Here is a 55,794-nt window from a genome sequence, read left to right as displayed (position 1 = left end):
GCATCAGTATGTGCTGGCTCGCAGGCTGAGCCGGGCGCGGGAGTTGTTGCGTTCGACATCGCAGCCGTTGGGGGAGATTGCGCTGGCGTGTGGGTTTGCCAGTGCCAGTCATTTCACTAATCGGTTCAGGCAGGCTTTAGGTGGAACGCCTGGAGAGTATCGGCAGGCGTTTTTGCGGTAGGCCCGAAGATTATCGGTGCCTGGGATACCGCCATCGTCGGATCGCCGCCCGGACCAAGCTCGGCTCCCACAAGGGATCGGAGTCGAACCCAATTTTCGTGAACGACACCTGTCCCTGTGGGAGCCGAGCTTGCTCGCGATGAACGATGACGCGGTCTGTCGTTAGAACTCCAACGTGCTGGACAAGGAGATCTGCCGCGAATCCCCCATCGACACAAAGAACCGGCTCGCCGCCGAGGTGTAGACGGTGCGATCAAACAGGTTCTTCACGTTGAGCTGGAACTTGACCTTCTGCCCTTCGACTTTGGTGTCATACGTGGCGAATGCATCAGCCACGGTGTAGCTCGGCAGGTCGAAATCGTTCACAGCGTTACCCGCTCGCTCACCGACATACCGCGCCCCTGCGCCGACCCGCAGCTGATCGCCACCAACAATGGTGCCAAAGTCATAAACCGCCGACAGCGAGCCGCTGTTCTTCGCTACGTTTTGCAGTTTTTTGCCTTTGTAGGTCGGGTCTTCAGTGACTTCGGCGTCGGTGTAGGCATAGCTGCCGATCATGCTCCAGCGATCACTCAGCTGACCGGTCAAGTCCACTTCCAGCCCACGGGAACGCACTTCGCCGGCGGCGCTGTAAATCGTCACCGGGCCTTCGGAGTTGGCCACCAGCACATTGCGTTTTTTGATGTCGAACAGCGCGACGTTACCGGTGACGCGGCCCGGCATGTCGAGCTTGGCGCCGATTTCCCAGGACTTGGCTTCTTCCGGCGCGATGCTGCCGTCAAGCACGGTGCTGCTGCCGCTCAACGGCGCGATGGTCGAGTTGGGTTTGAACGACTCGGTGTAACTGCCGTAGAACGACAGTTCATCGGTGTAGCGATACACCAGACCGGCGCGAGGCACCCATTTCTGGCCGTTGCTGTCGGTGTTGGCCTGGAACGGCACGCCTTTGCCGGCGTACTGGTCGTATTCCTGGAAGCGCGCGCCAGCGACGAAAATCCATTGATCGGTCAGGTGGATCGAGTCCTGGAGGAATACCGAATCGCTGCGCAGTTTATCGGTCTGCGCACTGTCCGCCGGGCTGACCGTGGTGCCAGCGACTTCACGGCCGTACACCGGGTTGATGTAACTGAAGGTGCTCAGGCTTTTTTGGCGGATCAAGTCTTCGCGGTAGATCTTGCGGTATTCGTCATCAACGCCGAACACCAGGTCGTGCTTCATCCCCGCGAGCTGGACATTGCCTTCAAGGCTGGCGGTGGTGAAGCGGTCGGTGCTGATAGCGTTTTGAGTGCCGTCCATGCTGCGGGTCAACGTGCCCTTGTTGGTGTCGATGGCGGTGATGCGCACTTGGCTGGCATCGTAGGTTTCGCGGTTCCAGCTGTAGCCGAAGTGGGCGTTCCAGTTGTCGTTGAGTTCGTGATCGGCCTCGAAGTGATACAGATCCGAGCGCCCTTCCATGTTATTGAAGGGTTCGTCGAGACGGCGCTCACGGGAGATGTCCAGCGGGTGATTGTCACGCGGGTCGATCACCGTGCCACGGTCGAACGGGGTCAGAAACTCGCGGTGTTCATAGGCGAACAGCAGCTTGGTGCTTTCACCGAACCAGGCCAGTGACGGCGCCACCAATGTCTCGCGGTGAGTGCCGAAGTTGCGCCAGTAATCTTCGTCTTCGTGGTCCAGGACCATGCGATAGGCCAACCCGGAATCACCCAACGCGCCGGTGCTGTCGAGACCGCCACCGCTGCCGTTTTTACCGTCGCCATAGGTCGAGCCACGCAGGGTCAACGCGTTGTACTGCTCAAGCTCAGGCTTCTTGCTGACCATGTTCACCACGCCACCCGGGTCTTGAATGCCGTAAAGAAGCGAGGCCGGGCCCTTGAGGACTTCGACCCGGTCCACGGTCGCATTCATGCCACGGCCCTGCACGATCGGCATGCCGTCGCGCATGATCGAGCCGTTGCGGTTGTCGCCGAAACCACGCGTCATCACCGAATCCTGGGTGCTCGCCAGCGTGTTGCCCTGGGTGATGCCGCTGACGTTGGCCAGTGCATCGTCCAGATTGCGCGGCGCCTGATCGCGAATGACCTGGGCCGGGATGACGTTGACGGTCTGGGGGATTTCCTGGAGCAAGGCCGAGGAGCGCAGCACCGAACTGGTGGGCGGCGGCTGATAGCTCATGGATTGATCGGCCACGGAAGTGATGGTGGTCGCGCCGAGGTTCAAGGTGCCTTCGGTGGGTAACGGCTCCAGGACCAACGTGTGGCCGTCGGTACGACGGAAGGTGAATCCCGAACCGCTGAGCAAACGCTGCATCGCCTGCTCGGCGTTGAACTGACCATCGATCGCCGGGGCGGTTAGACCGTACGGCGCCTCATCGGTGTAGACCACGCTGATGCCAGTGATCCGGCTGAAGTCACTCAAGGCCTGGGGTAGCGGTTTGGCAGCCATTGCAAAGCTGAACTGCGCACTCTGTCGGGCACTGCCGGCCTCTGCTGCCACCGCCACACTCAACGGCAGCAACGCCAACGCCGAAAAGCTCAATGCACACGTACCCAACCATTGTTTGACCGAACCCGATTTTGCCCTGGACTTCATTGCTCATGACCTGTGTAGAACCTACGGGATGCGAATGACTCGCAGTTTCAGTCACTACACGGATGGCGTCGGGGTTTACCTCACCAGAAAGTTGAAAGTATTTTTTGCTTCGTGGGATGTGGTGTCTGATTTACCGTCATCGCGAGCAAGCTCGGCTCCCACAGGATCAGAGTTGACTCACATTTTGTGATCAACACCGATCCTGTGGGAGCCGAGCTTGCTCGCGATGAGGCCCTATGCCTCACCGCAAAATAATCAGATGCCCCAGAACCTGGCGCTGTTCAAACCCCAACACTCCTTGCAACGAACTCAACACCGCCTGCGGATCCTTGCTCGGGAAACTGCCACTGACTCGCCGCGCCGCCAGTTCATCGTTGAGCAGTACAATCCGTCCCGGGTAATAACGTTCCAGGTCTTGCACCACATCGGCGAGTGTCGCCTTGTAGTAATTGAGCCAACCCTGACGCCACGCCAATTGCGCTTCACTGTCGACGCTGTGGAGTTTTTCCGCCAAACCATCGCCATAAGCCACTTGCTGGCCAGCCGTCAGAATTTGCTGCGCGGCGTTCTTGTCCGCTGTCACACCGACGCGCCCGGACAACACCGTGACCTGCGCACCGTGAGGTTGCAGGCGTACTTCGAACTGAGTCCCCAGCACCTTCACCTGACCCTTTTCAGCGTCCACCACAAACGGCTCGCCGTTGTGGGTCACGCTGAAAAATCCGGCACCGCGACGCAGCTCAACGTGCCGTTCGCCACGACTGAAATCCACCGCAATCGCGCTGTCGGCATCCAGGGTGACTTGCGACTGATCGGCCAGCGTGACAGTGCGAATTTCCCCCGGCGCCGACACATAGTCAGCCCCCAGATCATTAACCCAGCGCGACGGTTGCCAGCCAGCACCGACGCCGATCAACAGCACCAGACACGCGGCCATCGCCAGCGCACCGGACCAACGCCGAACGCTGGTACGGCGCGAGCGATTCATGGCGTTGAGGTAACCCTGCAAGGCAAACGCTTCTTCATCGGCCAGCGTTCGGGCCGGTACTTCGCTCAACTCCCACACCACTTGCGCCTGGGCGTAAGCCTCGGAATGGGCGGGGTCCTCCTGCAACCAGCGACTGAACGTGAGTTGATCGCCGCTGCTGGGCTGGTCATGCAACAGGCTCAGCCAGGCGAAGGCCGCCTGCTCCTGCGCGGGCGTCGGGGTGACGCGTTCGGTGTTGTTCACAGTGCTTTCCCTGGCGTGCGCGGTTCGGGTTCCCGCAGGCTGGCCTTGCAAGCCTCGAGGGCGCGCATCATATGTTTTTCCACGGCGCTTTGGGACAAACCCATGGCCTTCGCGATCTCGGTGTATTTGCGGCCATGGATACGGTTGAGCAAAAAGATCTGCCGCGTGCGCTCAGGCAACGCGCGCAACGCCGCTTCGACATGACGCAAATCGTTGCCCGCCTCCAACGCCGCTTGCGGTTCGCTGCCGTGGCTGTCCGGTTGATCCGGCATCCAGCCCTCGTTGACCCGCACTCGCGTGCCTTCACTGCGCAAATGGTCGATGGCGATGTTGCCGGCGCAGCGCAACAGGTAAGTGCTGAGCTCTTCGACCTGCACCAGCGGCCGACGCCAGAAGCGCAGGAACAAGTCCTGCACCAGGTCTGCGGCCGTCGCCCGACACCCGACACGACGACTCACCAGCGCTTCCATTTGCGAACGCTGGGAAAGGAACACCTGCAGGAAATGCGCACGCGCACCGCGATGTTCATCGTCATGGGATTCAGGGGGGCTGGTGATCATCAGCTCAGCCCTTTGCAAACACGGCAACGGGGCTGGCGAGCAGGCTCAAACCCGCCAACACCAGGGCCAGGCGCGGGCGATACGGCATCAACAGCACCAGCACCAGAGCGCTGAGCATCAACACCGCAAACCACTGCACCAATCCGAGTCCCCACCCCGTCGACGACACCGCAGCCCACAACGACAACGCCAGCAACAGCCAGCCACTGAGTTTCATCCCTTGGCGGCGACGGGCCGAGAGCTTGCGCCCCAGCAGTTCGGCGTGATGCCGATCCATGGATAAACAGAGCGCGGTGAAACCGCCGTAGCACAGCAACAAGGCCAGGAACATTCAGTGCGCCTCTCGCTCAAGCGATATCGATTTCGCCCGCGGTCGGGTGACGATTCCAGCCTGCCCCGAGCGCTGCATTTTCCACGCAGCCCAAGCGAAAAACAGACCACTGCCCAGGCATGCCAGATCGAAACCGGCCATGGCCCAATCGCCCTGCGCCAGTGTGACGCCCAAGTGATAAGGCGTGGTCAGCGCGTTCAGCAACGGCACCGCACAGAACAGCAACGCCGCCAGCGCCAATTGTTCGACCCACGCGGCGCGACCACGGCGGACCATGGCATGCAACACACTCAAACCCCAGACGATGAAGAAGCAGTTCACTTCCCAATCTGCCCGCCCGGCCATCCCGACCCGCAACAATCGATTGGCCCAGAAGAACGCCGCCACCGCGACCATCAACCCCGACATGCCGGCGATGTTCAGCACTTCCACCAGCCGCAACTCGAACGGCATCACACCGTTCTTCGCATGTTTGAGCTGACGCTTGCCGAGCCAGACCACCAGCCCGGTACCGATCATCGCCGTGCCCGCCAAACCACAAATGAAGTACAGCCAGCGCAACACCGGACCGGCGAAATGGCCCATGTGCAAGCCGTAGAAACTGCCGGCAATGGCCATCGGCAAGGATTGTCCCGCCGTGGCGCCAAGCAATTGCCCGGTCACCCCGTTGAACGTCACCGCGCTGCCAAAGTCGTGGACTACGTGGTCGGCGCCGTCACGCGAAAGGACGACCGAGGCATTCGCATCGCCCGGATTGTTGACCGTCAGCCGCCCGGCTCGCCCGCCCGACCACTGCTCTCGGGCCCGTTCCAGCAGCGGTGCCAACGGCGCCAACTGGCCCGGTTCACCGGCAAGTTCGGGGGTTTTGGAAACAGGAAACACTTCATCGTAAAAGGTATCGCTGTCACCGCCATACGAGACAACGATGCTCGCGGGCATCACCATCGACATGAAAATCACCAGGCTGCTGTAAGTGATCATCAGGTGAAACGGCAACACCAGCACACCCACCGCGTTGTGCCCGTCGAGCCAGGAGCGCTGGCCCTTGCGCGGGCGGAAGGTGAAGAAGTCCTTGAAGATTTTCTTGTGGGTGATGATCCCGCTGATCAGCGCGACGAACATCACCATCGCTGCGAGGGTCGACAGCCAGCGACCCCACGGATAGGGCATCTGCAACTGAAAGTGGAAGCGGTAAAAGAACTCGCCACCGCGTGTGTCCCGGCCCTGCACTTGCGCGCCAGTTTGCGGGTCGAGGAGTTTTTCTGTGAATTGACCCCGCGTGCCGGGCTTGGCCGGTACTTGCTGCCACCGCACCGACAGCGCGGGTTCGCGAGCATCAGGCAAATCGATGAGCCATCGCGAGGCACCGGCGGCGTGCTGCTGAAGATAGTGCTGGGCCAGGGTCAGACTCGTTTCGGAGGACACCGAACGTGCGGGAATTTCCGGCTGCATCCAGTGGCTGATCTCATCCTTGAAATAGGCGAGTGTGCCGGTCAGGAAAATCGCGAACAGCAGCCAGCCGAAGATCAGCCCGGCCCAGGTGTGCAGCCAGGCCATGGACTGACGAAAGCCCTCTTTCATGAGAGGCCCATCCAGTACGCCAACCCCGACACCGCCGCCAAAACCACGCTTGGCACGATCAATCCGAACCAGGCTTGCCACGCACTGCGACAGGCAAAGCACCAGAGTACGGCGACCAGATAGACCAGAAACGAGGTCATCATCCCGGTGACCACCGCTTCGGCGCGGGCCATGGGCAGCCACATCGTCAGGCTGACACTCGCCAATACCGCCACGAGGTAACCCCCCAGCACGGCGGCCAGCACTCGGGAAGTGACGGCCAGGCGGTAGGAAACGGGGAGCGCGGTGATTTTGCCTTTCATGTTTCGACCTTGAAACGGGTGAAGCCCCGTGAACGTCACGGGACCAACAAGGCCGCAATATTAATGATAAATATTCTCATATGCAAAAGAGTCCGATGAGATCGTCGATACAGTCGATTGCCGGATACGGGCACCCACCTCTACAATGCGAACAATTCTTGTTCTCTAACGTATCCGTTTGTGTCGGAGTGGTTCTGTTGCAGCCCGCCAATACCGTCGAAGTCCTCTATCACGCCCATCACAACTGGCTCACCGGTTGGTTGCGGCGCAAGCTCGGCTGCCCGGACAGCGCCGCGGATTTGGCCCAGGACACCTTCATGCGGGTGCTGACTGCACGGGAAACTCCGCAGATCATCGAGCCGCGAGCCTTCCTGACGACGATCGCCAAGCGCGTGCTGTTCAACCATTACCGCCGTCAGGATCTGGAACGCGCCTACCTCGACGCGTTGGCGCAGATGCCGGAAGTCGTGGCGCCATCAGAGGAAGAACGGGCAATCATCCTGCAAACCCTGATGGAGTTGGACCAGTTGCTCGATGGCCTGCCGCGCCTGGTCAAGCGCGCGTTTCTGCTGGCGCAGGTCGATGGCCTGACTTACCCACAGATTGCCGCCGAGCTGGGGATTTCCATCGCCACGGTCAAACGTCATCTGAACAAAGCGGCCATGCGCTGCTACTTCGCCCTATGAACAACTCAATAAACTCTCCACCGGACTTTTCATCCCAAGTCGCCGAACAGGCTGTGCATTGGTTGATGGAAATGCAGCAAGGGCCATTGACCCCACGCCAGCAACTCGCCTGGCAGCGATGGCACGATGCGCACAGTGAGCATCAACGGGCCTGGGAACATATCCAGCGGGTCAATCAACGCTTGCGTGGTTTGACATCGCCGCTGGCTCACGCCGCCCTCAACGCGCCGAAGTCCGCCAGCCGTCGTCAGGCGCTGAAGCTGCTGCTGATTCTCGGTGCCGGTTGCGCAGTCACTTGGGGGATGCGCGAGCACAACCCATTGACCCCGTTATTGGCCGATTACCGCAGCCCGGTCGGCCAGCGACGCAAGGTGCCGCTCGGTGATGGCAATCAGTTACAGCTCAATACCGCCAGCTCCGTGGATGTGCGCGTTGAAGGTCAACAACGGCTGATCCGCTTGCTCGAAGGCGAGATGCTGCTCACTGCCGCCCAAGCGTTTCAGGTTCGTACCGCCCAAGGTCTGTTGAAGACTCAAGGCGCGCGTATGAACGTGCGGCAGTTTTCCGATCACACCCAGGTTGCGGTGTTCGAAGGCAGCGTTGAATTGACGCCCGACGGTCGTTCACCGCTGATACTGCAAAGCGCCCGACAGTTGAGCTTTGGCGCAAAAGGCATCGCAAACGCTGTGCCGCTGGACGTCAACAGCGGCGCCTGGGTCGACGGCATGCTGGTAGCCGCGCACATGCGCCTCGGCGATTTCCTCGACGAACTCGGTCGCTATCGCCGCGGGCAACTCAATTGCGATGCGAAGGTCGCGGATTTTCTGATCTCCGGGACGTATCCAGTGGATGACAGCGAACGGATTCTTGACCTGCTGGAAATCAGCTTGCCGGTGAAAGTTAAGCGGTTTACCCGGTATTGGGTGACGGTTGAGGCACGTGCGTAATGATCGTCTAAATAAATGAGCCGTTTTTCAGATCTGGCGTGACAGAGAAGGAAAGCCACCTTGATTCCACCTTCTCAGGATCGTCGTCCATGCAACCCACCCGCCTCACCCCGCTGGCCCGCACCTTGCGCCAACTCTTGCTGGGCGCCAGCCTGAGTTTCGGCGCTGTAGCGCTGGCACACGCCGCTGATGCCAAGCCGTATCACATCACACCGTCCTCGCTGGAAACCGCCCTCAACCAGTTCGGCCGTGAAGCCGGTGTGCTGATTTCCTTTGGCTCGCAAGTTACCAGCGGCGTACAGAGTCGCGGGCTGGAAGGTAACTACACTCCCGAGCAAGGTTTGAACGCCTTGCTCGAAGGCACCGGCCTGCAAGCCCGCGCCGAGGGCAGCAACGCTTTTAGCCTGCAACCGGTGGCTGATGCCGCGCTGGAACTGGACACCTCCAACGTCGTCGGCGACTGGCTCGGCGATGCGGCGCCAATCAACGTCTTCGAGCATCCCGGCGCGCGTGATGTGATCCGCCGCGAAGAGTTCGAACGCCAGGGCGCGACTCAGGCCAAAGACGTGCTCAACCGCATCCCCGGTGTGAATGCGCCGGACAACAACGGCACCGGCAGCCATGACATGGCGCTGAACTTCGGCATTCGTGGGCTCAATCCGCGGCTGGCCTCACGCTCGACGGTATTGATGGATGGTATCCCGGTGCCCTTCGCACCTTATGGTCAGCCGCAGTTGTCGTTTGCACCGATCAGCATGGGCAACATGGACGCGGTGGACGTGGTGCGTGGCGGCGGTGCAGTACGTTACGGACCGCAGAACGTCGGCGGCGTGGTCAACTTCGTTACCCGGGCGATTCCCGATGAGCCGACGGTCAAGGGTGGTTTTCAGACCGAGACCAGCCCTTCCTCCAGCCACGACGGGTTCAAGACCACTGCCAACCTGCTGGCCGGCGGTACAGCCGAGAATGGTCTGGGCGGTGCGCTGTTGTATTCCGGCACGCGCGGTGGCGACTGGCGAGAACACAGCGATACCGAAATCGACGACCTGATCCTCAAGGGTAAATACCAGCTCGACGATGCCAACAGCTTCAACGCGATGGCCCAGTATTACGAAGGCAAGGCCGACATGCCCGGCGGCCTGAACGTCGCCGATTACGACGCTGACCCTTACCAGTCGACGCGTCCGAAAGACCAGTTCTGGGGCCGTCGGACGATGTTCAACGTCGGTTATCGCTATCAGGAAGATCGCCGGGAATTCACCGCCAACACTTTCTTCACCAAGACGTTGCGCAGCGGCTATCTGGATCAGGGCACGTTCCTCTCGCTGTCGCCTCGCGAGTATTGGGTGCGCGGTCTGGAAACCCGTTTCGCCCAGGGCTTCGATGTCGGCCCGACCAGCCATGAAGTCGGTGTCGGTTATCGCTACATCAACGAAGCCGGCCACGAATTGCGCTATCGCACTCCGATCGCCAGCAACGAATACCCGACCACCGGCAGCCGCAACGACCGCGACACCCGTGGCGGCACCGAGGCCAATGCGTTCTTCGTCGACGACCGGATCGACATCGGCAAGTGGACCTTCACTCCGGGCATCCGCTACGAGATGATCGAATCGCAGCAAACCAACAACCTGACGAACGTGAAGTACAAGGGCGACTACAACACAGCACTGCCGGCGTTGAACGTGCTCTATCACGTGACCGACACCTGGAACCTCTACGCCAATACCGAAGGCTCGTTCGGCAGCGTGCAATACAGCCAGATGCCTAATCGAGTGACCAGTGGTGAAGTCAAACCGGAGAAGGCGCGTACCTGGGAGCTGGGCACCCGTTACGACAACGGTGCATTGCGGGCAGAGATCGGCGCGTTCCTGATCAATTTCGACAACCAGTACGAAAGCAACCAGACCAACGACTCGGTGATCGCCCGTGGCGAGACTCGCCATCAAGGTATCGAAACCAGCATCAACTATGCCCTCGATGATTTGAGCCCTTCATTGGCTGGTTTCGATGTTTATGCCACTTACGCCTATGTGGACGCGACCATCCGCGAAGACGGGTCGAACAAGGGTAATCGCGTGCCGTTCTCCTCGAAACACAAAGGCACGATTGGCGTGGGTTACACCGAAGGCGCGTGGAAGCTCAACCTGGACAGCAGCTATCAGAGCGACCAGTTTGCCGACAACGCCAACACCTCGGCTGAAAGTGCTGATGGCAGCACCGGCAAGATTCCTGGGTACATGCTGTTCAGCAGCCGCGCGGCGTATGACTTCGGGCCGAAGTTGTCGGACTTGAATGTAGCGGTGGGGGTGAAGAACATCTTCAACCATCAGTACTTTACCCGCTCGTTTGATGACAACAACAAGGGTAAGTATGTGGGGGAACCGCGGACGGTTTATGTGCAGACGTCGGTAGCGTTCTGATCTGAGGTCATGCCCTCACCCTAACCCTCTCCCGGAGGGAGAGGGGACTGACCGAGTTGTTCTTTCGAGCTACATCGACCTGAGAAATCGAGTCGAACTCAGGTTTTGAAAAACATGGAGATCGCCCCCTTTCCCCCTCTCCCCTCTGGGGCGGTCCGACGTTTCGGGAGGGCTGGGGTGAGGGGTGGCCCTGGAACCGGCCACAAATTTACCGACACCACAAACGAAAACGGGCCTGCATAAGCAGACCCGTTTGTCAGTGGAAAGGTAAAAAATCAATCAGGCTTCAACCGTTTTGCGCAGCCTGTTCGTTCTCGAGAAACTCGTCTTCCAGCAGCGCATCGGCTGCGACTCTCTCGAACGGCACCACAGCGGCACGTGGTTTGCCCCGCAGTTTGCCGAACAGGTGCTCAAGCGCATGTTCAAGTTTTTCGGCCGCACCGTCGATCGCCAGTTCCAGGTTTGCGGCTTTATGGGTGACAGAAATCGGTTGGTGGCCTTTTGGCCGCGCTTCCAGCTGACAGCGCATGTCATGGGGACCGGGCTTGTCGCCGTTCTCGTCCCGCAGATGAACCTCGACGCGTGTCAGGTCTTCTTCATAACGTTCTAGCGTGCTCTCAATGGTAGTACGTACCCACTCCTCCAGTCGGATGCTGCTTTGAATATGGTTATCGCTGTTGACTTGGATTTGCATAGTTCATCCCTTATTTCAGCTAGCTAGCGAGAGGCACTTCGGCTGGCCCTTGGGCGTCATCACCGTGACCTCTTACTTACACAATCGGTCTGCTCGCAGAACAATTCAACCCCTAAAAAAAGATAAATTTTGATTCGCAAAAAAAGCCGGACAACGAGCAAAAGCGCTGTTAAGGTCGGGAGTTGGGTCGCATCGCTTCTTTGTCATAATTGCTCACATCTGCCGCTCCGCCAGTGGGTGCAGACTCCGAAAAATCCCCGCCTCCTCTACCAGCCAGTCATGCACCGCGCGCACGCCCGGATGGCTCAGCGCCCCTGGCGCATAGAGCAGCACGTAACGTTTGTGATTGGGCACCGCCAGGCCAAACGGCACGATCAACGTCCCCCGCTCCAGCTCATCGTTCAACAACGTTCGCCGCGCAATCGCCACGCCCATCCCGGCAATTGCCGCTTCGATGGTCAGGTGATTGCGATTGAAGGTATGCCCGCGCCGCACGTCGGCGCCTTCGAAGCCGATGGCATTGAGGTAGAACTCCCATTCCGCGTATTCATAACTGCCGCGCCAGGCGGTGATGTCGTGCAGCAACGGGAAATGCATCAGGTCTGCCGGACCGTGCAGCGGCGGACGGCCGCGCAATAGGCCCGGGGCACACACCGGGAAGATCTGCTCGTCGAGCAAGGTGGTGGATAAAAGTCCAGGATAACTGCCGTCATTCAGGTCGATGGCCAAATCAAAATCGCCTTCGTGCAATGGCACGCTGCTGTCCTCGGCCACCAGGCGCAATTGAATGTCCGGAAAGCGCTGCTGCAACCGCGGTAGACGCGGCGTCAGCCACTTGCTCAGGAACGACGGAATCGAGCGCAGCCGTAAAATCCCGCTGATCATCCCCGCATCCAGTCGTCGCAATTCCGCGTCGATGCTGCCGTAAGCCTCGTTGACCGTGATGGCCAGTCGCTGGCCTTCGGCACTCAACTCCACACCCCGAGCGCGACGGTGGAAAAGTCGAAAGCCCAGCCGTTCTTCCAGTTGGCGGATTTGCTGACTGACCGCACCCGGTGTGATGTGCAGCTCTTCGGCACATCGAGTGAACGACAAGTGCCGTGCGGCACAGGAAAACACGTGCAGCCAGACATAAGTCTGGGCATGCAATTGACGACTCATCGTTTAGTCCTGCTAAAGGCTGTCTTAGGAAGTTTCGTTGGTCACGTAAGACCGAGGTAGGCAGTATCGCCGACATTGCGCTTGTCCTACAAAAATGGCAGCGATTTCTCTTCCATTGCTTGTATAGGCTTTAGCATGGCTATCAGTGTTTTCGATCTCTTCAAAGTCGGCATCGGTCCGTCCAGTTCCCATACCGTCGGCCCGATGCGCGCTGCCGCGACCTTCGCCCAAGCCCTGATTGACCAGCAATTGCTGGATGCCGTACGTCGAGTGGAAATCCGCCTTTACGGTTCCCTTTCCGCCACCGGCGTCGGCCACGCCACCGACCGCGCCTGCGTCATGGGCCTGATGGGCGAATGGCCGGACAGCATCGATCCCACTTCCATCGACAGCCGAATCCAGACCCTGCGTGAAACCGGTGAACTGTCTCTGGCAGGCAAAACCACCATTGCCTTCATCTGGCAGAGCGATCTTCTGCTACTCGACGAGAGCTTGCCCTACCACCCCAATGCGATGTCCCTGACAGCCTTTGGCGATACCGGTGAGTTGTCAGAGCAAACGTACTACTCGATCGGCGGTGGTTTCATCATCGAAGCGGCCGAAGCCGAGTCCGGTATCGCGCCCACCAGCGATGTGGTGCTGCCGTACGACTTCTCCAGCGCCGCCGAATTACTCAAGCTCTGCAACCAGCACGGCCTGCGCGTTTCCGAGTTGATGATGGCAAATGAATTGGCCTGGCGCAGCGAAGCCGAAATCCGCCAGGGCCTGCTGCACATCTGGTCGGTGATGCGCGAGTGCGTCGAACAAGGGTTGCGCCACGAAGGCATCCTGCCGGGCGGTCTGAATGTTCCACGCCGCGCGGCGAAATTGCACCGCAGCCTGTTGGAAATCGGCAAGCCGAATGTCATCACCTCCACGCTGTCAGCCATGGAGTGGGTGAACCTGTTCGCCCTCGCCGTGAACGAAGAAAACGCGGCGGGCGGACGCATGGTCACGGCGCCGACCAACGGCGCGGCGGGGATCATTCCGGCTGTGCTGCATTACTACATGAAATTTAACCCGGACGCGTCGGACGATGACGTGGTGGCGTTCTTCTTGGGCGCTGCGGCCGTAGGCATTCTCTGCAAGAAAAACGCATCAATTTCCGGTGCCGAAGTCGGTTGCCAGGGCGAAGTCGGCTCGGCCTGCGCCATGGCCGCCGCCGGGCTGGCCGACATCCTCGGCGCCACACCGGAACAACTGGAAAACGCCGCCGAAATCGGCCTGGAACACAACCTCGGCCTGACCTGCGACCCGGTCGGCGGGCTGGTGCAAGTGCCGTGCATCGAGCGCAACGCAATCGCCGCCGTGAAGGCGATCAACGCTACGCAAATGGCCCTGCGCGGCGATGGCAAGCACTTCATCTCCCTGGACCGGGTGATCCGCACCATGCGCGATACCGGCGCCGACATGCATGACAAATACAAAGAGACTTCACGGGGCGGCCTGGCGGTGAGCTGGGTGGAGTGCTGAGGAGCATTCCCTGACCGTTTCGCGTGAGCCCGAGCAAGAACAATAACGAGGCGATACCGATGACCGATGTACGTACACCTGCTGCCGATAATCCTGCTGTAGACCTCAAACGCGACACCGCAACATCCACCAAAGGCTGGAGCAAACACGACACCACCTGGATGCTTGGCCTCTACGGCACAGCGATTGGCGCCGGCACGCTGTTCCTGCCGATCAACGCCGGGGTCGGTGGTTTCTGGCCCTTACTGATTCTGGCGGTGCTGGCGTTTCCGATGACGTTCTTCGCCCACCGCGGCCTGACCCGCTTCGTGTTGTCCGGGCATTCCGGGGACATCACCGAAGTGGTGGAAGAACACTTCGGCATCGGCGCCGGCAAGCTGATCACGCTGCTGTATTTCTTCGCGATCTTCCCGATTCTGCTGGTGTACAGCGTGGCGCTGACCAACACTCTGAGCAGCTTCATGGAGCATCAGCTGCACATTGCTCCGCCACCGCGGGCGATTTTGTCGCTGGGCTTGATCCTCGGCCTGATGGCGATCGTGCGTTGCGGCCAGGGCGTCATCGTCAAATGCATGAGCGTGCTGGTTTATCCATTCGTCGCGGCGTTGCTGCTGCTCGGTTTCAGCCTGATCCCGAACTGGAATGGCGCGTTCGTCGCCACCGCCAGTGAAGGGATGCCGATGCCGTTGTTCTTCAAAACGCTGTGGCTGGCGATCCCCGTGATGGTGTTCTCGTTTAACCATTCGCCGATCATTTCCGCCTTCGCCGTCGATCAGAAACAACGTTACGGCGAGCAGGCCGAGCGCAAGAGCAGCGGCATCCTCGCCATCTCCCACGCGATGATGGTGGTGACAGTGATGTTCTTCTGCTTCAGCTGTGTGATGGCCCTGTCCCCGGCTGATTTGGCGGCGGCGAAGGCGCAAAACATCTCAATCCTGTCGTATCTGGCCAACCACTTCCAGACCCCGGTCATCGCTTACGCGGCGCCGTTGATTGCGCTGGTGGCGATCACCAAATCCTTCCTCGGCCATTACATAGGCGCCAGCGAAGGCTTTCAGGGCCTGATCGTGAAAAGCCTGCGCGGCCGTGGCCGGGTGATGTCGGCGAGCTGGCTGAACCGCGTGACCGCGCTGTTCATGATCCTCAGCTGCTGGGCCGTGGCGACCTTCAACCCGAGCATCCTCGGCATGATCGAAACCCTCGGCGGGCCGATCATTGCGTGCCTGTTGTTCCTGATGCCGATGTACGCCATCCGCCGTGTGCCGGCCTTGCGCCAGTACTCGGGTCAGGCCTCGAACGTGTTCGTGGTGCTGATCGGTTTGATTGCACTGTCTGCGATCATCTATTCATTCATGCCCTGAAACGTGCAGAAAAAAAGAAGGCGGGCCTCGGTGCCCACCTCTTTCTTGCCGTGTCTATTGTTCGACCATTTTTCCGGCATGCCCCTTGCTACGTCACTGCTGAGGCAAAAAGGACTTTTTAACATCTCAGCGAACGGCCTGCCGATGGTCTGGTACTGCGAACCAACCCGATAACGGCCGGTCAACAACTGCACGTTCAATCAGGCGGTGACGCATCATGGACAACCCTTTTCAGCTCATTACCGATGCCTTTGCACCGGATTATCAGATCAACCTGAGCATTCAGGGTCTGGATGGCCGCATCATGCTGACCCTCTCCAACAGCGGCCGCGTGGTCGCCAAACGGATGATCAGCGCCGAACAACGCAACGACCCCCAGCGCCTCAAACGCCTGGTGCAAAGCATCCAATTCGGCATCGCCATCGAACAGGGCCACAGCGCCGTGGCCATCCTCGAAGCCATGACCGACGGCGACAATCACACCCTGCCGCCGCCACACGTCAAGGGCCACAGCCGGCCAGCCATGGGGCTTTAAATCTCGCCCTTCTCGACGTCGGAATGCTCACCGGAGCCCGCGCCAACCTTGCGTTGCGGGTGCTCGATCTTCACTGAGGGAAATTGCGACGAGGCGTAACGCACCACCAGAATCGCAAACGCCAGCAGAAGAATCCCGCCGCACAGGTAGATGATGCCCAGGTCCGGCGGATTGTGGTGCGAGACGTTGGAGATCAGCAGTCGCGTCAGCGCGGTGATCGCCACGTAGATCAGGAAACGCACCGGCATGTGGTTGGTCTTGAAGTAAATCCCGACCATCGCCCCCAGTTCCAGGTAGATGAACAGCAGCAAGATGTCATCGATCTTGATGTGCCCTTCTTCGATCATCCCCAGAAATTCCATCACCGCCGCCCACGCGGTGACTGCACCGATGGCAAACAGCGCCAGGTAGTGGAAGGTCTCGACGAACAGGTTGCCCAGGGACTCGGCCAGTTGGTGCACGTTCTGCCGCAGGTTCTCGGCCCAGTTGATTTTCACGATGATTCTTCCTTAGCTCGGTTCGAGCGGATGATGCGGGTTTGACGTGACGGTTGTTCTGCATGCAGAAAAAAGGCCAGGGGCGCCTGCCACATGATGGCGAGATGCTCTAAAACGCGCTCCGTGGCGTTTGGTCGCACCCGGTGGGGCTGATCGGGCTGACAAACCCTGATTTCGGTCTACATTAAAAAGCCACTACCCAAAGCGCAGGGATTCGCTTATCCTTTTCGCTGTATATAAATACAGTGGTCGAATAAGACAACTTAATGTGAAGGCATGTGAGGTGGTGAATGGCCGTCGAAGTGGTATACCGCAGCAGCCGAGATCTGGAGCGCTTGTTCATGGATAAAGCCGAAGCTGACCGTCATGACAAAATGCTCGAACTGGCCGAGTTACTGGCTGAAGTGTTGCAAAAAGCCGTTCCGTCCCTGACCGAACAGCAAGTGGAAGAAGCCGGGATCTACATGGCGAAGAATCGCGATGTGTTCGCCAAGGCGTTCAAGAGCCAGCCGGACGCGTTGTCCGAATTGCTCAATGCGCCTGCTGAAGTCGCTGAACCTGTTGAAGTGGCGGACGCTGAGCCGACCAAGCCAGCTAAAGCCCCCAAGGCTGCCAAGTAAGCAATACCCGAATTGAATAGGCCCTGAGTCAAATGACTCAGGGCCTTTTTCATGCCTGCGAAAAACTTAAGCGTCGGGTTGTTCCAGCGCCTCGACCAGCGCCTTGAAGAAACGCGCCGCCTCACCGCCGGTCACCACGCGATGATCGAAGGTCAGGGACAGCGGCAGGACCGGATGCACCACCACCGCGCCGTCGACCGCCACCGGTTCGTCACGAATCGCGCCTGCGGCCAGGATCGCCACTTGCGGTGGCACCACCACCGGGTTGGCGTAGCGGCCGAACAAGGTGCCGAAATTCGACAACGTCAGGGTCGCCCCCATCATTTCCTTGGGCGGGATCGATCGCGCCTGCACATCGGCCCTTAATCGCATGACCCCTTCCTTCAAATCAGCCGAGGTGCGATGACCGACATCGCGCAGCACTGGCACAAAAAGGCCGTCCGGGGTGTCCACGGCGATGCCCAGATCGAGCCGTTCGTGCTGTTTGAGCGACAGGCTTTTGCCGTCGAAGGCGCTGTTGAGCACCGGTTCCACGGCGCACGCTGCCGCCATCGCCTTGGCGAGACGAATCAGCGGTTCGCGTGCCTGACCCCAGCGATGCAGATCGGCATCACCGAAAATCGTCACGGGCACGACTTCGGCGTGGGACCGAGCCATGTTCAGCGCCATGCTGCGCCGCACACCGCGCAATCGGTCGCCGCCGAAGCGATCCAGTTCAGTTTGAGCCGCGTTTTCCACATCCGTACGTGTGATCAGTCCCTCGTGGCCAGAGCCCGTCAACCCGCTCAACTGCACGCCAAGTTGCCGAGCCAGTTGCCGCACGGCCGGCGTGGCGCGAGGCGCGAGGTGCTCTCGGGTCGAGGGGGCAGCCCCAATGAAAAACGAATCATCCTGACTGCTGCCGCCACCTTCGAGTCGCCCCACTACTGTGCCCGCGTCCGCTTCGCCTTCGTAACCGAGCAGTGGTTCACCGACGTGAATGATGTCGCCCTCACCGCCGTAGAGCTTCGCCACCACGCCGTCGTACGGCGCGGGAATTTCCACCAAGGCTTTGGCGGTTTCCACCGACACCAGCAACTGGTCAGCCTTGACCGCATCGCCAACGTTGACGTGCCAGCGGACGATTTCCGCCTCCTGCAAACCCTCGCCCAGATCCGGCAGTTTGAAATATTTCATCGCAGCCTCCTTGGGTTCAGGCGAAGTGCAGTACGTTGTCGCAAGCCTGAAGAATGTCCTCGACGTTGGGCATGTAGAGCGATTCCAGTCGATACAGCGGCGGTGGAATGTCCGGCGCGGTAACCCGCTGGATCGGTGCCTGCAATTCCAGCAACACCCTTTCGTAGAGGCTCGCGGCGATTTCCGCGCCGACGCCGCAGGAGCGCGGCGCTTCATGAACGATCACGCAACGACCGGTCTTGCGCACCGAGGCTTCCAGGGTGTCGAGGTCCAGCGGCTTGATAGTCGCGACATCGATCACTTCCGCCGAGACGCCCCGCTCGGCCAATGCGGTAGCGGCTTGCAGGGTTTCCATCACACAGGCGCCCCAGCTGATCAGCGTGATGTCACTGCCTTCGCGCAGGGTGAAACAGCTGTCCAGCGGCAGGCGCTTGCCATCGTCCAACAGAGGTTGCGGGTTCATGCGATAGAGCCGGGTCGGTTCGAGAAACACCACCGGATCAGGGTCATCGATGGCCGCCAGCAACAAGCCATAGGCCCGGGCCGGCGATGACGCAATCACCACCCGCAAACCCGGAATGTGCGCGAACAGTGCTTCAGTGCTTTCGCTGTGGTGTTCCGGTGCGCGAATCCCTGCCCCCATCGGTGTGCGCATGACCATCGGGCAAGTGATCCGCCCTCGAGTGCGATTACGCATGCGACTGGCGTGGGACACCAGGTGCTCCATGGCCGCGTAGATGAAGCCCATGAACTGGATTTCCACCACCGGTTTCAGACCTTGGGCGGCCATGCCCACAACCAGTCCGCCGAGCATGGTTTCGGCCAGCGGCGAGTCAATAACCCGCTTGAAGCCGAAGCTGTCGCGCAGCCCTTGAGTTGCGCGAAACACGCCGCCGTTCACCCCGACGTCTTCACCGAGGACAATGACGTTTTCGTCTTCGCTCATGGCCCGATGCAGCGCCAGGTTCACCGCTTCCAGCAACGTGACTTTGCCGTTACTCATGGCTCGAATCTCCCGCGCGACGCGCCGCCCTTTCGAGCAACTCTTCACGCTGCCCGGCGAGGGACTTCGGCCATTGGGCGTAGACGTGATCCATGACCGATTCGGGCGCCTGCGTACCCGCCGCTTCGAAGTTATCCACAGCGCGCTGCACCAGGTCCTGGCATTCGCTGATCAGCGCCTGCTCGCGGCCTTCGTCCCAGACGCCCTGCCCGACCATGAAACGTTGCAGGCGTTTGACCGGTTCTTCGAGCCAGGCCTGCTTGACCTCGTCCGCCGGCCGGTAGCGCGTGGCATCGTCGGCGGTGGTGTGGTCGCCGAGACGGTAGCTCAGGCATTCCAGCAACACCGGGCCTTTACCGTGGCGTGCCCGTTCGAGGGCTGCGTGTACTCGGTCGTAAACCGCGAGCATGTCATTGCCGTCGACTTGCTCGCCATGGAATCCGGCACCGATGGCTTTCTGTGCCAGGGTCGGGGCGCCGCACTGAATCCGTCGTGGTACCGAGATCGCCCATTGGTTGTTGTTGACCACGAACACCACCGGCAACTGCCAGGCGCCGGCGACGTTGAGGGCTTCTAGGAAATCGCCTTTGCTGGTGGCGCCGTCGCCACAGGTGGTGACGGCGGCCCGATGCTCACCGCGGATTTTAAAGGCGCTGGCGACGCCGCAGGCATGCAAGGCCTGGGTAGCAATCGGTACACAGATCGGGAAGTCCTGAGCCGCCGCCGGTTCAGCAAAGTCGCTGCCGCGTTCGTCGCCACCCCAGTACAGGAGGATTTCTTCCATGCGCACCCCACGCATCAACTGCACGGCGGTGTCACGGTAATACGGCACCAGCACATCTTCGGCGTGCATCACGCTGCCGACGGCGACGCCAATGGCTTCCTGGCCCAATGTCGGCGCATAAGTGCCGATGCGCCCGGTGCGTTGCAGGGCGACGGCTTTCTGATCAAAAAGACGGGTCAGGACCATCTGCCGATAGAGGCGCGTCAGCAAATTGAAATCGTCGGCCCAGGCAGGAAGATCGCCGAGCAATTGGCCGTCAGGGGATAAAAATCGGGTGTAAGGCAGCTCAACCTTGTGAACCATCCCAGGGACTCCTGGCACGCCTCGTCAGCGTGCGTCAATCAAGCCTGACGCTTGTGGCGCCAGGCCTTGGGAGCAAGTCTGCCGGATAGGCCCTCACTCCTTCATCGGTTCACTTCATCGATACAGCACTTTCTCCGCCAATTCGTCTGCCACTCGGGCCGGCGAGCGTTTTTCCGCCTGAGCATGGGCGAAGACTTCGGTCAGCCGTGAGCTGATTTTCGACAGGTGTGCGGTGATGGTCGTGAGCTCTTCGCCGCGGTGTTTGAGCGAAACGTAGATCAGGCCGCCGGAATTGATCACGTAATCCGGCGCATACAGAATCCCCCGCCGTTCCAGTTGATCGGCGACTTCCAGATGGGTCAATTGGTTGTTCGCCGAACCGGCGACCGCTGCACAGCGCAGTTGCGTCACGCTGTGGCTGTTGAGCACACCGCCCAAACCGCAGGGCGCGAGGATGTCGCAGGGCGTACTGAGCAGCGCGTCATTGGCAATCGGGTGAGCGCCGAGCTGCTCCATCGCCAGCTGCACCTTGCCGTGATCGATGTCACTGACCAGCAGTTCGGCTCCGGCGGCGTGCAGCTGTTCGGCGAGGGCATAGCCGACGTTGCCCAAGCCTTGAATGGCCACTCGCAGGCCTTCGAGATTATCGCTGCCCAGACGGGCCATAGCGGTGGCGCGGATGCCGGCAAATACACCCATCGCCGCGTGCGGTGCAGGGTCGCCCGCGGAGGTGGTGCTGGTGACGTGTTGGGTCTGTTGGGCAATGCAATCCATGTCCGCCACCGAGGTGCCGCTGTCGATGGCGGTGATGTAACGGCCGTCGAGTTGATTGATGCAGCGCCCGAAGGCTTCGAACAGCGCGGCGCGGTTTTCCACATGGATCGGGCGGACAATCACCGCAACGCCGCCACCCTGAGCCAGGCCAGCCAACGCCGCCTTGTAACTCATGCCTTGGGCGAGACGCACTGCATCCTCGACGGCGGACTCGTCGCTGGGATAGGCAAGGTAACGACACCCACCCAGGGCAGGCCCCAGACGGCTGTTATGAATGGCAATCACCGCCTTCAACCCGGTGACCGAGTCAACGCTCAGATGCAGGGATTCAAGGCGAGTGCTTTGCATGAGAGCGAACATCGTAGGGCTCCCGAATCACTTCTTGTAGTCGCCAGTATAGGCTTGCGCCCAAAAATTGCAGAAGCGCACGGGAATAAGCGTCGTCGCCATGCAGACTTTCGGACATAACCTGAATGCACCTGTGTGCGGCACTGGACGAATGCCCAAGACGGGGCTAAAACGAGGCATTCCCCGGAGATTTTGATGACCCCGCGCCAACGCTTCTTCGACTGCCTGCAACGTTCACCGCCCGCGCTGTTCGAGGCGGCGCTATGGATTGCGGTCGAACACGATAAAGAGGTGAATCCCGAAGCGGTTCTGGCAGGCTTCAAGAGCCTGCAACAGCGCGTCAGCTATGGATTGCCGATGTTGCCGGTGAGCGAACTGGCCCAGCCGTTGTTACGTCGTATGAATGACTTGGGATTTGCCCAGGACGACTTCACGCCATTACGTGCGCACGTCGCGCTGATCAATCACGTGCTGGAACGCCGGCGTGGGCAGCCGCTGAGTCTGGGATTAATTGCCCTGGAACTGGCCAAAGGTCTGGAGATCCCCATGGTCGGGGTCAACTTCCCTGGGCATTTTCTGCTGCGAGTACCGGGCGCCGATCACCTGCTGGACCCGTGCGGCGGGCGTCGTTTGTACCCCAACGACTGCCGGGAATTGCTGCAACGCCAGTACGGCCCGAACATGAAGCTCAGCGCCGAGCATTTGCTCACCGCCGAGCCTGTGCAAATGCTGCAGCGGCTGTCGCGCAATCTGCGTCAGTTACACCTTTCTCACGATGACTACATCGGCGCCCTGATCGACGCCGAACGGGTGCTGGAACTGGGCAACGCCAGTGCCGCCGACTACCTGGCCCGGGCCAGTCTCTATCAACGGCTGGACTGCCCGAACGCTGAGCGCTTTGACCTGGAGCATGCGCTGCTGCTCAGTGACGACCCGATCCAGCGGATTCGCCTGACTGAGCGGCTGGGGCATTTGCCGCCTAACTCCATCGTCCATTAAAAGCAAAAGATCTTGTTTCTGACTTAGGGAGTGTCTGGTTGGTTCGCCGGATGCGCCTTGATGAACGCCGGATGTGTGGCTGCCAACGCCGCCACTCGACGAATCCGCGGATACGCCTCAAGTGAAACGCTGAAGCGCTCCGCCGCATATAACTGCGGGATCAGGTAAACATCCGCCAGCCCAGGCGTCGGACCAAAGCAATAACCCTCATCGCCGATCAACTGCTCCACCGTCGCCAACCCTTGACTGATCCAGTGCCCGATCCACTCCACCACGTGCGGTTCATCGTGCCCCAACTGACGCAGCTTGTTGAGCACGCTGACGTTGTGCAGCGGATGCACATCGCAACCAATCACCGACGCCACGCCACGCTCATGGGCGCGAGCGGCGAGGTCTTTGGACAGCAGCGGCACCTGTGGATAACGTTCCTCCAGGTACTCGATGATCGCCGGCGACTGAATAATTAGCTCACCTTCATCAGTGCGCAAGGCCGGCACCCGGCCTTGCGGGTTAACGGCGAGATATGGCGGCTGTCGATGTTCGCCACCTGGCGGCGCGATCAGGTTGATCGGCAGCGCCTGGTAATCCAGCCCCTTGAGCGCCAGCGCGATACGCACGCGGTAGGACGAAGTCGAACGGTAGTAGGTATAGAGTTCCATGACCGATCCTCTTAGCGCGCCGGCAGCACTTTACCGCGGCATTCACCAAAACCGATGGAGGCAAAACCGTCGCGAATGCAACGAGCCCGCAGGATGATTTCGTCGCCGTCCTCAAGGAACTTACGCACCTCGCCGGACGCCAGTTCGATCGGCTTTTTACCGCCCTCGGTGATTTCCAGCAGGCTGCCGAACTGACCATTTTGTGGGCCCGACAAAGTGCCCGAACCGAACAGGTCGCCGGCCTGCAACTGGCAGCCGTTGACGCTGTGGTGCGCGACCATTTGCGCCACGGTCCAGTACATGTGTTGGGTGTTGCTCAGGGTCAGGCGATGGGCCGGCAGGTTCTGCTCGCGCATGGCCTCGGTGAGCAACAGCACTTCCAGTTCGATGTCGAAGGCGCCAGCGGCCTGATCGCGCTTGTCGAGCAGGTACGGCAGCGGCTGCGGATCGCCTTCCGGACGTGCAGGTTGAGCACGACGGAACGGCTCCAGCGCTTCGGCAGTCACCACCCACGGCGAGATGCTGGTGATAAAGCTTTTCGACAGGAACGGCCCCAGCGGCTGGTATTCCCAGGCCTGGATGTCCCGCGCGGACCAGTCGTTGAGCAGGCAGAAACCGGCGATGTGATCGGCGGCGTCACCGATGGCGATCGAGTCGCCCATGTCGTTGCCTTGGCCGATCCAGATCCCCAGTTCCAGCTCATAGTCCAGACGTGCGCACGGACCAAACGTCGGCTCGGTCTGACCGGCCGGCAAGGTCTGGCCTTTCGGACGACGAACGTCAGTGCCGGATGGGCGAATGGTCGAGGCACGGCCGTGGTAGCCGATCGGCACGTATTTGTAGTTCGGCAGCAGCGGGTTGTCCGGACGGAACAGTTTGCCGACGTTCTGCGCGTGCTCGATGCCGACGTAGAAGTCGGTGTAGTCGTTGATTTTCGCCGGCAGGTGCATCTCGCAATTCGCCGCCAGTGGCAGCAGTTTTGCGCCTTGGGCTTCTATCTTGCCGTGCAGGGTGCTGCCTTCTTTGAACAGTTCCAGCAGGCGTTCGCGCAGGGCAACGCGAGCCTCGCGGCCCAGTTCGAAAAACGCATTCAGCAGACCGCCACGGGTGGCCTCGACTGCCGCTTTCGCCGCTCCGTCGAACAAACCGGCGTCCAGTGCTGCTTCGAGGTCAAAGATGTGTTCGCCGATGGCCACGCCGCTACGGGGTACGGAGCCCTTCACGCTGAACACGCCCAGCGGCAGGTTTTGCAGCGGGAAATCGGTATGGCCGTTGGCGGAGGCAACCCAGCTACGAGTGATGGAAGTCTGAGTCATGGATTATCTCCGGGTCGGGTCGAAAGTGGCGGGCAGCGTGGCCCAGCAAGCATCGTAGTTGTTTTGCAGTTGCGGGCAATCCAGCGCGAAACGACTCGGGCGCAGCACCTGGCTGGTCTCGAACATGAAGGCCATGGTGTTGTCGATTTTCGCTGGCGCGAGTTCGGCGTTGATCGCCTTGGTGCAGGTTTCGCCATCCGGGCCGTGAGCGCTCATGCAACTGTGCAAGGACGCACCGCCGGGCACGAAGCCTTCGGCCTTGGCATCGTACTCGCCCTTGATCAGGCCCATGAATTCGTTCATCAGATTGCGGTGGAACCACGGTGGACGGAAGGTTTTCTCGGCCACCATCCAGCGTGGCGGGAAGATCACGAAGTCCAGATTGGCCAGACCGTGGACGCTGGTCGGCGACGTCAGGACAGTGAAGATCGATGGATCCGGGTGGTCGAAACTGATCGTGCCGATGGTGTTGAAGCGACGCAGGTCATATTTGTACGGCACGTTATTGCCGTGCCAGGCGACCACGTTCAGCGGCGAATGATCAAGCTCGCAACCCCACAACTGGCCGAGGAATTTCTGCACCAGCGTGGTTGGTTGTTTGAGGTTTTCGTAATGGGCGACCGGGGTCAGGAAGTCCCGCGCGTTGGCCAGGCCATTGCTGCCAATCGGCCCCAGATCCGGCAGACGCAGCGGCGCGCCGTGGTTCTCGGCAATGTAGCCGCGAGCTTGTGGGTCGAGCAGTTCGACGCGAAATTTCAGACCGCGCGGCAGCACGGCGATTTCCAGTGGCTCCAGTTCCAGCACGCCCAATTCGGTCGCAATGCGCAAGCGCCCCAGCTCCGGTACCAGCAGCAGTTCGCCATCGGCGTTGAAAAACACGCGCTCCATGGAGCGGTTGGCGCGGTAGCTATAGATGCTGATCCCGGCCGGTTTTTCCGCACCCGAGTTGGCGGCCATGCTCACCAGCCCGTCGATGAAATCGGTGGGTTCGCTCGGAATATCCAGCGGGTTCCAGCGCAGACGATTGGGGGTCACTTCCCCCAACGGGCCGCCAGCCAGTTGCCGATCCAGTTTGACGAACGCAGGGTGGTTGGCCGACGGCTGAATGCGGTACATCCAGGTGCGCCGCGCTTCGCTGCGAGCCATGGTGAACGCGGTGCCGGAGAACAGTTCGGTATAGAGACCGTACGGGGCTTTTTGCGGGGAGTTCTGGCCGACGGGCAGTGCGCCGGGCAACGCTTCGCTGCTGAATTCGTTGCCGAAGCCGGACTGATAAGCCAGCGCTGGCGCCGTTGAATCGAGGTTCATGGAGCCTCCTGAACAGGAAGTAGGCAATGGCCTGTCGCTCCATTCAAGAGGTCTCGGCACGCCCGGGTTATTTTTATCGTAATTAGATTACGCATAACGTAATTTGATTGGTATTGACCGTCAAGCTATAAAGACGCCCATTCGTCCCGGGATCAAACCGCCTCCATGGAAACGCCGCGCAGCAACGATAAACAGAAAGTCCGCTCGGCCGAGGTCGGCACTGACATCCTCAAGGCCTTGGCCGAGTTGTCACCATCGACTTCACTGTCGCGCCTGGCTGAACACGTGCAGATGCCGGCCAGTAAGGTTCATCGCTATTTGCAGGCACTGATTGCCAGTGGTTTCGCTGAACAGAATGCTGCCACCAACCATTACGGTCTGGGCCGCGAGGCCTTGCGCGTCGGTCTCGCCGCACTCAACAGTATGGACGTGCTGAAAGTCGGCGCCCTGCCCCTGGCCGAGCTGCGCGATGAACTGAACGAAACCTGCTTTTTGGCGGTGTGGGGGAATCAGGGCGCAACCGTGGTGCATATCGAACCGGCAGTCCGCGCGGTGACGGTGGTGACGCAATTGGGCTCGGTGTTGCCGTTGCTCAGTTCATCCACCGGTCTGGTGTTCGGCGCGTACTTGCCCAAACGCGAAACCGTGGACTTGCGCGAGCAGGAATTGCAAAGCAGCTCGCCCCATGCGCTGGCGGACGATCAAGCCTATGCAGCGTTGTGCGAACAGATCCGCGAACGCGGTCTGCATCACGTGCATGGTTTGCTGATGCCGGGGGTCGATGCGTTGTCTGCTCCCGTATTCAATGCGGTCGGGAATGTAGCGGCGGTCATGACCATTGTTGGCCCGGCCTCATTGTTTCACGCAGACGAAAACGGCCCGGCGGCGCAGCGATTGTTGGCGGCGACGCGAGCCGTGAGTTGGCGGATGGGGTATCAATCGACGCGCCCAGCTGAACTATCCCAATAGCCCCATCCCCTTGGCCTTCGCGACAGCCTGGGTCCTGCGTTCAACGCCTAACTTGCCGTGAATGCGCCGAGCATGCGTTTTGACGGTGTGTAGCGAAATAAACAGCTGTTCGGCGATTTGTTGATTGGAATTACCCAGCGCAATCAACTTGAGCACTTCAACTTCGCGCTGACTGAGCGGGTTGTTATCACCCGCCTGCTCAATGCTTTCAAGACAAGGTTCGGCAACGCCCAGAGCCGGCATCAAATCAGGCTGACGCAGTTGCAACTCGCGAAGAGCCTGTCGAACGCCACAGCGATCGACCAGGCTCAAGCCCCTGACTAAAGACGCCTTGGCGCCCACCGAATCGCCGTTCAACCATGCAATTTCGGCCCCGGCGAACAGCAGTTCGACTTCCAATGCCAGCATGGCCGACCGCTGCGACTGTTCGAGCAAAGGTGCGAGTTGACTCATCGGGTCTTTGGCCTGGTGCAGATACACCTGCGCCAACACCAGCAAGTATTCAATGCGCGCAATCAACATCAATGTCGCCGGTGGTGCCAGCCGCGCCAGTGGACCACGGTAGTGGCGCAGCACCCGGCTGAGCGCTTCATGAGCCAGTTCGGGGCGGCCCTGCTGTAGCCAGATTTGACTGCTGATTTGCAACAGCACACCGCGGTAAACGGTGTCGGGAATCTGCCGCTGCTGCATCAAGCGTTCGGCATCGCGTAGATGGACAAACGCTTGGGCGTAGTCGCGTCGATTAGCCGCCAGTTGAGCTTGGCCGAGAAAACCGTAAAGCACGCGTTTGTCGTGGCTGCGCAGGCAATCCTCCAGCCCTGCCTGAAAGAATGCCTCAGCGCGCTCATCGTGTCCCTGACACAAGGCAAGTCGACCGCGACGCAGCGCGATTCGCCCCAGCAACGGAACAGGTCGCTGAGCATGCTGACTCAGCATTTCAGAAATGTTCGCGAGCAAGCTTTCGGCACGTTGAGGCGCCCCGCGCTGCTCCAGCAATTGCGCGTGATCAAGCTCCAGCAACCCTTCGAATACCAGCGAGCCTTGCGCTCGCGCCAGGCATAACGCCTCACGGTTAATGGCCTGCGCTACATCGAGTTCGCCCCGTAACAGAGCCTGTTGCGTCAAACCCGACTGGCACATCAAGCGCACGGGCCAGAGGTCAGGAGCGAGCACGGTCAGCGCCTCGAGGAAATGCGCGCGCGAACCCTCTATGCGCCCCTGCAAATGCAGTAACCAGCCTTGCTGAGCCTGCCAGCGCGCGATCAATTGCCGCTGAAGGAACGCCGACGGCTGAGGGGTGAATCGGGACAAATGTTCGATGCAATTGGCCGCTTGCTCGAATCGACCGGCAAACAGCAAGGCTGCGGTGATCAGTCCGACCAGTTGCGGCGACCCGAACATCAGCTCCTCGCCCTGCTGCTCATGCAAACGCAACAACAGCACCACGGTCTGTTCCTCGAACAGATGCTCGAAACTGAAATGCTGCAACAGGCTGACCGCGACCTCGAACTCTTCAGCCAGCAGCGCTTGCTCAAAAGCGGCTTTCCAATCGAGTTCGGCCGCAAACCACTGGCAGGCAAGACGATGCCATGAGCGTCCCGCCGGCCATTGCTCTTCGTGCATCAACTGAGTAAGCGGGGGGAAAATCTGCAGCCAGTCTGCCGAATCCTGCCAAGGCTCTATAAAGCAACCCAGCTCCTGCAACGCCTGCAAGCATTGGGCCCCCTCACCCGCGCCAAACAGGTGGTCGCAAAGCCTTGCATTGAAGCGCGGCAAATGCGCGAGCACGCGCCAGGCTTCCGCCAGCTCTGGGGTGAGCGTGGTGAACAGTTCGTGCTCCAGGTAATCGAGCAAAGTGTTTGTTCGCCCCTGTAGTGTGTTGTTGTTTGACCAGTCACATTTTTGCAGCAGCGCAATCCGTACACCGGCGCACCAGCCGCCACTGCGCTGGATGATCTTGCCAGCGACGGTGTTTGCATCCGTGGGTGGCAGGTGGTGCAACAACCTTGCGACTTCAGCTTGATTGAACGCCAGCGTGGCGCGCTCGCACTCGTACAACTCATCATCGAGCAGCAAACGTGGCCAGTTGCATTGCGGGCGACGACGGGTGCCTAACCACCAGGTCAACATCGGGCTGCTGACCGTTAGCATGCGATCCAGCAGCAGGTCCAACTCGGGGTTCTGGACGCGGCAATAGTCATCGAGAAACAGCCAGGTCGCCGTCTTTGACCGCGCCAGATACTCCAGCAACGCGGGCTCATCCGACGAGTTCAGCCCCAGCGCCTGAGCCAACCGCTGCCGAAAATCGACCACATTGATCGGCGCTCCCACCAACGGCAACCAACAGACCTGACACTGCGCGGGCGCCTGCAACAGGCACTCGGCGAGCAGCGCACTTTTGCCACTACCGGCAGGCGCACAGAGCAATTTCACCCGCGCCGTCGATGCCAGTAACGGTTCGATCAACCGGTCGCGAGACAGGTGGTGGGAAGACAGACGGGGCAGGTGCCCAGGACGGTCCAGACACAGCGTCATGGCGGTCATAGTGGTGCGCCTTTTTATAGTTGTGGCGCCACCCTAGCCCTCTCTTTGCAGCTTGTTGAAGAAGTATTCAACACACTGATTGGCACCTATAAAAAAGGTGACCACGAGGTCACCTTTTTGTGTAGGAGCCTGTAAGACTGATTACCTCACCCCTGTACTCCGCAAGGCTGCCGGCGTGTAGTCCCCTGCTTTGGCATCGATGTTGAATTCGAAGCTGCGCCTCTCCTCGTTCTTCATCCCCAACGCAATGTAGCGACCGGCAATGAGGTCATACAGGGCTTCGACCGTATAGGCCGGAACCTGGTGGTCGTAGTAGAACTGAGCGTGACCTTCGGCCACACGCCATAGCTGACCGCGACCGTCGTAATGATCGGCCAGTGCCACCTGCCAACTGTCTTCGTCGATGTACATGTGACGCTTGGCATACACGTGCCGCTCGTTTGGCTTGACCGTGGCCACGATCTCCCAGACCCGGTGCAACTCATAGCGGGTCAGATCCTGATTGATATGCCCGGCCTTGATCACATCGGTGTACTTGAGGCTGGGCGAGTCGAGCTTGTAGCTGTTGTAAGGGATGTACATTTCTTTCTTGCCGACCAGCTTCCAGTCGTAGCGATCCGGTGCGCCGGAAAACATGTCGAAGTTGTCGGTGGTGCGCAGCCCGTCGGACGAGGTCCCCACACCGTCATAGGCCACTTGAGGCGCACGGCGCACACGTCGCTGGCCCGCGTTGTAAATCCAGGCCTTGCGCGGTTCCTTGACCTGATCGAGGGTCTCGTGAACCAGCAACACGTTACCCGCCAGGCGCGCAGGCGCGGTGACTTCCTGCTTGAAATAGCTGAGGACATTTTCATCGCTGCCCGGTTTAAAATCACCGAGCAACGAAGGTACCGCAACCTCGTCCTTGAATCGGATAACGGTGAAATCACCATTGGACTGAGGCGTTGCCTGGGTGATGGTGCGACGCAGGTTCCCGCCGTGATAACGGGTGATATGGTTCCAGATCACCTCGACACCGTTCTTCGGAATAGGAAAGGCGTAATAGCGGTTGCCGGTGAAATTGGCCAGACCGTTACCGTCGTTGATCGGCGTCACGTTCAGGGCGCTGCGCTTGGCCGACTCTTCGATGTCCGCTGGTACGGCCACGGTACGGTGGGTTGGATAAACCGGGATCTTGTAGGTCTCGGGGTAGCGTTTGAACATCGCTATCTGGCCATCGGAGAGCTTGTCCTTATATTTGTCGACCGTCGCCGCGGTGATGGTAAACAGCAGCTTTTCATTGGCAAACGGGTCAGCCAGGAAACCTTTACTGTCCACGGCACCGGCGTTTTTCGGGATGCCTCCGGTCCAGGCCGGGATCGAGCCATCGGCATTGCCGGCCTTCTCGCCGCCCAACGGCGTAAGGCTGGTGCCGAGTTTGTTCGCTTCTTCCGGCGACACCGTCGCCATCACGTTGGCAGCCAACAGGCTCAGGGCCAGGGCACCGCATTGCAGAATCATCTTGTGCATTAAAGTCATCCTTCTCAGCCAGATCAGAAGTTCACGCCGAAGCTCAGCGCCAGGAAGTCGCGATCTTCCAGGACGTTGTAGTCACCCCCGAAGAAGTCGGTGTAACTGAGGCTCGCGGTATAGGTGTTGCGGTAGTCGGCATCGACGCCGACGCTGACCGCCTTGGCGCCTTCGTTGAACAGCCCGTTGGGGCCGTAGCCGGCGACGTCATGGGACCAGGACAGGTTGGGCTTGAGGTTGATCCCGCCGATCACGTTGGCGTAATCAAGGATCGCCCGGGCGCGGTAGCCCCAGGAGGTCGAGGTGACGAAGCCGTCGGTATCACCGCGAAAACCGTACTGGCCATAGACCGAGTCACGGCCGTAACGCAATTCGGATCGCGACTCCAGGCCACCGACGTGCACCACCGCAGCTTCGCCAACCAGGGTCAGCCGTTGGGCGCCCAGCACTTGGTCAAAGAAGTGGGTCAGGGTGCTCTGGACCTGCGTCACTTCCTTGCGGCGGTAGCCTTTGTTGTCGGCACCTGGCGTGGTGGCGATAGGCGATGCCGCGCCGCCTGCGATCGGGTTCAGCAAGGCCAGGGTCAGGTCGTTGGTGCTGACTTGCACTGGAGCGTTGGGGCGATAGCTGATCTCGCCGGTCCACGCCGTGCCGGTGGGCAAGGTGGTGGAAAAGCTCGCGCCGTAGAGACGAATGTCTTCCGGGTACTCAAGGTAATACTGGCCGCGACCGAGCATCACGCTCTGGGCCAGTGCCGACCCGGTGCCGGGCGCAATTCTGTTGGCGGTGCCGACGATGGCCGGGATCCGTGCCAGCGTTGTCAGGCCGGCAGTGGTGGTGCCGACCGTCGGGGTACGGCTGTGATAGTTCATGAAGTACAGACCGTACTCGGTGTCGTCCCCGAGCCAGCGCAGCGCCGTCCCCCACTGCCCGGAGTCGCGGGCATCGCGGTCACCACCGCGCGGGACGATCACGCCTTCCCTGCTGACCTCGAAGCCTTGACCAAACGCTGCAGCGATCGGTTGCAACGGTGCGATCGCCGGGCTGGCAACGGTGTAATTCTTGTTGCAACCATCCGCCACCACGTCGTTGCCGAAGAAGGTGCCGCAGTTGTCGACGACAGTCTGGTCCCACTCCAGTTGATAGAAACCTTCCACCGAGAGCTGATCGGTCAGGCCCTGGGAGGCGAACAGCATGTTCACCGGAATCAGGCCTTCCTTGATTTCGGCGCCAGGACGGCGGAACGCTGAAACGTCGATCGGGTTGATGCTGTTGATCGAGTTGCCGATGAAGGTACTTTCACCCCAACTCACCACCTGCTTGCCGGCGCGCACAGTGCCCGGCAGATCGGCGATGGAATAGTTGTGATAGACGAAGGCGTCGAGCAGCTGCGCCCCGGAGGACTTGGCGCCTTCCTTGCGACCACTGTCACTGATCTGCTTGAACTCGCGGTCTTCGTCCTTCAGCTCGAAGTCGTACCAGTACTTGCCGCGGACGAACACACCGGTATCGCCATATTTCAGTTCGAGGTCGTGAATACCCTTGAAAATCTTGGAGAAGGTTTCACCCTTCTTGAAGTTCAGCCGGCCGTCGTCACCGGTCGAAGACTGACCGGTCCCGCGGTTGACGATACCCACCAACGACTTATCGGCATCGCGCATGCCCCAACTCGCGCCGACGGACAACGAGGAGTCAAACGACCCCTCGATTTCGCCAATGTTGAATGAAACAGCCTGCGCCTGGGCACAGCAACCCAAGGCAACCGCAGCGGCGAGCGCTTGCGGCGTGAAGATGGCGCGCATTGTTGTTTTTGTCATGCGTCTTCCCCGGTGAGTGACAGAAGGCCCCACCCTACTGCCGCACGTTGGGAGCGATAAGCGCACCAAGGAGGTATTCGCGATGTAGCTCCAAAGGATGAATGCCCCGATGGGACGGCGTTTTGCGCGGCTTATGGATGGGCTGGATGGGGGATTATCAGTCAGGTGCATAGGGTGTTGTGAACGCAAACCTGTAGCAGCTGCCGAAGGCTGCTACAGGAATGAGATCCCCCATGGAGGGCGGAACTGTTGCCGAGACTGCAACAGTTCATGTCATGAATGGCTATTTTTCCTTTGAGCTCAACCGCTTATTCTTGCCGGGCTTTCACGGCAAACGGCCTGAAAGCACAAGCAATGGCAAGTGACCCGTCCACACCATTGGCGACAGATTTCAGATGAATTGAAGATTTTCGACTCATCGCCCCGTGTTCACTGACGTTGATTTATTGCTCCTTGATCAATCGTCTTACTTTGGCCGCTGCTTTTGCAGCGGCCTTTTTTATGGGCGATTGTTTTGTGGCGCCTTCTCCTGCCTTTTTGATGTTTAAAGCAGTCCTACAAGAAGTTTCCCATACCTGCATAGGAAACATCTTTATGAACAGTGGATAATTTTGCCCTTACTCCTGTTTATCCGAAACCTCTGTCGAATTTCAATGTAAAAGCTCACACATTTATCAGACCCATAATTTCTAATTTCACTGTAACTTGAAACCGCACAAAACGGTTGTTTGCGAAATACTTTCTATAAGTTCGCAAACTTTCTCTGACATCCAGCACATTCACAAGGATATGAATATGCAAAGACCTCCACCTTTTGTATTGACCGAGCCTGTCTGGACAACAGGCGTAGCCCCTCCCGGATTTACTCCTGCACCTCAAACTCCTACTAAAACCTATAACAGCGGAGCATTCGGATTTCCTCCGGGCGCCGGCCGAGTTGTAAGAAAAATAACCCACACCATCGCGACAGCCGAACAAGAATATCAAGCCCAACTAACACAACTGCCACAAATTATTGAGAACGAGCTTACCGCGACAAGACTGAATGGACCCACCAACCCAGTTCCCCCTATTGAGGGAATTGCTCGAGAACTGGAGGTAATTAACAGACTGGCGGCACGCAAGAGGGCCGAGTTCGATAACAAGACAGCAATAGCCAATAGTTATTACGGCTACGACCCAATTGGCAGGCCCTTTCCGGAGATCCTTAAAAAAGGTGTGACCCTGGAGAAACCGTTTCATGCAAACAGTCTTGGAATGCTGGCATGGACCAAGTCCTACAACGCAGCGTATGACGCAAGGCTGTTATCCCAAACAATCCATTCGCTTGAGCAGCGATACGGCAATCTAGTGACAACCCTCACAGCCTTGCAGGCTGCGGAACAAGCGCGATTGGCAGCAGAACAGGAAGCACAACGAGTAGCTGCCGAGCGCGCCCGGATCGCAGCTGAACAGCAACGCCTGAAAGAAATCGCTGATGCGGCACGCCTAGAGGCACAACTTAAAGCGCTGGCTGATTTTCAGGCTCAGAATCAGGCTCAAGAAAAAGCACGAATCGCTCGATTGAAAACAGAGCTGGCCGAGGCGGAAGCTAATGCAGAAGCAGCCGCGCAGCATTTCGCAGCTGAGCAAGCTCGTCTCCAAGCCGAAATGGAACAGCGAATCGAGCAGATACAAAAGCAACTGCAAACAGAAAGACAGAGTCTGGAGACTCGCAGGAAAGTCATTGATACAGCTACCGCCGTGGCTCAACGCCAAGCTCAACTGGCGAATCTGAAAATACGGCAGCAAAAGGAAAAGCAGGCGCAAGAGCGCGAGCGGCAACAGGCTCTTCTAGCGGCAGAGGCTGAGACCCAACGACAAGCCGAGCAGGCACGCCTCCTGACGCAATGGCGAGAGGAAACAGAGGCTCGGTGGCAAAGCCCCTCGTTTGCCAATGTCGGTTCAATGGCGGCATTCGGCCCAACGTTTACCGGCACACTCGGAACATTCGGCGTTAGTCCAGCGACGTCCTTGGCGCTCAGGACCGCGTTACGAGCAGCGGTAGCCGCGGCTATCGCAGCACTCGCATCAGTAGCAGCGCCGGTCCTGGTCGGGTTCGCCGCTCTATTGGCTCCCTCCAGGCTGGGTAATGGTGATCTTTTCTCTGTCAGTGTTCCGCTGTCAGAACTCGCTCCTGATTCAACTGCCGACCTGTATGAACTGGCAGCCGTCGGAGGGGAAATCGACCTGCCGGTGAGACTCGGCTCGAGGACGATAGGCAACAGGGTAGAGATCGTTGTTGTTACCACTGACGGAGTGACAGTACCCGCCAGCGTGCCGGTAAAGCTTGCTCACTTTGACGCGCGCAAGAATGTCTATGTTTCCGGCAGCACCGTCTCCAACGGTCCCGTCATCACCTGGACGCCGCTGGTAGAACCGCAGGATCCTTCAACGGAATTTCCGCTGATCGACACTGACCTGCCGATCTATGAAGGCGCTACCGTCACCCCCGACACAGGGCGAATCGATCCGTTTCCAGAGCTGGATCTCTACGGATTTGGTGGCTTCATCACCGTCTTTCCGATCGAGTCCGGCATCCCTCCGACATTCACGATGTTCAGGGATCGGCGACAGGATCCCGGTGTTGCCAGTGGCGCCGGACAACCAGTTTCCGGAAACTGGTTGGGTGCAGCCTCGACGGGAGAAGGAGCGCCGATTCCGATGCAGATTGCGGATAAATTTCGAGGACGGGAGTTTTCGAGTTTTAAAGCGTTTCGCAGGGCATTTTGGAAGGCAGTGGCTAGCGATGAACATTTATTTGAACAATTTGACCGTATAAACAAAGCTAGTATAAAAAATGGGTTATCGCCAAAACCTCATCAAACCGAACATGTAGGTCAACGGCGAAAATACGAAATCCACCATGTAACACCAATCGACAATGGAGGAGCAGTTTACGACATAGACAATCTGCGCATATTAACTCCAAAGCAGCACATCCAAACTCACTCAAAAAAGAGCTAAGGAGATTAAATATGATGTTAAAAAACAAATTTGAAGATTACACAGAGCACGAATATCTAATCCTTGTAGGCTCGTTATTTGAAGGAGACTACTCATCAGAGGATGAGCACGACAGCATCTTTGAAAACATAATTAGCACCTCTGAACACCCCACCGCATCAGATGTATTGTGCCACCCAGAAGAGGGTGTGGAAGACAGTCCAAACGGCGTAGTAAATATCTTCAAACAATGGCGAGCAGCCAACGGCAAACCAGGCTTCAAACCTGAAGCACAGTAATCCAAACAAAGAAGCAAGCATTCGTGCTTGCTTCTTATACTGCCCATTCGCAGCCAGTATTCATGCGAACCAGTGAGAGACTATCTACCACCTACACACCTCTCGGAAATCGACTACATCGTTCTGTAACAACACGAACCACGTCAACGATTAAGGTTAATGACAAGTCAGCCATTCATTTGTAATTGCGCGCTGACACTAACCTAATTCATTGCGAGCATTCTCTTCATGAAACCCATTGACTACAACAAGTACCGCACCACTAAAAGTTTTAACACTCGCGTACGCTTTCTGATTTTCCACTACACAGCCGGTAACTTCTCCAGTTCGGTCAATGCACTAACCGGCCCGAATGTCAGCGCCCACTATCTGGTTCCCGACATCACCGATCCGAGCTACTTGAAAGCAGGTTATACCGGGCAGGAAGTCTTCAATCTCGTGGACGAAACCAATCGCGCGTGGCATGCGGGTGTCAGTCACTGGGGCAACCGAAGCAATCTCAACGACACGTCTATCGGCATTGAAATCGTCAACCTTGCAACGTTTAGCCAAGGGGTTTTCAACTTTCCGCCGTATCACCCAGAACAAATATCCGCCATTGAAGAGCTGGCGCTGAACATCCTTGAACGCTACCCGGACATCAGCCCGACCCTTGTTCTGGGACACTCGGATATTGCGGTCGGCCGTAAGAGTGATCCAGGGCCGAAATTCCCCTGGCATGCCCTTTACTTGAAAGGCGTCGGTGCCTGGTTCGACGATGCCACCCGAGACACCTATCTGCAGCAATATTGCGAGACCGGCATTCCAGCCCGAACCGAATTGCTCAAACTGTTCAAGACTTACGGGTACGACGTTTCCGGTGCGTCAACCGAACAAGGCTTTACACAACTGGTTAGGGCCTTTCAGTTGCACTTTCGCCCGCAAACGTACGACGGGATCATGGACGCGCAAACGGCAGCGAATCTGGCGGCATTGGTTCACAAGTATTTTCCTTGAAAACCGCTGCAAACCAGACTTCAGGTCCGAGTATTAGAAGTCAGCAAGGTCAAACTCCTGATCTTGCTGATCTCCATCAAAGCGAATACTTCTGCAAATTCCCCATCATTTCCTTCAACGCTTCAACGTTGTCCTTCGGATGCGCCGCGCCTTCGAAATCGCAGATCTGTTGCCAATGTGCCGCCACATCTTCGGGTGAGAAACCGACCCGTGGATCAAAACCGGCGCCGAGGCTTCGTTCCCAGCGGACCTTGCCCATCCAGCCGCCGCCGACTTCAAACAACCCTGAGGTTTCCTGGCAGTTCTCGCTGGCGAGGTACACCACAAGCGGGCTGACCAGCTCAGGTTTGAGTTGTTCAAAGACTTGCGGCGGGATCAGGCCTTCGGTCATGCGGGTGCCGCCGGTGGGGGCGATGGCGTTGACCAGGATGTTGTTCTTGCGGCCTTCGATGGCCAGTGTGCGGGTCAGGCCGTAGAGGCCGAGTTTGGCCATGCCGTAGTTGGACTGGCCGAAGTTGCCGTAAATGCCCGAGGTCGAAGCAGTGAAGATGATGCGCCCGTAGTTTTGCTCGCGCAGGTGCGGCCAGGCGGCGCGGGTGACTTTGTAGGCGCCTTCGACGTGGACGCGGTAAACCAGGTCCCAGTCGCCGTCGTCCATTTTGTGGAAGGTCTTGTCCCGCAGAATCCCGGCGTTGTTGACCACCACGTCGACACGGCCAAAAGCGTCGAGGGCGTGCTGAACGATTTTGTCGCCGTCGGTGACGGAGTCATGGTTGGCCTCGGCGATGCCACCTGCCTCGCGAATTTCGGCCACCACTCGGTCTGCCGACGATGCGTTTGCACCTTCGCCTTGAGCCGAGCCGCCGAGATCGTTGACCAGCACCTTGGCACCCTGTTTGGCGAACAGCAGCGCGTGCGCCCGGCCCAGGCCGCCGCCTGCACCCGTGATGATCACCACTTTATCTTCGAAGCGCACAGACTCATTCATTGGGGGACTCCAGCAGGCCAGGGGACAATGAGTCCGAGTGTCAGGCACGGCGATGCGGGTCACAATGAACTGGGGTGAGGCTGAATGGTGCGCAATAAGGCTGGGGGATAATCAGGAGCAGGCGACCCTGCGCGACGTTGAACCCAGCTGATCGCGAAACTCCAGATAGTGCTTGAGCACCTGCCCAGGCGCCTCGGTCTGAGGGTAGTGGCCAATGCCGGGCAACAAGACCGTGTCCGGATTCGGAATCAGTTCCCGATAGCGCGCGACCATGTGCGCGCCGGAGATCGGATCGACTTCACCATCGATTACCCGCAACTGCACTTCTCCACGTTGCATGGCTGCGACCCAACGCTCGCGCTGGGCACGCCGCTCAGGGATGTAGGCGATCAATTTGTGCATGATCCGTGGCCCGTGATTGCTCTCGATCAGGCTCCAGAAATCATCCATTTCGCTCTCGGTGGGACGGCTCTGCGGACCGAAGATCTGCCGGAAACTCTTCACCAGACCGTCACGGGAAAAGGCTCGCCCCATCATCCAGCCCAAGGGGCTGAGCAGGAGTTTTTGCATCAGTATCGGGCGATGGGTTTCGGGAAAGAGGCCGCCATTGAGGAACACACAACTGGCTATATCAATGCGCGCTTCGTAATGCCGGGCCAACAGTTCCTGGGCCACGCTGTCGCCATAATCGTGGGCCAACAGGTGCACCGGCTGCTCGACGTTCACGTGTGCCAGCAAGGCCTGTTGCAGATCGGCTTGCTCCAGCAGGCTGTATTCGTGGTCCACCGGTTTGGCGGAATCACCGAAGCCGAGCATGTCGCAGGCAATTACCCGATAGCGCTGGGTCAACGGCTGCCACAGGAAATGCCAGTCCCAACTGGCGGTGGGGAAGCCATGAATGAGCAACAGTGGCTCACCCTGCCCCGCCGTCCAGTAACGGATGGTCTGGCCACGGAATACGAACGTCTGGCCGCGCTTGCGCCAGACACTCAGGGGGATCTCGGCGAGAGGCATTAGCGTTTATAACCCGGGTTTTGTTTATCGAGTTTGCGCAGCAGCGCTGGCCAGGCCAGTGCGCCGCCCATCCCTTGAGCGCTTTTGGTGACGCCGGCGATCATCGCCTTGGCGCCCGCCAGAATCTGCGGTTCGATGGCGATCAGTTCGGCGCCACCGTTCTGCGCCAGCACCTGGATATCGCAGGCACGCTGGAAGGTAAACATCATCAGGAACGTGTCGGCGATGGTAGCGCCACAGGTCAGCAGACCGTGGTTATGCAGCATCAAAAAATTGTTTTCGCCAAGGTCGGCTTGCAGTCGCGCCTTCTCTTCATGGTTTAGCGCAACACCTTCGTAGGCGTGATAAGCCAGGCTGGACAGGACAAACAACGACTGTTGACTGATCGGCAAAATGCCTTGTTTCTGCGCCGATACCGCGACACCCGCCGCGGTATGGGTGTGCAGCACGCAGACGACATCGTGACGAACCTCGTGCACCGCGCTGTGGATGGTGTAACCCGCCGGGTTGATCTCGTAGAGGCTGTCCATCAACTTGTTGCCAGCCTGATCGACTTTGACCAGGCTCGACGCGGTGATCTCGTGAAACATCAACCCGAACGGGTTGATCAGAAAGTCTTCGGTACCGGGCACCTTGGCCGAGATGTGGGTGAAAATCAGATCATCCCAACCATGCAGGGCGACCAGACGATAGCAGGCAGCGAGGTCGACACGGGTCTGCCATTCGGCGGCGCTGACCTGGTCTTTGACACTGTGTGGTGATTGGGCGGGGGCTACGTTCACGGCAAGGAACCTCTAATTTTTATTCTTGGGGTTTCTATTGTTTACCGACGTTACAGCAGTCTAGTCACGCCCCGGGAATCGTGTAGTTGCATTGGCAGCCAGCTTGATGGCCTAGCGAGTCAGTACGCCAACGACGCTGGATCCACGTCAAAGTACTGCCGCCAACAACGATGCGGCGAACAGGTTCAGCAGCCCCGTCAGAACCATGACTAACCCCGCCACCAAACATTTGCTGCAAGCCTGCCAGCAGCTGGGATTAACGCCCAAGGAAGGTAGCCGCAGCGGTCAGGCGGATTTTCTCGCGGCGCTGGTGGCCGCGGGTCAAGGTGTGGTGTTGTTGCCCCACGTGGTCGCTCGCGGGCTGGTGCGGCCAGGCGTGGTGCGCCCGACGTTGAACGCGCCGAGCTATCTGCGTTGGGACATCGCCTTCATCTGGCGTCAGGGCGCGTACCTGTCAAAAGCCGCGCAAGCCTGGCTCGCCTTGCTGCGCGAGCGGCCGGTCAGCTCCGCAGAGCGCTGACCAGCTCCGCCAGCCAAGGCTCGGCGTCGGTTTCCGGCGTCACGCTTTCACTGGCGTCCAGGCGCAGCATGGGCAGGACTTCGCGTATGCCCAGTTCGCCGAACAATTCGCGCATCTGCTCACCGCCGCCGCAGAAGGTGTCGCCATAGCTCGCATCGCCGAGGCCGATTACCGCGCCCGGCAAGCCACGCCAGGCAGCCGGCAACTGGTCGCGAATTGCGAAATACAACGGTTGCAGGTTGTCCGGCAACTCGCCCATGCCAGTGGTCGAGGTCACCGCCAGGAAGGCTTCGGGGCCAAAGGCCTGAACATCGGCGAGGCTCGCACGCGGGTTGTGCCAGGCTTCGAAACCCGCGGCGTTCAAAATGCTCGCGGCGTGGCGGGCGACTTCTTCAGCCGTGCCGTACACCGAGCCGGAAAGGATGGCGACTTTCATCAATCTGATCCTGAAGCTGAGTAAAAAGACGGGGATATTAACAGCCGTGGCAAAAAAGCTGCGATTGACTCTCAATTAACGCTGATGGTCAGTAGACAGTGCTTCTTTTAGAATGCATCCCACAATCAAATTGGAAAGGACTCTCCGATGATTAACGCCCAACTGCTGCAACTGGTGATCAACGCTTCCAACGACGGCATCGTGATTTCCGAAAAGGAAGGCGAGCAGGACAACATCCTGATTTACGTCAACCCGGCATTCGAACGCCTGACGGGTTACACCAGCGAAGAAATCCTCTACCAGGATTGCCGTTTTCTTCAGTCCGGAGACCGCGACCAGGAAGCTCTCCCATTGATTCGCGAGGCGTTGAGCAGCGGCGGTTCCTGCCGGGAAATCCTCAGGAATTACCGCAGGGACGGCACGCCGTTCTGGAACGAGCTGTCCCTTTCGACGGTGAAGAACCCGAGCGACGGGCAGACTTATTTTGTCGGTGTGCAGAAAGACGTCACCGTTCAGGTCAAGGCGCAGCAGCGAGTCGCGCAGTTGGAGGCGCAATTGGCTGAGGTCCAGGCCGAGCTTGCCGCACTAAAAGCGACGAACGGCGAAAACAAAACCAAGAATTGAATGTCATTAACTACAATCACCGGTGACTTTGTAACTTTTTCTGTCGAGCAGATCATGCAACGCGACGCACTCCTGACCCAGGATGAGCTGGATTTTATCCAGAAAATGCAACACAACCCGCAACTCAATGTGCGGGATGCGACGTCGAGCCTGCTCGTCAACGGTGGTTCACAGATTCGTGACCTGCTCACGCGCCTTGCCGCTCATGAGCAAGTCACCATTCAGGCCAACTTCGAAAATCAGCAAATGACCTTCCCGCTGCACCTGGTGGAAGACGAATTTCACGCAATGCATTTACGCCTCGGCGTCCCCAGCATCTATGAAGACGGACCGATGGTCCGGCCATGGCGCCTGGTACTCGAAGAACCGGTAGCGCTGGAGAATGCCAATGGCCAGCCCGGTACGATGTGGGTGCACGAAGTGTCGTTCAAAGGGGTCTTGCTGGAAGTTCGCAACAAGACCAAACCGCCCAAACATTTCGCCTTGTGGTTCAGCCCGTCTGGCTATGAGCGCATCGCGTTGCGCGGCACCTTCGAGAAAGAAACCGCGAACGGCTTCTTTGCCTATCAGTTGAATCAGGGTGACAAGGACGAAACCGAGCGTCTGCGCCAGTACATCCTTCAACAGCATCGGCTGACGCATCCGGCCATGCATCTCTGATTCAAGTGTCCAGGTTGCCTGTCAGGAACTGTTTCAGACGCTGACGCATGACCACTCCCTCGTTACCCAGACATCCAACCGACGATCCAGCCAGGTTCTCCTGCACCAGATCGGACGCATCCCCCGCCAGCATCAACTGACAATCCAGGCTCAAGGCCAGGCGATTCAAACGCCGTGGCAACTTGAGCGCAGGCGCGTGATTGGAAACCAGCACCAGCGCCTGGGGCTTGACCCTCTCGCAGACCAGAGTCAATTCATCGAATGGCTGACCGATAGCAAGCACTTGAATGGCCGAATCGACACTGCTCAGAAACAGCGCTGTTACCAGCAGTTCGAGTTCACGACACTGATCGTTCAGGGCGCAGACAATCACCCGTCGCGGCTGCATGACACGCACGAGTAGCAGTCGCTGCAACACTCGAGAACGCAGAAAACCATCCAAGAAAAGCCACTCACTGGTCTGACCGAACGCGTCATGGCGCTGCAGCAATTGCTTCCAGAGTGGAAGCAGAATGTCCTGAAACACGACAGTCAGAGGGTAATTGGAAAAGATCTGTCCATAGACATGCTCCAATCGAACCTCGTCAAAGGCACTCACCACCACCTGAACTTGCTGCTGCCATTGCGTGTAGTCAGCTTGCGCGAGTTCATTCGGGATGATGTGCGACAGCGTTTGAAGCGGTGCAATCCTGGCCAGTATCTTGCCGACTCTACTGACAGCAACGCCGCGCTCGATCCAGCCGAGGATGCTGCGAACCCGATCGATATCGGTCATCGAATACAAGCGGTGCCCACTTTCGGTGCGCGCGGGCTGTATCAGCCCATAGCGGCGTTCCCATGCGCGTAGTGTGACCGGGTTGACTCCGGTCAGGCGCGCCACTTCGCGAATCGGAAACAGTTCCTCTTTGAGAGGAACACCGGGCTGCAATCCCGGGACAACGTCAGTCAGGACAGGCATTTTAAAGGTCTACGTCCATGTATAAATTGGATCCCATTCTACCTCTCCTGCCCCCACACCCTTCAAGACGTTAATGGCAATGAATATCACTGACGTACCCGGCAGAATCAGGAATAATCCTTGCTTGTTCCAAGACGCAGCCCACCACCCCGGCGCTGCGCCTGGCGAAACTCCTATCCGGAGCGACGCGATTGTCATACGGAGATACACAATGTCTACCTCACCCGTCACGCTGATGGTTGCGCGCCGCGTCGCCGATGGGCGTTATCAAGACCTGATCGCCTGGTTGCACGAAGGCGAACAACTGGCCACCGATTTTCCCGGCTACCTCGGTTCTGGCGTGCTCGCTCCGCCGCCCGACGATGACGAATTCCAGATTATCTTCCGCTTCGCCGACGAGCAGACCCTGCACGCCTGGGAGCATTCTGTGTCGCGCACCACCTGGCTCGGACGCGGCAGCGACTTGTTCGCCCACCCAACGGAACATCGGGTCAGCGGCATCGAAGGCTGGTTCGGCGCGGCCGGCCAGCGCCCACCACGCTGGAAACAGGCCGTGGCGATCTGGTTGGCGTTCTTTCCGGTTTCCCTGCTGTTCAACTTTGTCCTGGGGCCGTTGCTGGCGGAAACGAGCCTGCTGAGCCGTGTGTTCATCAGCACCCTGTGCCTGACGCCGCTGATGGTCTACTTCTTCATTCCGCTGTCGACTCATGTGCTGGCCGGCTGGCTGAACACCACGCCGCGTCGGCGCTTGCCCGTCGAGCCCACCACCCAAAATCACTGATCCTTACAAAAGCCACCTTACGGCTCGTCGCTGGTATAGTTTTGCTCTTACCGCGACGCGAGCCGTTCATGACCTCTTCCGCAGCCCCGATCCTCATCACCGGTGCCGGCCAACGTGTCGGCCTGCACTGTGCGCAGCGTTTGCTTGAGGATGGCCAGCCGGTGATCTTCAGCTACCGCAGTGAACGCCCCGGTGTGCAAACCCTGCGCGACCTGGGGGCGACCGCAGTGTTTGCAGACTTCTCCACTGAAGCCGGGATCGTCGCGTTCATCAGCGAACTGAAAAACCACACCGACAGCCTGCGGGCGATTGTCCATAACGCCTCCGAATGGCTGGCCGAAACCCCCGACACCGACGCTGCGGCCTTCACCCGCATGTTCAGCGTGCACATGCTGGCGCCTTACCTGATCAACCTGCACTGTGCCGACATGCTGCAACGCTCAAGCCCCGCCGACATCGTGCACATCGGCGACGACGTGACCCGCAAGGGCAGCAGCAAGCACATCGGCTACTGCGCCAGCAAAGCCGGGCTCGACAGCCTCACCTTGTCCTTCGCCGCGAAATACGCGCCGACAATCAAGGTCAACGGCATCGCGCCAGCCCTGCTACTGTTCAACCCTGACGACGACGCGGCGTACCGCGCCAAGGCACTGGCCAAGTCCGCGCTGGGTATCGAACCCGGCAGCGAAGTGATCTACCAGAGCTTGCGCTATTTGCTCGACAACCCTTATGTCACCGGCACGACCCTGACCGTCAACGGCGGACGGCACATCAAGTAAGCTGTCCCGCGAGGATGCTCCATGACGTTATCCCTGCCCCAGAATTCCCTGTCCCAGAGCTATCGCGAGATCCTCATCGGCCTCGGTGAAAACCCCGACCGCGAGGGCCTGCAAGACACCCCGGCTCGCGCGGCAAAAGCCATGCAGTACCTCTGCCATGGTTACGAGCAAAGCGTCGAAGAGATCGTCAACGGCGCGCTGTTCGCTTCTGACAACGATGAAATGATCATCGTCGACAACATCGAGCTGTACTCGCTCTGCGAACATCACATGCTGCCCTTCATCGGCAAGGCGCATGTGGCTTATATTCCAACGGGCAAGGTGCTGGGCCTGTCGAAGATTGCGCGACTGGTGGACATGTTCGCCCGTCGCCTGCAAATCCAGGAAAACCTCACCCGGCAAATCGCCGACGCGGTGCAGCAAGTGACCGGCGCGGCGGGCGTCGCGGTGGTCATCGAAGCCAAGCACATGTGCATGATGATGCGCGGCGTCGAGAAACAGAATTCGACCATGAACACCTCGGTGATGCTCGGCGCCTTCCGCGACTCGAGCAACACCCGCCAGGAGTTCCTGCAATTGATTGGACGGAGCAAGTAGCAATGCCACAACTTCAACCAGGAACGGCACGCATCCGGGTCAAGGACCTGTGCCTGCGGACCTTCATCGGCATCAACGAGGATGAAATCCTCAACAAGCAGGATGTGCTGATCAACCTGACCATCCTGTATGCCGCTCAGGAAGCGGTGCGTGACAACGACATCGATCACGCACTGAATTACCGCACCATCACCAAGGCGATCATCGCCCACGTGGAAGGCAATCGTTTCGCCCTGCTCGAACGCCTGACTCAGGAAATTCTCGATCTGGTCATGGCCAACGAGTCGGTGTTGTACGCCGAGGTCGAAGTCGACAAGCCCCACGCCCTGCGATTCGCCGAGTCGGTGTCGATTACCCTGGCCGCGAGCCGCTGACCGCGTCTGGCGCATTGCTCGTCAGACTTTTATCATCCGCGCACGATTTGATTGCACAGAGCCCGCCATGACCGATCAACAACGCCTGGAACTCGAAGCCGCCGCCTTTCGCCGGTTGGTCGCCCACCTGGACAGCCGCAAGGATGTGCAGAACATCGACCTGATGAACCTCTCCGGTTTCTGCCGTAACTGCTTGTCCAAGTGGTACAAGGCCGCTGCCGATGAACGCCAGATCGAGGTCAGCCTCGATGACGCCCGCGAAGTGGTTTACGGCATGCCGTACGCCGAGTGGAAAGCCCAATACCAGCAAGAAGCCAACGCCGAACAACAAGCGGCGTTCGCCAAAGGAAAACCCAATGAGTGATTTGAACACCCTGCGCACCCGCCTCAAGAGCGGCGAACACGTTTTTGCCGACACCCTGGCGCTCATTGCCGCCGGCTACGACTACCAGCCTCAGGCTTTCAACAACGGCGGCGTGGAAAACGCAGCCGGGCAGAACGAAGGCTCGTGCAAGACCCTGGGTCTGGCGCTGCTGGAAGGTCTGAGCGATGAAGAAGCGCTGTTAGCGTTTGGCGAACATTATCGCTCGGTGGTGGCGACGCCTGAAGGCAGCGACCACAGCAATATCCGCGCGTTGATTGCTCATGGTTTGGCTGGAGTGAAGTTCACTCAGCAGCCGCTGACTCGTCGCTGACTCCACGCCCACCCAACACATCCCGACTTTTAAGATTGACCCGGCGACTTTATTTCGTTTGCCGGGCACCTCTGCTCACGGCTTAGATAAAAAGAAGCATCCCTTCTTCAGAGTCGGTCATCCATGAGCAGCGAAACCATCAGCCAGTCGATCAACATCGTTCACCCCGTCACGCTCAGCCACGGCAAAAATGCCGAGGTCTGGGACACCGATGGCAAACGCTACATCGACTTCGTCGGCGGCATCGGTGTATTGAACCTCGGCCATTGCCATCCGCGCATCGTCGAGGCTATTCGCGAACAAGCCACCCGGCTGACTCACTACGCGTTCAACGCCGCTCCGCATGCGCCCTACATCGAACTGATGGATCGTCTCACCGCGTTTATTCCGGTGGACTACCCGGTCAGCGGCATGCTCACCAACAGCGGCGCGGAAGCAGCGGAAAACGCCTTGAAGATCGTCCGAGGCGCGACCGGCCGCACGGCCGTCATCGCCTTCGATGGCGCCTTCCATGGCCGCACCCTCGCCACGCTCAACCTCAACGGCAAAGTCGCACCTTACAAACAGAAAGTCGGTGTGCTGCCGGGGCCGGTGTTTCACTTGCCATACCCGAGCAAAGATAACGGCGTGACCTGCGCCGAGGCCCTGAAGGCCATGGACCGTCTATTCAGCGTCGAGATCGACATCGACGACGTCGCCTGTTTTATCGTCGAACCGGTGCAAGGTGAAGCTGGCTTCCTGACGCTGGACGTCGAGTTCGCCCAGGCGCTACGCCGCTTCTGCGATGAAAAAAACATCCTGCTGATCGCTGATGAAATCCAGTCCGGCTTCGGTCGCACTGGTGAGCGTTTTGCCTTCTCGCGACTGGGCATTGAACCCGATCTGATCCTGCTCGCTAAAAGCATTGCTGGCGGCATACCACTAGGCGCGGTGGTCGGGCGCAAGTCGCTGCTCGACACCTTGCCCAAGGGCGGACTGGGCGGCACCTATTCAGGCAACCCGATTGCCTGCGCCGCAGCACTGGCAACCCTGGACGAGATGACCGATGCGAACCTGCACGCCTGGGGCTCGCAACAGGAAGAAGCCATCGTCAGCCGCTATGAAGCCTGGCGCGCCAACAAGCTTTCCCCGTTTCTGGGCCGCTTGACCGGCGTTGGCGCGATGCGCGGTATCGAACTGATCAATCCCGACGGCACACCCGCCTCAGCGCAGTTGACCCAATTGCTGGCCCTGGCCCGCGACGCGGGTTTACTGCTGATGCCCAGCGGCAAGTCGCGAAACATCATTCGGCTGCTGGCACCGCTGACTACCGAGGCAGCGGTGCTGGAGGAAGGGCTGGACATCCTCGAGGCCTGCCTGGCGAAGCTTTCCTGAAAAGCAAACTACGATCAGGGACTGACATAGCGAATTATGTTCGCTTGTAGTCCCCGATTTTGCGTCGCAATACTGACCAAATACCCCTTTTACCAAGCGAGATCACTACCACCTACAAGCCTGAGGCAGTCATGTATCACGACAATATAATTTATAAAAAAAAGTCCAATGATCCTCAATTCCTGCTTGGCGTAGCCGTGGTGCTGTTTCTCGGCTCCTACTTGATGAACCTGGGTAACAGCGCCCTCAGTCATTTCCTGCATCCGCTGTTGGGCAATGCTCCGGACAACCTGACCGCTCGCAATATCGCAATAGGCTTGGCGATTGCCGCACTGGGCACGCTGAATTTTCACGTCCTCGGACGCTTGAAATTCAAGGTGCAGACCACCGTGGTATGGATCGAACTGCTGATCCTGTTCCTGGCGTTCTTCGACACCTTCGACCTTTCCTACAGCTTCATCCTCGACAAGATCAGTTTCCTGATCATCCAGGGCGCCGCGACCACGCTATACATCTCCGCCGTGGCGATCGTGATTGCCTTCGTGCTGGCGTTGATCGGTGCCGTGGCCAAGCTGTCGAACAACGGCCTGGCCAACGCCATCGCCTCGTTCTACACCTCGTTTTTTCGCGGTGTTCCGCTGCTGATCCAGATCTACCTGATTTACCTCGGGCTGCCGCAACTGGGTTATGTGGTGGACGCGGTGCCGGCCGGCATCCTCGCGTTGTCGCTGTGCTACGGCGCCTACATGACCGAGATTTTTCGTGCGGGCATCCAGAGCATTCCGGTGGGTCAGTGGGAAGCCTCACGAGCCCTGGGCATTAGCCCGTTCAAGACCCTGAGCCGGGTGATCATGCCGCAAGCCTTGCGGGTGATCATCCCGCCCACCGGCAACCAGTTCATCGCCATGCTCAAGGACAGTTCGCTGGTGTCGGTGATCGGCGTTTGGGAATTGATGTACCTGGCCAAGACCCAGGGCCGCGCGGACTTCCGCCACCTGGAAATGCTGATCACCGCCGCGATGATTTACTGGGCCCTGTCGTTCATCCTCGAACGGGTGCAGGCGCGGATCGAAAAACGGGTCAACCGATCCATTGCCAGGGGTTGATGCGTGATAACTCGAACCAATACCGCTGAACAACTCAACCTTGCGCCTGCTGCGAAACCCCGTCCTTCAATGATTTCCATCACCGGCCTGAACAAGTGGTACGGCGATTTTCACGCGTTGCGCGATGTCGACCTGAACGTCGCCACGGGCGAAATCCTGGTGGTGTGTGGGCCGTCAGGCTCGGGCAAGTCGACGATGATTCGTTGCATCAACCATCTGGAGAATTTCCAGAAAGGCCATATTCAGGTCAACGGCATCACCCTCACCAGCGAAGCAGAAAGTGTCAGCGCGGTGCGCCGGGAAATCGGCATGGTGTTCCAGAGCTTCAACCTGTTCCCACACTTAAGCGTGATGGACAACCTGACCCTGGCCCCGCAACTGGTGCAAGGCGTGACATCTGCCGAGGCGAAGAAGCGCGCTCAGGTCTACCTGGAGCGGGTGCGAATTGCCGAACACGCTGACAAGTACCCTTCGCAACTGTCCGGTGGTCAGCAGCAACGCGTGGCGATTGCCCGGGCGCTGTGCATGAACCCCAAAGTGATGCTGTTCGACGAACCCACCTCGGCCCTCGATCCGGAAATGGTCCACGAAGTGCTGGACGTGATGGGTGAGTTGGCCACCGACGGCATGACCATGATTTGCGTAACCCACGAAATGGGTTTTGCCAGCAAGGTCGCCGACCGCGTGCTGTTCATGGACCAGGGCCAGGTCATCGAACAAGCCACCCCTTCCGAGTTTTTCAACAATCCGCAAACCGAACGCGCACAGAAATTCCTGTCACAGATCATTGGTCACTGAGCGCCGCTTTGCCCCTTCATAACAATAACGATAAGTGGAGATGGACATGGTCAGCAAAAAACACGTAATCGCAGCCGCAATGTCGCTGGTGTTCGTCGGCGTCGCCAACGCTGGAGCCGTACTGGACAAAATCCAGAGCAGTAAAACAATGACCGTCGCCACGTCGGCGACCTGGCCACCCCAAGGGTTTATCAACGACAAGAATGAAATCGATGGGTTTGATATCGACGTTTCCAAGGAGATCGCCAAGCGTCTCGGCGTCGAGGTCAAGTTCATCACCCCTGATTGGGACGTGATCACCGCCGGCAAGTGGAACGGGCGCTGGGACATGTCCGTGGGCTCGATGACCGCCACTAAAAGTCGCGCGCGAATTCTCGACTTCCCCGCGACCTACTACTACGTGCCCTATGTGTTTGCGGTACACAACAAATCCACACTCACCGACCACAAAGCTCTCAATGGCAAAACGATCGGTGTCGAAGGCGGCACCACGTCCGAGGATTACCTGAACCAGGCGCTGGCCATCGAAGCGACGGACCTGCCCCCCGTCACCTACGACGTACAGACCAAAAAGATGAAAACCTATGCCGGCTCCCTTGGACCGTTGGATGACTTGCGACTGGGCGATGGCGTTCGTCTCGACGGCATCCTCACTCAGCGCAGCACGCTGGAAGCGGCCATCAAGAAAAATTACCCGCTGCGTGCGGTCGACAACGGCGTGGTGTTCTACGAACCCCTGGCCATTGCCACCGACAAGGGTGACGCGGAATTGAAGGCCAAGCTCGGTCAAATCATCGGCGAGATGCACAAGGACGGCACGCTGACCAAGCTGTCGACCAAGTGGTACGGCGTGGATTATTCGACCGTCAAGTAAGCCAATCCCCAGATCGCATGCCTGGCGCACCTGCGCAGGCTGCGATCTTTTAAGGATTCACCATGTATAACATCCCCACCACCTGGTATTCCCAAACCTCGCTACCCCGCGCGGCCAGGACCGAACTGAGCACTGACGAAACCTGCGACGTCTGCATCATCGGCGCCGGGATCGCGGGCCTTACTGCCGCCCTGGAGCTGACCCGGCGCGGCAAACGCGTGATCATCCTCGAAGCCCAACAAGTCGCCTGGGGCGCGTCCGGTCGAAATGGCGGCGTGGTCTCGCCGGGCTGGGCTGAAGGGTCGGGAGCGATCCGCAAGAAACTGGGACTGGAACAGGCCAAGGCGCTGTTTCAAATGTCGGTCGAGGGTGTGGAGATTGTCCGCCGCAACATCGCCGAACTGGCATTGCCCGGTTGCGATCCATCCGCCGGCACGATTCGAGTCAAGCGTTACGACGACAGTGCTGGGGTGAAAAACCACATCGATACTATGCACCGCGACTTCGGCTATGAACTCAACTACCTAGACACCCCTCAGGTCCGCGAGCGGGCCCACACCCTGCGCTATTTCCAGGGCATCGAGGATCCGAAGGCGCTGCACTTTCACCCGCTGAACTATTGCCAGGGCCTGGCCCTCGCCATCGAAGCGGCTGGAGGGCAGATTTTCGAACAATCAAAAATGCTGGCCTGGCATCGCGAAGGCGCCGATAAAATTGTCCAGACCGCTCACGGCACCGTGTGCTGCCAGGACCTGGTGTTCTGCGCTGGCGGTTACGGCGGCCCGGAGTTGCAAAAACTCAGCCGCGCCTTCCTGCCCATCGCGACCTATGTGGTGCTGACCGAACACCTGGGCGACTCGATCAAAAACGTCCTCGACTCCGGCGCCGCGTTCTCCGACGACCGCCGCGCCTCGGACTATTACCGCGTGGTCGAAGGCGATCGCCTGCTCTGGGGCGGACGCATCACCACCCGCAACGAACAGAACGAAAAAGCCCTCGCCACCATGCTCAAGGCCGACATGGTGTCGGTCTATCCACAACTGGCCCCGGTCAAAATCGAATTGGCCTGGTCCGGCCTGATGGGTTACTCCACCAACAAGATGCCCAACCTGGGATTGCTGGAACCGGGCGTCTGGGCCTGCACCTCATTTGGTGGCCATGGCTTGAATACCGGCTCGATTGGCGGCCGGGTCATCGCCGAAGCGGTGTGTGGAGAAAGTGTACGGTATCAGTTGTTCAAACCGTACCTGCTGGACTGGAATGGCGGGCCGTTCGGACGCGTTGCCGCCAATGCGATCTATCAATCGCTGAAGCTCATGGATTTTGTCCAGGAGAAATTGCGCGGCTGATCGCAATCGACTTCGGCGACGCAAAAACCTGTGGGAGCGAGCTTGCTCGCTCCCACAACGGCCGGTGTCGGCCATGCATCTTTGTTCACCGGCCACAAAAAACCGGCCGGAGGACTTGTATCAAAGTGCATAGATAGAGTTTTGGCAATCTAGAACCCCGGTTTACGGGGCCTCTTAGCTTCCTGTGTTGCGATGTGGATTCATCTGTTGGGCAAGGTGGCGCAGGAAGGCGTTGCCGGCAAGCAACTGCTCCCGCTCACTCAACAGCATGAACACGGGCGATAGGTTCTCGCGGTAAAGAACTGCGTCGAGCAACTGGCTGCGGCGGAACACGGCCTTACCCGACTCGAGGTCTGGATAGACCTCGATGGGGCTCCTGACGAGGTGAAAAACAAGATTCTTCGCGAACGTCTTTTGCGCAATGCTCGGAAACGTGGCATTGGAGCTTGGGTTCTTTCGCAAGCTGAACTGGTCGCAGCCCGACTTGGCCGCACGAGCATCAGCCTTACTGCAAGATCTCTTTATCAAGGCGAACTGAGCGACGAAGACAGTTTTCACACAGTCTCGGCCAGAAGGGCGGTTCGAGTGCAGCGGCGCCGGGACGGTAGCAGGTTCAAGCGCTGGCGGTGGCTCGACAAACTCCAGGCTACCGGCTGCACGTTATTGATAGCTACCCCGGTACCGAGGATTTTTGCGCACCGACACTGCTCGCCCTACCGGCGACTGCCAGTGCCACGCAACAAGCCAGTAACGAGAATGCGGCGAATGCGCCCATTACATGTGGATAAGGCAACACGTGATTCCAGGCTCGAGCCACCCCCAGGAAAGCGGCGAATAGCCAACCACTCATGGACAGCGCACCCAACAAGGCGAGCCGCGCGCGGCCTGCACTGCGCAGTGCGACGAATGGAGCCTTTTGCAGCAACGGGAAGCCGACTCGATGCAATAATGCACCGTTCAGACTAAGCAGCACGACGACAGTCACCTTGGCCCAGAGTTTCTGATTGAGCAGATACGCGTCGCCTTCATCGAGGTAACCCTGAAGCACCAGCAACAGTCCGCTTGCCCAAAGGGCCAGCAGTGCGAGGCTGACGATCTTCTGAGTTTCATCAAGGTACTCAAGCCTCGCCTGGTCCAGTATTTCCTTGCGCCAACTCCAAAGCTTGTGATCCGCTTGCAACACCCTCCCCAGGGCAATACACGTAGCGAGCAGATGACCGTATACGAGAAGCATTTTGAGCATTGCCTTGACCTTATTATTGTTTTGGCGCTGCGTTCCCTGCTTCGCTGAATTGAAAACGAATGATACAAATTTGCAATTGCATTTTCAAGATAGGCATTCATTCATAGGTGCTGGCACCGACCGCGATACAACTGTCATCACACATAGAGCCGGTCATTCCTGTGGCGGATGATGTAGCCGGTCGGCAACCACCACAACACTGTTGTTCGAATGCAGGTCTATGCCACAAAAGGCTTTCAGATTAGCGATGTCAAAAAAATACCCCTCATAGAGGGGTATTTGTGTAGTTACAGTCTGGAAAGACCCTAACTATGTATTCCTAGGTGGGGGAATAGCCGAGGCCGGTATTTTCATTGCAACGCAATCAGAACGAAGCGTTCTGCAGGTCGTCGAGGTAGCGCTCGGCGTCCAGTGCCGCCATGCAACCGGCGCCGGCCGAGGTGATGGCCTGACGGTAAACGTGGTCAGCCACGTCACCGGCAGCAAAGATACCTTCGAGACTAGTGGCAGTGGCGTTGCCGTCACGGCCGCCCTGTACCACCAGGTAGCCGTCTTTCAACGTCAGCTGACCTTCGAACAGCGAAGTGTTCGGGGTGTGGCCGATGGCGATGAACACGCCGTCAACTGTGAGCTCGTCGAAGCTGCCGTCGTTGTTCTTCAGGCGGGCACCGGTCACGCCCATGTTGTCGCCCAGGACTTCGTCCAGAGTCGAGTTCAGCTTCAAGACGATCTTGCCTTCGGCAACCCGGGCATTGAGCTTGTCGATCAGGATCTTCTCGGCGCGGAAGGTTTCGCGACGGTGAATCAAGGTCACTTTGCTGGCGATGTTGGCCAGGTACAGCGCTTCTTCCACAGCAGTGTTACCGCCACCCACCACAGCCACTGGCTTGTTGCGGTAGAAGAAACCGTCGCAGGTCGCGCAGGCCGAAACGCCTTTGCCCATGAACGCTTCTTCCGACGGCAGGCCCAGGTAACGAGCGCTGGCGCCGGTGGCGATAATCAGGGCGTCGCAGGTGTAGGTCGCGCTGTCGCCGGTCAGGGTGTACGGCTTGGCAGCGAAGTCCACGGCATTGATGTGATCGAAGACGATTTCGGTTTCAAAACGCTCGGCGTGCTCTTTCATGCGCTCCATCAGCGCCGGGCCGGTCAGGCCGTGGACGTCGCCCGGCCAGTTGTCGACTTCGGTGGTGGTGGTCAGTTGACCGCCGGCTTGCATGCCGGTGATCAGCAGTGGCTTGAGGTTGGCACGGGCGGCGTAGACCGCGGCGCTGTAACCGGCAGGGCCGGAACCGAGAATAATCACTCGCGAATGACGGACTTCAGACATGACCTGCTCCTGTTGACCGGCCCGAAACTTCTGGCGCGGAACGCCGGGTTGCCGGCGGGAATAAAAAAGGACCGTTGAAAGCACTTGGGGAAGGCTTGAGCTCGACAGTCCTGTAAAAAGTATGGGGTGCAGCGTATCGAGGGGGCGAAGATTAAGGAAATACGGTTTAACAATCCAGCTCATAGGCGGTCTCTATCCCATCACGATGGATACATAGGCGCCTTTGTTACAGTTAATGTCGATGCTGCTACCGCGCTTTCGCCCGTCAGACAAAGCCGGTAAGGTCGGCGCGTTTCCCCTTTGCTCGGAGCACGTTATGCCCGCCCCCGTTCTGTCCGGCCCGCAATACCTGCGCGAAGGCCTCAAGCTGGTCCTGAGCCCTAGCCTGCGCTTGTTCGTATTGTTGCCCCTGGTGATCAACCTGGTGCTGTTCGTCGGATTGATCTATCTGGCCAGCCATCAATTCAGCCTGTGGGTCGATACATTGATGCCGTCCCTGCCCGACTGGTTGAGTTTTCTCAATTATGTCCTCTGGCCGTTGTTCGTGGTGCTGGTAGTGTTGATGGTGTTCTTTACCTTCACCATGCTGGCCAACGTCATCGCCGCGCCATTCAACGGCTTCCTGGCGGAGAAAGTCGAAGTGGTGGTGCGCGGCACCGACGACTTCCCGGCCTTCAGCTGGGGCGAACTGATCGCCATGATCCCTCGCACCCTGGCCCGGGAAATGCGCAAACTCGGCTACTTCCTGCCGCGCGCCATCGGGTTGTTCATCCTTTCGTTCATTCCGGTGGTGAACATCATCGCTGCGCCACTGTGGTTGCTGTTCGGGGTGTGGATGATGGCGATCCAATACATCGACTACCCGGCGGACAACCACAAACTGGGCTGGAACGAGATGCTTGCCTGGTTGCGCGAGAAGCGCTGGCAGAGCATGAGTTTCGGCGGGAGTGTCTATCTGGTGCTGCTGATTCCGGTGGTCAACATCCTGATGATGCCGGCGGCGGTGGCCGGGGCGACCTTGTTCTGGGTGCGTGAGCGTGGCGCGGAGAACCTGGTGACCCAGCGCTGATCCGGTCACAAATCCATCATCCCACCGTCACACTGACGACATGGCCTCAGCCGACACTGAGGTCATGACGACAGCTCTGCATATCACCCTGATCACCGAAACCTTCCCACCGGAAATCAACGGCGTAGCCAATACCCTTGGCCGCTTGTGCGACGGCTTGCGCGCGCGCGGGCATCAGGTGGAATTGGTGCGACCTCGTCAGGGTTGCGAGCAGCAGCTGGGCAGCGACGATACGTTGTTGCTGTGTAGGGGCTGGCCGCTGCCGGGCTATCCCGGTTTGCAATGGGGCCAGTCGTCGATGCACAAATTGCTGCGGCGTTGGAAGCGTCATCGGCCGGACGTGCTGTACATCGCCACGGAAGGACCGCTGGGATTGTCGGCGTTGCGCGCGGCACGGCGCTTGGGGATTTCGGTGGTCAGCGGCTTCCACACCAATTTCCAGCA

The 55,794-nt window shown here is 59.0% G+C and carries 54 protein-coding genes and 2 pseudogenes (2 of these 56 only partly in view); 29 read left to right on the top strand and 27 right to left on the bottom strand.

The features are described 5' to 3' along the window. On the top strand, positions 1–181 hold the 3' end of the coding sequence (locus tag ACYZT7_RS06055; RefSeq protein WP_462040326.1) for a helix-turn-helix domain-containing protein. It extends 695 nt beyond the left edge of the window; the window shows 181 of its 876 coding nt (coding positions 696–876); its start codon lies off the left edge, out of view; its stop codon occupies positions 179–181. A gap of 161 nt (positions 182–342) precedes the next feature. Here the strand turns inward: ACYZT7_RS06055 and ACYZT7_RS06050 are convergent, their stop codons facing one another. The 6 genes from ACYZT7_RS06050 to ACYZT7_RS06025 form a co-directional block, all read right to left on the bottom strand. Continuing rightward, complete coding sequence (locus ACYZT7_RS06050; RefSeq protein ID WP_462040325.1) at positions 343–2,772, bottom strand: TonB-dependent siderophore receptor; 2,430 nt, start codon at positions 2,770–2,772, stop codon at positions 343–345. Positions 2,773–3,013: 241 nt separating this feature from the next. Continuing rightward, positions 3,014–4,003 (bottom strand): FecR family protein, encoded by a 990-nt coding sequence (locus ACYZT7_RS06045; protein ID WP_462040324.1) that lies wholly within the window; start codon positions 4,001–4,003, stop codon positions 3,014–3,016. Beyond that, entirely contained in the window at positions 4,000–4,563 is a 564-nt protein-coding gene (locus ACYZT7_RS06040; protein ID WP_462040323.1) for an RNA polymerase sigma factor, read from the bottom strand. The genes ACYZT7_RS06045 and ACYZT7_RS06040 overlap by 4 nt, the downstream gene beginning before the upstream one ends. A gap of 4 nt (positions 4,564–4,567) precedes the next feature. Further along, positions 4,568–4,894, bottom strand: coding sequence for a DUF3325 domain-containing protein (locus ACYZT7_RS06035; RefSeq protein WP_462040322.1), 327 nt, complete (start codon positions 4,892–4,894; stop codon positions 4,568–4,570). After that, entirely contained in the window at positions 4,895–6,475 is a 1,581-nt protein-coding gene (locus tag ACYZT7_RS06030) for a PepSY-associated TM helix domain-containing protein (protein WP_462040321.1), read from the bottom strand. It abuts the gene before it with no gap. Further along, complete coding sequence (locus ACYZT7_RS06025) at positions 6,472–6,777, bottom strand: DUF3649 domain-containing protein (RefSeq protein ID WP_462040320.1); 306 nt, start codon at positions 6,775–6,777, stop codon at positions 6,472–6,474. The genes ACYZT7_RS06030 and ACYZT7_RS06025 overlap by 4 nt, the downstream gene beginning before the upstream one ends. A gap of 197 nt (positions 6,778–6,974) precedes the next feature. Between ACYZT7_RS06025 and ACYZT7_RS06020 the strand changes: the two genes are divergently transcribed. The 3 genes from ACYZT7_RS06020 to fecA all read left to right on the top strand — a co-directional run bounded on the left by ACYZT7_RS06020 (position 6,975) and on the right by fecA (position 10,833). Then, positions 6,975–7,463 (top strand): sigma-70 family RNA polymerase sigma factor, encoded by a 489-nt coding sequence (locus ACYZT7_RS06020; protein ID WP_008150611.1) that lies wholly within the window; start codon positions 6,975–6,977, stop codon positions 7,461–7,463. 8 nt (positions 7,464–7,471) lie between these two features. Next, positions 7,472–8,410 (top strand): FecR domain-containing protein, encoded by a 939-nt coding sequence (locus tag ACYZT7_RS06015; protein ID WP_462041746.1) that lies wholly within the window; start codon positions 7,472–7,474, stop codon positions 8,408–8,410. A gap of 89 nt (positions 8,411–8,499) precedes the next feature. Further along, positions 8,500–10,833 (top strand): TonB-dependent Fe(3+) dicitrate receptor FecA, encoded by a 2,334-nt coding sequence (fecA, locus tag ACYZT7_RS06010; protein WP_462040319.1) that lies wholly within the window; start codon positions 8,500–8,502, stop codon positions 10,831–10,833. A gap of 286 nt (positions 10,834–11,119) precedes the next feature. Here fecA and ACYZT7_RS06005 read toward each other — a convergent pair whose 3' ends face one another. Both ACYZT7_RS06005 and ACYZT7_RS06000 read right to left on the bottom strand, forming a co-directional pair. Continuing rightward, a complete protein-coding gene (locus tag ACYZT7_RS06005; RefSeq protein WP_008150614.1) occupies positions 11,120–11,527 on the bottom strand; it encodes an HPF/RaiA family ribosome-associated protein in 408 nt (135 codons plus the stop codon). 213 nt (positions 11,528–11,740) lie between these two features. Next, on the bottom strand, positions 11,741–12,688 hold the full coding sequence (locus ACYZT7_RS06000; protein ID WP_449643809.1) for a LysR substrate-binding domain-containing protein: 948 nt from the start codon (positions 12,686–12,688) through the stop codon (positions 11,741–11,743). Positions 12,689–12,823: 135 nt separating this feature from the next. On the opposite strand from ACYZT7_RS06000, the gene ACYZT7_RS05995 reads away from it, so the two are divergent. The 3 genes from ACYZT7_RS05995 (at position 12,824) to ACYZT7_RS05985 (ending at position 16,096) form a co-directional block, all read left to right on the top strand. Continuing rightward, the gene (locus ACYZT7_RS05995; protein ID WP_462040318.1) at positions 12,824–14,200 is read left to right on the top strand and encodes an L-serine ammonia-lyase; all 1,377 of its coding nucleotides are present in this window, start codon (positions 12,824–12,826) and stop codon (positions 14,198–14,200) included. A 59-nt stretch (positions 14,201–14,259) separates the two neighbouring features. Then, positions 14,260–15,561, top strand: coding sequence for a serine/threonine transporter (locus tag ACYZT7_RS05990; RefSeq protein WP_462040317.1), 1,302 nt, complete (start codon positions 14,260–14,262; stop codon positions 15,559–15,561). Positions 15,562–15,778: 217 nt separating this feature from the next. Beyond that, complete coding sequence (locus ACYZT7_RS05985) at positions 15,779–16,096, top strand: DUF3509 domain-containing protein (protein ID WP_462040316.1); 318 nt, start codon at positions 15,779–15,781, stop codon at positions 16,094–16,096. Here ACYZT7_RS05985 and ACYZT7_RS05980 read toward each other — a convergent pair. Next, positions 16,093–16,593: a phosphate-starvation-inducible protein PsiE gene (locus tag ACYZT7_RS05980; protein WP_462040315.1), complete on the bottom strand. Its 501-nt coding sequence runs from the start codon at positions 16,591–16,593 to the stop codon at positions 16,093–16,095. The genes ACYZT7_RS05985 and ACYZT7_RS05980 overlap by 4 nt on opposite strands. A gap of 290 nt (positions 16,594–16,883) precedes the next feature. On the opposite strand from ACYZT7_RS05980, the pseudogene ACYZT7_RS05975 reads away from it, so the two are divergent. Further along, positions 16,884–17,138, top strand: a pseudogene (locus tag ACYZT7_RS05975) (YebG family protein); the annotation flags it as partial. Positions 17,139–17,279: 141 nt separating this feature from the next. Here the strand turns inward: ACYZT7_RS05975 and ACYZT7_RS05970 are convergent. From ACYZT7_RS05970 to ACYZT7_RS05955, 4 genes are all read right to left on the bottom strand, one after another. Then, positions 17,280–18,389 carry a dihydrolipoamide acetyltransferase family protein gene (locus tag ACYZT7_RS05970; protein WP_462040314.1) on the bottom strand — a complete coding sequence of 370 codons (1,110 nt, stop codon included), beginning with the start codon at positions 18,387–18,389 and terminating at the stop codon, positions 17,280–17,282. Between the two features lie 16 nt (positions 18,390–18,405). Beyond that, positions 18,406–19,392: an alpha-ketoacid dehydrogenase subunit beta gene (locus ACYZT7_RS05965; RefSeq protein ID WP_462040313.1), complete on the bottom strand. Its 987-nt coding sequence runs from the start codon at positions 19,390–19,392 to the stop codon at positions 18,406–18,408. Beyond that, positions 19,385–20,479 (bottom strand): pyruvate dehydrogenase (acetyl-transferring) E1 component subunit alpha, encoded by a 1,095-nt coding sequence (pdhA, locus tag ACYZT7_RS05960; RefSeq protein WP_462040312.1) that lies wholly within the window; start codon positions 20,477–20,479, stop codon positions 19,385–19,387. The genes ACYZT7_RS05965 and pdhA overlap by 8 nt, the downstream gene beginning before the upstream one ends. A gap of 114 nt (positions 20,480–20,593) precedes the next feature. After that, positions 20,594–21,613: a Glu/Leu/Phe/Val dehydrogenase family protein gene (locus ACYZT7_RS05955; protein WP_462040311.1), complete on the bottom strand. Its 1,020-nt coding sequence runs from the start codon at positions 21,611–21,613 to the stop codon at positions 20,594–20,596. 183 nt (positions 21,614–21,796) lie between these two features. On the opposite strand from ACYZT7_RS05955, the gene ACYZT7_RS05950 reads away from it, so the two are divergent. Then, complete coding sequence (locus ACYZT7_RS05950) at positions 21,797–22,600, top strand: SirB1 family protein (RefSeq protein ID WP_462040310.1); 804 nt, start codon at positions 21,797–21,799, stop codon at positions 22,598–22,600. Between the two features lie 23 nt (positions 22,601–22,623). On the opposite strand, the gene maiA is transcribed toward ACYZT7_RS05950, so the two are convergent. From maiA to hmgA, 3 genes are read right to left on the bottom strand one after another with little or no spacing between them, the layout of a single operon-like run. Next, positions 22,624–23,259, bottom strand: coding sequence for a maleylacetoacetate isomerase (gene maiA, locus ACYZT7_RS05945; protein ID WP_462040309.1), 636 nt, complete (start codon positions 23,257–23,259; stop codon positions 22,624–22,626). Positions 23,260–23,270: 11 nt separating this feature from the next. Beyond that, on the bottom strand, positions 23,271–24,575 hold the full coding sequence (gene fahA / locus ACYZT7_RS05940; protein WP_462040308.1) for a fumarylacetoacetase: 1,305 nt from the start codon (positions 24,573–24,575) through the stop codon (positions 23,271–23,273). 3 nt (positions 24,576–24,578) lie between these two features. Beyond that, complete coding sequence (gene hmgA, locus ACYZT7_RS05935) at positions 24,579–25,883, bottom strand: homogentisate 1,2-dioxygenase (protein WP_462040307.1); 1,305 nt, start codon at positions 25,881–25,883, stop codon at positions 24,579–24,581. A 165-nt stretch (positions 25,884–26,048) separates the two neighbouring features. On the opposite strand from hmgA, the gene ACYZT7_RS05930 reads away from it, so the two are divergent. Beyond that, a complete protein-coding gene (locus tag ACYZT7_RS05930) occupies positions 26,049–26,852 on the top strand; it encodes an IclR family transcriptional regulator (RefSeq protein WP_462040306.1) in 804 nt (267 codons plus the stop codon). Here ACYZT7_RS05930 and ACYZT7_RS05925 read toward each other — a convergent pair. The 3 genes from ACYZT7_RS05925 to ACYZT7_RS05915 form a co-directional block, all read right to left on the bottom strand. After that, complete coding sequence (locus ACYZT7_RS05925; protein WP_462040305.1) at positions 26,841–29,396, bottom strand: LuxR C-terminal-related transcriptional regulator; 2,556 nt, start codon at positions 29,394–29,396, stop codon at positions 26,841–26,843. The two genes, ACYZT7_RS05930 and ACYZT7_RS05925, sit on opposite strands and share 12 nt — an antisense overlap. 141 nt (positions 29,397–29,537) lie before the next feature. Then, positions 29,538–30,905: a DUF1329 domain-containing protein gene (locus ACYZT7_RS05920; RefSeq protein WP_462040304.1), complete on the bottom strand. Its 1,368-nt coding sequence runs from the start codon at positions 30,903–30,905 to the stop codon at positions 29,538–29,540. A 23-nt stretch (positions 30,906–30,928) separates the two neighbouring features. Then, on the bottom strand, positions 30,929–32,722 hold the full coding sequence (locus tag ACYZT7_RS05915) for a DUF1302 domain-containing protein (RefSeq protein ID WP_462040303.1): 1,794 nt from the start codon (positions 32,720–32,722) through the stop codon (positions 30,929–30,931). A 789-nt stretch (positions 32,723–33,511) separates the two neighbouring features. Here ACYZT7_RS05915 and ACYZT7_RS05910 point away from each other — a divergent pair. From ACYZT7_RS05910 to ACYZT7_RS05900, 3 genes are all read left to right on the top strand, one after another. Continuing rightward, positions 33,512–35,728, top strand: a complete 2,217-nt coding sequence (locus ACYZT7_RS05910) for an S-type pyocin domain-containing protein (RefSeq protein ID WP_462040302.1) — start codon at positions 33,512–33,514, stop codon at positions 35,726–35,728. A gap of 11 nt (positions 35,729–35,739) precedes the next feature. Further along, the gene (locus ACYZT7_RS05905) at positions 35,740–36,006 is read left to right on the top strand and encodes a bacteriocin immunity protein (protein WP_462040301.1); all 267 of its coding nucleotides are present in this window, start codon (positions 35,740–35,742) and stop codon (positions 36,004–36,006) included. 228 nt (positions 36,007–36,234) lie between these two features. Continuing rightward, the gene (locus ACYZT7_RS05900; protein WP_462040300.1) at positions 36,235–37,002 is read left to right on the top strand and encodes an N-acetylmuramoyl-L-alanine amidase; all 768 of its coding nucleotides are present in this window, start codon (positions 36,235–36,237) and stop codon (positions 37,000–37,002) included. 76 nt (positions 37,003–37,078) lie between these two features. Here the strand turns inward: ACYZT7_RS05900 and ACYZT7_RS05895 are convergent, their stop codons facing one another. From ACYZT7_RS05895 to ACYZT7_RS05885, 3 genes are all read right to left on the bottom strand, one after another. Then, positions 37,079–37,990 (bottom strand): SDR family oxidoreductase, encoded by a 912-nt coding sequence (locus tag ACYZT7_RS05895; RefSeq protein ID WP_462040299.1) that lies wholly within the window; start codon positions 37,988–37,990, stop codon positions 37,079–37,081. Between the two features lie 111 nt (positions 37,991–38,101). Then, a complete protein-coding gene (locus ACYZT7_RS05890) occupies positions 38,102–39,004 on the bottom strand; it encodes an alpha/beta fold hydrolase (RefSeq protein WP_462040298.1) in 903 nt (300 codons plus the stop codon). After that, the gene (locus ACYZT7_RS05885; protein ID WP_462040297.1) at positions 39,004–39,786 is read right to left on the bottom strand and encodes a class II aldolase/adducin family protein; all 783 of its coding nucleotides are present in this window, start codon (positions 39,784–39,786) and stop codon (positions 39,004–39,006) included. The genes ACYZT7_RS05890 and ACYZT7_RS05885 overlap by 1 nt, the downstream gene beginning before the upstream one ends. A 229-nt stretch (positions 39,787–40,015) precedes the next feature. On the opposite strand from ACYZT7_RS05885, the pseudogene ACYZT7_RS05880 reads away from it, so the two are divergent. After that, positions 40,016–40,306: pseudogene (locus ACYZT7_RS05880) on the top strand (LysR substrate-binding domain-containing protein); the annotation flags it as partial. Here ACYZT7_RS05880 and ACYZT7_RS05875 read toward each other — a convergent pair. Beyond that, positions 40,287–40,742: a flavodoxin gene (locus tag ACYZT7_RS05875; protein WP_462040296.1), complete on the bottom strand. Its 456-nt coding sequence runs from the start codon at positions 40,740–40,742 to the stop codon at positions 40,287–40,289. The pseudogene ACYZT7_RS05880 and the gene ACYZT7_RS05875 overlap by 20 nt on opposite strands. 147 nt (positions 40,743–40,889) lie before the next feature. Here ACYZT7_RS05875 and ACYZT7_RS05870 point away from each other — a divergent pair, with 147 nt between their 5' ends. Both ACYZT7_RS05870 and ACYZT7_RS05865 read left to right on the top strand, forming a co-directional pair. Beyond that, positions 40,890–41,366: a PAS domain-containing protein gene (locus ACYZT7_RS05870; protein WP_462040295.1), complete on the top strand. Its 477-nt coding sequence runs from the start codon at positions 40,890–40,892 to the stop codon at positions 41,364–41,366. A gap of 54 nt (positions 41,367–41,420) precedes the next feature. Next, positions 41,421–42,026, top strand: a complete 606-nt coding sequence (locus ACYZT7_RS05865; protein WP_462041745.1) for a hypothetical protein — start codon at positions 41,421–41,423, stop codon at positions 42,024–42,026. A gap of 1 nt (position 42,027) precedes the next feature. Here ACYZT7_RS05865 and ACYZT7_RS05860 read toward each other — a convergent pair whose 3' ends face one another. Next, the gene (locus ACYZT7_RS05860; protein WP_462040294.1) at positions 42,028–42,984 is read right to left on the bottom strand and encodes a MerR family transcriptional regulator; all 957 of its coding nucleotides are present in this window, start codon (positions 42,982–42,984) and stop codon (positions 42,028–42,030) included. 211 nt (positions 42,985–43,195) lie between these two features. On the opposite strand from ACYZT7_RS05860, the gene ACYZT7_RS05855 reads away from it, so the two are divergent. The 11 genes from ACYZT7_RS05855 to ACYZT7_RS05805 all read left to right on the top strand — a co-directional run bounded on the left by ACYZT7_RS05855 (position 43,196) and on the right by ACYZT7_RS05805 (position 51,711). After that, on the top strand, positions 43,196–43,765 hold the full coding sequence (locus ACYZT7_RS05855; RefSeq protein WP_462040293.1) for an antibiotic biosynthesis monooxygenase: 570 nt from the start codon (positions 43,196–43,198) through the stop codon (positions 43,763–43,765). 68 nt (positions 43,766–43,833) lie between these two features. Further along, entirely contained in the window at positions 43,834–44,544 is a 711-nt protein-coding gene (gene folM, locus ACYZT7_RS05850) for a dihydromonapterin reductase (protein ID WP_462040292.1), read from the top strand. Positions 44,545–44,565: 21 nt separating this feature from the next. Further along, on the top strand, positions 44,566–45,141 hold the full coding sequence (folE, locus tag ACYZT7_RS05845; RefSeq protein WP_461968632.1) for a GTP cyclohydrolase I FolE: 576 nt from the start codon (positions 44,566–44,568) through the stop codon (positions 45,139–45,141). Between the two features lie 2 nt (positions 45,142–45,143). Continuing rightward, the gene (gene folX / locus ACYZT7_RS05840) at positions 45,144–45,515 is read left to right on the top strand and encodes a dihydroneopterin triphosphate 2'-epimerase (protein WP_129438421.1); all 372 of its coding nucleotides are present in this window, start codon (positions 45,144–45,146) and stop codon (positions 45,513–45,515) included. Positions 45,516–45,582: 67 nt separating this feature from the next. Beyond that, positions 45,583–45,879, top strand: coding sequence for a DUF1244 domain-containing protein (locus tag ACYZT7_RS05835; protein WP_008150700.1), 297 nt, complete (start codon positions 45,583–45,585; stop codon positions 45,877–45,879). Beyond that, positions 45,872–46,210 (top strand): HopJ type III effector protein, encoded by a 339-nt coding sequence (locus ACYZT7_RS05830; protein WP_449643776.1) that lies wholly within the window; start codon positions 45,872–45,874, stop codon positions 46,208–46,210. Before ACYZT7_RS05835 ends, ACYZT7_RS05830 begins: the two co-directional genes overlap by 8 nt. A 123-nt stretch (positions 46,211–46,333) precedes the next feature. Then, complete coding sequence (locus ACYZT7_RS05825) at positions 46,334–47,584, top strand: 2-aminoadipate transaminase (protein WP_462040291.1); 1,251 nt, start codon at positions 46,334–46,336, stop codon at positions 47,582–47,584. 131 nt (positions 47,585–47,715) lie between these two features. After that, positions 47,716–48,690 carry an amino acid ABC transporter permease gene (locus ACYZT7_RS05820; protein WP_462040290.1) on the top strand — a complete coding sequence of 325 codons (975 nt, stop codon included), beginning with the start codon at positions 47,716–47,718 and terminating at the stop codon, positions 48,688–48,690. 69 nt (positions 48,691–48,759) lie between these two features. Beyond that, complete coding sequence (locus ACYZT7_RS05815) at positions 48,760–49,488, top strand: amino acid ABC transporter ATP-binding protein (RefSeq protein WP_156400834.1); 729 nt, start codon at positions 48,760–48,762, stop codon at positions 49,486–49,488. A gap of 46 nt (positions 49,489–49,534) precedes the next feature. Beyond that, positions 49,535–50,362 (top strand): transporter substrate-binding domain-containing protein, encoded by an 828-nt coding sequence (locus ACYZT7_RS05810; RefSeq protein ID WP_462040289.1) that lies wholly within the window; start codon positions 49,535–49,537, stop codon positions 50,360–50,362. Between the two features lie 62 nt (positions 50,363–50,424). Continuing rightward, complete coding sequence (locus ACYZT7_RS05805) at positions 50,425–51,711, top strand: NAD(P)/FAD-dependent oxidoreductase (protein ID WP_462040288.1); 1,287 nt, start codon at positions 50,425–50,427, stop codon at positions 51,709–51,711. Between the two features lie 174 nt (positions 51,712–51,885). Here the strand turns inward: ACYZT7_RS05805 and ACYZT7_RS05800 are convergent, their stop codons facing one another. The 3 genes from ACYZT7_RS05800 to trxB form a co-directional block, all read right to left on the bottom strand. Further along, on the bottom strand, positions 51,886–52,269 hold the full coding sequence (locus tag ACYZT7_RS05800; protein WP_462040287.1) for a hypothetical protein: 384 nt from the start codon (positions 52,267–52,269) through the stop codon (positions 51,886–51,888). 112 nt (positions 52,270–52,381) lie between these two features. Further along, a complete protein-coding gene (locus tag ACYZT7_RS05795; protein WP_462040286.1) occupies positions 52,382–52,954 on the bottom strand; it encodes a hypothetical protein in 573 nt (190 codons plus the stop codon). A 364-nt stretch (positions 52,955–53,318) separates the two neighbouring features. Continuing rightward, on the bottom strand, positions 53,319–54,281 hold the full coding sequence (gene trxB / locus ACYZT7_RS05790; protein ID WP_462040285.1) for a thioredoxin-disulfide reductase: 963 nt from the start codon (positions 54,279–54,281) through the stop codon (positions 53,319–53,321). Positions 54,282–54,597: 316 nt separating this feature from the next. On the opposite strand from trxB, the gene cysZ reads away from it, so the two are divergent. Further along, positions 54,598–55,350, top strand: coding sequence for a sulfate transporter CysZ (gene cysZ, locus ACYZT7_RS05785; RefSeq protein WP_282375131.1), 753 nt, complete (start codon positions 54,598–54,600; stop codon positions 55,348–55,350). Between the two features lie 40 nt (positions 55,351–55,390). Further along, positions 55,391–55,794 carry the start of a glycosyltransferase family 4 protein gene (locus ACYZT7_RS05780; RefSeq protein WP_462040284.1) on the top strand. The gene runs 796 nt beyond the window's last position, so 404 of the gene's 1,200 nt are visible here — the first part of the coding sequence; its start codon is at positions 55,391–55,393; its stop codon lies off the right edge, out of view.

The sequence above is a fragment of the Pseudomonas sp. RT4P38 genome (genome assembly GCF_054897765.1).
This window is presented reverse-complemented; position numbering and strand designations above follow the sequence as displayed.

Excerpts from the sequence above, each read along its gene's own strand:
- ACYZT7_RS06050 (WP_462040325.1), bottom strand. The coding sequence starts at position 2,772 with ATGAAGTCCAGGGCAAAATCGGGTTCGGTCAAACAATGGTTGGGTACG.
- ACYZT7_RS06040 (WP_462040323.1), bottom strand. The coding sequence starts at position 4,563 with ATGATCACCAGCCCCCCTGAATCCCATGACGATGAACATCGCGGTGCG.
- ACYZT7_RS06035 (WP_462040322.1), bottom strand. The coding sequence starts at position 4,894 with ATGTTCCTGGCCTTGTTGCTGTGCTACGGCGGTTTCACCGCGCTCTGT.
- ACYZT7_RS06030 (WP_462040321.1), bottom strand. The coding sequence starts at position 6,475 with ATGAAAGAGGGCTTTCGTCAGTCCATGGCCTGGCTGCACACCTGGGCC.
- ACYZT7_RS06025 (WP_462040320.1), bottom strand. The coding sequence starts at position 6,777 with ATGAAAGGCAAAATCACCGCGCTCCCCGTTTCCTACCGCCTGGCCGTC.
- fecA (WP_462040319.1), top strand. The coding sequence starts at position 8,500 with ATGCAACCCACCCGCCTCACCCCGCTGGCCCGCACCTTGCGCCAACTC.
- ACYZT7_RS06005 (WP_008150614.1), bottom strand. The coding sequence starts at position 11,527 with ATGCAAATCCAAGTCAACAGCGATAACCATATTCAAAGCAGCATCCGA.
- ACYZT7_RS06000 (WP_449643809.1), bottom strand. The coding sequence starts at position 12,688 with ATGAGTCGTCAATTGCATGCCCAGACTTATGTCTGGCTGCACGTGTTT.
- ACYZT7_RS05995 (WP_462040318.1), top strand. The coding sequence starts at position 12,824 with ATGGCTATCAGTGTTTTCGATCTCTTCAAAGTCGGCATCGGTCCGTCC.
- ACYZT7_RS05990 (WP_462040317.1), top strand. The coding sequence starts at position 14,260 with ATGACCGATGTACGTACACCTGCTGCCGATAATCCTGCTGTAGACCTC.
- ACYZT7_RS05985 (WP_462040316.1), top strand. The coding sequence starts at position 15,779 with ATGGACAACCCTTTTCAGCTCATTACCGATGCCTTTGCACCGGATTAT.
- ACYZT7_RS05970 (WP_462040314.1), bottom strand. The coding sequence starts at position 18,389 with ATGAAATATTTCAAACTGCCGGATCTGGGCGAGGGTTTGCAGGAGGCG.
- ACYZT7_RS05965 (WP_462040313.1), bottom strand. The coding sequence starts at position 19,392 with ATGAGTAACGGCAAAGTCACGTTGCTGGAAGCGGTGAACCTGGCGCTG.
- pdhA (WP_462040312.1), bottom strand. The coding sequence starts at position 20,479 with ATGGTTCACAAGGTTGAGCTGCCTTACACCCGATTTTTATCCCCTGAC.
- ACYZT7_RS05955 (WP_462040311.1), bottom strand. The coding sequence starts at position 21,613 with ATGTTCGCTCTCATGCAAAGCACTCGCCTTGAATCCCTGCATCTGAGC.
- ACYZT7_RS05950 (WP_462040310.1), top strand. The coding sequence starts at position 21,797 with ATGACCCCGCGCCAACGCTTCTTCGACTGCCTGCAACGTTCACCGCCC.
- maiA (WP_462040309.1), bottom strand. The coding sequence starts at position 23,259 with ATGGAACTCTATACCTACTACCGTTCGACTTCGTCCTACCGCGTGCGT.
- fahA (WP_462040308.1), bottom strand. The coding sequence starts at position 24,575 with ATGACTCAGACTTCCATCACTCGTAGCTGGGTTGCCTCCGCCAACGGC.
- hmgA (WP_462040307.1), bottom strand. The coding sequence starts at position 25,883 with ATGAACCTCGATTCAACGGCGCCAGCGCTGGCTTATCAGTCCGGCTTC.
- ACYZT7_RS05930 (WP_462040306.1), top strand. The coding sequence starts at position 26,049 with ATGGAAACGCCGCGCAGCAACGATAAACAGAAAGTCCGCTCGGCCGAG.
- ACYZT7_RS05925 (WP_462040305.1), bottom strand. The coding sequence starts at position 29,396 with ATGACCGCCATGACGCTGTGTCTGGACCGTCCTGGGCACCTGCCCCGT.
- ACYZT7_RS05920 (WP_462040304.1), bottom strand. The coding sequence starts at position 30,905 with ATGCACAAGATGATTCTGCAATGCGGTGCCCTGGCCCTGAGCCTGTTG.
- ACYZT7_RS05915 (WP_462040303.1), bottom strand. The coding sequence starts at position 32,722 with ATGACAAAAACAACAATGCGCGCCATCTTCACGCCGCAAGCGCTCGCC.
- ACYZT7_RS05910 (WP_462040302.1), top strand. The coding sequence starts at position 33,512 with ATGAATATGCAAAGACCTCCACCTTTTGTATTGACCGAGCCTGTCTGG.
- ACYZT7_RS05905 (WP_462040301.1), top strand. The coding sequence starts at position 35,740 with ATGATGTTAAAAAACAAATTTGAAGATTACACAGAGCACGAATATCTA.
- ACYZT7_RS05900 (WP_462040300.1), top strand. The coding sequence starts at position 36,235 with ATGAAACCCATTGACTACAACAAGTACCGCACCACTAAAAGTTTTAAC.
- ACYZT7_RS05895 (WP_462040299.1), bottom strand. The coding sequence starts at position 37,990 with ATGAATGAGTCTGTGCGCTTCGAAGATAAAGTGGTGATCATCACGGGT.
- ACYZT7_RS05890 (WP_462040298.1), bottom strand. The coding sequence starts at position 39,004 with ATGCCTCTCGCCGAGATCCCCCTGAGTGTCTGGCGCAAGCGCGGCCAG.
- ACYZT7_RS05875 (WP_462040296.1), bottom strand. The coding sequence starts at position 40,742 with ATGAAAGTCGCCATCCTTTCCGGCTCGGTGTACGGCACGGCTGAAGAA.
- ACYZT7_RS05870 (WP_462040295.1), top strand. The coding sequence starts at position 40,890 with ATGATTAACGCCCAACTGCTGCAACTGGTGATCAACGCTTCCAACGAC.
- ACYZT7_RS05865 (WP_462041745.1), top strand. The coding sequence starts at position 41,421 with ATGCAACGCGACGCACTCCTGACCCAGGATGAGCTGGATTTTATCCAG.
- ACYZT7_RS05860 (WP_462040294.1), bottom strand. The coding sequence starts at position 42,984 with ATGCCTGTCCTGACTGACGTTGTCCCGGGATTGCAGCCCGGTGTTCCT.
- ACYZT7_RS05855 (WP_462040293.1), top strand. The coding sequence starts at position 43,196 with ATGTCTACCTCACCCGTCACGCTGATGGTTGCGCGCCGCGTCGCCGAT.
- folM (WP_462040292.1), top strand. The coding sequence starts at position 43,834 with ATGACCTCTTCCGCAGCCCCGATCCTCATCACCGGTGCCGGCCAACGT.
- folE (WP_461968632.1), top strand. The coding sequence starts at position 44,566 with ATGACGTTATCCCTGCCCCAGAATTCCCTGTCCCAGAGCTATCGCGAG.
- folX (WP_129438421.1), top strand. The coding sequence starts at position 45,144 with ATGCCACAACTTCAACCAGGAACGGCACGCATCCGGGTCAAGGACCTG.
- ACYZT7_RS05835 (WP_008150700.1), top strand. The coding sequence starts at position 45,583 with ATGACCGATCAACAACGCCTGGAACTCGAAGCCGCCGCCTTTCGCCGG.
- ACYZT7_RS05830 (WP_449643776.1), top strand. The coding sequence starts at position 45,872 with ATGAGTGATTTGAACACCCTGCGCACCCGCCTCAAGAGCGGCGAACAC.
- ACYZT7_RS05825 (WP_462040291.1), top strand. The coding sequence starts at position 46,334 with ATGAGCAGCGAAACCATCAGCCAGTCGATCAACATCGTTCACCCCGTC.
- ACYZT7_RS05820 (WP_462040290.1), top strand. The coding sequence starts at position 47,716 with ATGTATCACGACAATATAATTTATAAAAAAAAGTCCAATGATCCTCAA.
- ACYZT7_RS05815 (WP_156400834.1), top strand. The coding sequence starts at position 48,760 with ATGATTTCCATCACCGGCCTGAACAAGTGGTACGGCGATTTTCACGCG.
- ACYZT7_RS05810 (WP_462040289.1), top strand. The coding sequence starts at position 49,535 with ATGGTCAGCAAAAAACACGTAATCGCAGCCGCAATGTCGCTGGTGTTC.
- ACYZT7_RS05805 (WP_462040288.1), top strand. The coding sequence starts at position 50,425 with ATGTATAACATCCCCACCACCTGGTATTCCCAAACCTCGCTACCCCGC.
- ACYZT7_RS05795 (WP_462040286.1), bottom strand. The coding sequence starts at position 52,954 with ATGCTCAAAATGCTTCTCGTATACGGTCATCTGCTCGCTACGTGTATT.
- trxB (WP_462040285.1), bottom strand. The coding sequence starts at position 54,281 with ATGTCTGAAGTCCGTCATTCGCGAGTGATTATTCTCGGTTCCGGCCCT.
- cysZ (WP_282375131.1), top strand. The coding sequence starts at position 54,598 with ATGCCCGCCCCCGTTCTGTCCGGCCCGCAATACCTGCGCGAAGGCCTC.